44 protein-coding genes (2 of these 44 cut by a window edge) are annotated in these 57671 nt (G+C 39.2%); 11 read left to right on the forward strand and 33 right to left on the reverse strand.

The window, feature by feature from the left end:
- The 3 genes in view from RIB54_RS00375 to RIB54_RS00385 are tightly spaced (at most 43 nt apart) and all read right to left on the reverse strand, a layout consistent with a single transcriptional unit that may run on beyond the window.
- Positions 1–1978, reverse strand: partial view of a DUF349 domain-containing protein gene (locus RIB54_RS00375; protein WP_350098686.1) — the 5' portion only. The gene continues 137 nt to the left of window position 1, outside the view; only the first 1978 of its 2115 coding nucleotides appear in the window; the start codon lies at positions 1976–1978; the stop codon falls past the left edge of the window.
- Between the two features lie 43 nt (positions 1979–2021).
- Positions 2022–2597, reverse strand: coding sequence for a YqgE/AlgH family protein (locus RIB54_RS00380; RefSeq protein ID WP_350098688.1), 576 nt, complete (start codon positions 2595–2597; stop codon positions 2022–2024).
- On the reverse strand, positions 2597–3181 hold the full coding sequence (locus RIB54_RS00385) for a MiaE family protein (RefSeq protein WP_350098690.1): 585 nt from the start codon (positions 3179–3181) through the stop codon (positions 2597–2599). The genes RIB54_RS00380 and RIB54_RS00385 overlap by 1 nt, the downstream gene beginning before the upstream one ends.
- Before the next feature lie 92 nt (positions 3182–3273).
- Here RIB54_RS00385 and pdxH point away from each other — a divergent pair, with 92 nt between their 5' ends.
- Together pdxH and RIB54_RS00395 are read left to right on the forward strand one after the other, a co-directional pair.
- On the forward strand, positions 3274–3915 hold the full coding sequence (gene pdxH / locus RIB54_RS00390) for a pyridoxamine 5'-phosphate oxidase (RefSeq protein ID WP_350098692.1): 642 nt from the start codon (positions 3274–3276) through the stop codon (positions 3913–3915).
- A complete protein-coding gene (locus tag RIB54_RS00395) occupies positions 3912–5153 on the forward strand; it encodes a glycosyltransferase family 2 protein (protein ID WP_350098694.1) in 1242 nt (413 codons plus the stop codon). Before pdxH ends, RIB54_RS00395 begins: the two co-directional genes overlap by 4 nt.
- On the opposite strand, the gene RIB54_RS00400 is transcribed toward RIB54_RS00395, so the two are convergent.
- The 8 genes from RIB54_RS00400 to RIB54_RS00435 form a co-directional block, all read right to left on the reverse strand.
- A complete protein-coding gene (locus RIB54_RS00400) occupies positions 5146–5832 on the reverse strand; it encodes a response regulator transcription factor (protein WP_350098696.1) in 687 nt (228 codons plus the stop codon). The genes RIB54_RS00395 and RIB54_RS00400 overlap by 8 nt on opposite strands.
- Positions 5829–6824 carry a glycosyltransferase family protein gene (locus tag RIB54_RS00405; RefSeq protein ID WP_350098698.1) on the reverse strand — a complete coding sequence of 332 codons (996 nt, stop codon included), beginning with the start codon at positions 6822–6824 and terminating at the stop codon, positions 5829–5831. The genes RIB54_RS00400 and RIB54_RS00405 overlap by 4 nt, the downstream gene beginning before the upstream one ends.
- Positions 6821–7684 carry a UDP-2,3-diacylglucosamine diphosphatase gene (locus RIB54_RS00410; protein WP_350098700.1) on the reverse strand — a complete coding sequence of 288 codons (864 nt, stop codon included), beginning with the start codon at positions 7682–7684 and terminating at the stop codon, positions 6821–6823. Before RIB54_RS00410 ends, RIB54_RS00405 begins: the two co-directional genes overlap by 4 nt.
- A gap of 194 nt (positions 7685–7878) precedes the next feature.
- Entirely contained in the window at positions 7879–10317 is a 2439-nt protein-coding gene (locus RIB54_RS00415) for an ABC transporter permease (protein ID WP_350098702.1), read from the reverse strand.
- Between the two features lie 18 nt (positions 10318–10335).
- Entirely contained in the window at positions 10336–12738 is a 2403-nt protein-coding gene (locus RIB54_RS00420) for an ABC transporter permease (RefSeq protein WP_350098704.1), read from the reverse strand.
- A gap of 12 nt (positions 12739–12750) precedes the next feature.
- Positions 12751–15156 (reverse strand): ABC transporter permease, encoded by a 2406-nt coding sequence (locus RIB54_RS00425; protein ID WP_350098706.1) that lies wholly within the window; start codon positions 15154–15156, stop codon positions 12751–12753.
- 10 nt (positions 15157–15166) lie between these two features.
- Positions 15167–17518: an ABC transporter permease gene (locus tag RIB54_RS00430; RefSeq protein ID WP_350098708.1), complete on the reverse strand. Its 2352-nt coding sequence runs from the start codon at positions 17516–17518 to the stop codon at positions 15167–15169.
- A 26-nt stretch (positions 17519–17544) separates the two neighbouring features.
- On the reverse strand, positions 17545–19998 hold the full coding sequence (locus tag RIB54_RS00435) for an ABC transporter permease (RefSeq protein ID WP_350098710.1): 2454 nt from the start codon (positions 19996–19998) through the stop codon (positions 17545–17547).
- Between the two features lie 122 nt (positions 19999–20120).
- Between RIB54_RS00435 and RIB54_RS00440 the strand changes: the two genes are divergently transcribed.
- Positions 20121–21569 (forward strand): sigma-54-dependent transcriptional regulator, encoded by a 1449-nt coding sequence (locus RIB54_RS00440; RefSeq protein WP_350098712.1) that lies wholly within the window; start codon positions 20121–20123, stop codon positions 21567–21569.
- A 229-nt stretch (positions 21570–21798) separates the two neighbouring features.
- On the opposite strand, the gene RIB54_RS00445 is transcribed toward RIB54_RS00440, so the two are convergent.
- Positions 21799–23445, reverse strand: coding sequence for a S41 family peptidase (locus RIB54_RS00445; protein ID WP_350098714.1), 1647 nt, complete (start codon positions 23443–23445; stop codon positions 21799–21801).
- A gap of 135 nt (positions 23446–23580) precedes the next feature.
- On the opposite strand from RIB54_RS00445, the gene RIB54_RS00450 reads away from it, so the two are divergent.
- From RIB54_RS00450 to RIB54_RS00460, 3 genes are all read left to right on the forward strand, one after another.
- Entirely contained in the window at positions 23581–24732 is a 1152-nt protein-coding gene (locus RIB54_RS00450; RefSeq protein WP_350098716.1) for a DUF819 family protein, read from the forward strand.
- Positions 24733–24892: 160 nt separating this feature from the next.
- Positions 24893–25423: a hypothetical protein gene (locus tag RIB54_RS00455; protein WP_350098718.1), complete on the forward strand. Its 531-nt coding sequence runs from the start codon at positions 24893–24895 to the stop codon at positions 25421–25423.
- The gene (locus RIB54_RS00460) at positions 25420–26220 is read left to right on the forward strand and encodes a hypothetical protein (protein WP_350098720.1); all 801 of its coding nucleotides are present in this window, start codon (positions 25420–25422) and stop codon (positions 26218–26220) included. Before RIB54_RS00455 ends, RIB54_RS00460 begins: the two co-directional genes overlap by 4 nt.
- Before the next feature lie 323 nt (positions 26221–26543).
- Here RIB54_RS00460 and map read toward each other — a convergent pair whose 3' ends face one another.
- From map to RIB54_RS00480, 4 genes are all read right to left on the reverse strand, one after another.
- Positions 26544–27308 (reverse strand): type I methionyl aminopeptidase, encoded by a 765-nt coding sequence (gene map / locus RIB54_RS00465; protein WP_350098722.1) that lies wholly within the window; start codon positions 27306–27308, stop codon positions 26544–26546.
- 332 nt (positions 27309–27640) lie between these two features.
- Positions 27641–28333: a potassium channel family protein gene (locus tag RIB54_RS00470; RefSeq protein WP_350098724.1), complete on the reverse strand. Its 693-nt coding sequence runs from the start codon at positions 28331–28333 to the stop codon at positions 27641–27643.
- 13 nt (positions 28334–28346) lie between these two features.
- The gene (locus RIB54_RS00475; protein ID WP_350098726.1) at positions 28347–30110 is read right to left on the reverse strand and encodes a TrkH family potassium uptake protein; all 1764 of its coding nucleotides are present in this window, start codon (positions 30108–30110) and stop codon (positions 28347–28349) included.
- A gap of 220 nt (positions 30111–30330) precedes the next feature.
- Positions 30331–30720: a winged helix-turn-helix transcriptional regulator gene (locus RIB54_RS00480; RefSeq protein WP_350098728.1), complete on the reverse strand. Its 390-nt coding sequence runs from the start codon at positions 30718–30720 to the stop codon at positions 30331–30333.
- 93 nt (positions 30721–30813) lie between these two features.
- On the opposite strand from RIB54_RS00480, the gene RIB54_RS00485 reads away from it, so the two are divergent.
- Entirely contained in the window at positions 30814–31158 is a 345-nt protein-coding gene (locus RIB54_RS00485; RefSeq protein WP_350098730.1) for a YciI family protein, read from the forward strand.
- A gap of 303 nt (positions 31159–31461) precedes the next feature.
- Here RIB54_RS00485 and RIB54_RS00490 read toward each other — a convergent pair whose 3' ends face one another.
- The 16 genes from RIB54_RS00490 to RIB54_RS00565 form a co-directional block, all read right to left on the reverse strand.
- Positions 31462–31974, reverse strand: a complete 513-nt coding sequence (locus RIB54_RS00490; protein ID WP_350098732.1) for a nuclear transport factor 2 family protein — start codon at positions 31972–31974, stop codon at positions 31462–31464.
- Positions 31975–32019: 45 nt separating this feature from the next.
- The gene (locus RIB54_RS00495; protein WP_350098734.1) at positions 32020–32538 is read right to left on the reverse strand and encodes a lipocalin-like domain-containing protein; all 519 of its coding nucleotides are present in this window, start codon (positions 32536–32538) and stop codon (positions 32020–32022) included.
- Between the two features lie 211 nt (positions 32539–32749).
- Positions 32750–32881, reverse strand: coding sequence for a hypothetical protein (locus RIB54_RS00500; protein ID WP_350098736.1), 132 nt, complete (start codon positions 32879–32881; stop codon positions 32750–32752).
- A gap of 72 nt (positions 32882–32953) precedes the next feature.
- A complete protein-coding gene (locus tag RIB54_RS00505; protein ID WP_350098738.1) occupies positions 32954–33646 on the reverse strand; it encodes a DUF4386 domain-containing protein in 693 nt (230 codons plus the stop codon).
- A 57-nt stretch (positions 33647–33703) separates the two neighbouring features.
- Positions 33704–34609, reverse strand: a complete 906-nt coding sequence (locus RIB54_RS00510; RefSeq protein WP_350098740.1) for an NAD(P)/FAD-dependent oxidoreductase — start codon at positions 34607–34609, stop codon at positions 33704–33706.
- 89 nt (positions 34610–34698) lie between these two features.
- Entirely contained in the window at positions 34699–34923 is a 225-nt protein-coding gene (locus tag RIB54_RS00515) for a putative antibiotic biosynthesis monooxygenase (protein WP_350098742.1), read from the reverse strand.
- Between the two features lie 89 nt (positions 34924–35012).
- Entirely contained in the window at positions 35013–35879 is an 867-nt protein-coding gene (locus RIB54_RS00520; RefSeq protein WP_350098744.1) for an AraC family transcriptional regulator, read from the reverse strand.
- A 302-nt stretch (positions 35880–36181) separates the two neighbouring features.
- Complete coding sequence (locus RIB54_RS00525) at positions 36182–36778, reverse strand: hypothetical protein (protein ID WP_350098746.1); 597 nt, start codon at positions 36776–36778, stop codon at positions 36182–36184.
- A gap of 312 nt (positions 36779–37090) precedes the next feature.
- Positions 37091–38572, reverse strand: coding sequence for a serine hydrolase (locus RIB54_RS00530; RefSeq protein WP_350098748.1), 1482 nt, complete (start codon positions 38570–38572; stop codon positions 37091–37093).
- A gap of 11 nt (positions 38573–38583) precedes the next feature.
- The gene (locus tag RIB54_RS00535) at positions 38584–39732 is read right to left on the reverse strand and encodes an aspartyl protease family protein (protein WP_350098750.1); all 1149 of its coding nucleotides are present in this window, start codon (positions 39730–39732) and stop codon (positions 38584–38586) included.
- Positions 39729–40409, reverse strand: coding sequence for a DUF2306 domain-containing protein (locus tag RIB54_RS00540; RefSeq protein WP_350098752.1), 681 nt, complete (start codon positions 40407–40409; stop codon positions 39729–39731). Before RIB54_RS00540 ends, RIB54_RS00535 begins: the two co-directional genes overlap by 4 nt.
- Before the next feature lie 126 nt (positions 40410–40535).
- A complete protein-coding gene (locus RIB54_RS00545; protein ID WP_350098754.1) occupies positions 40536–41396 on the reverse strand; it encodes a LytR/AlgR family response regulator transcription factor in 861 nt (286 codons plus the stop codon).
- Between the two features lie 406 nt (positions 41397–41802).
- A complete protein-coding gene (locus tag RIB54_RS00550) occupies positions 41803–43209 on the reverse strand; it encodes a sugar porter family MFS transporter (RefSeq protein ID WP_350098756.1) in 1407 nt (468 codons plus the stop codon).
- Between the two features lie 23 nt (positions 43210–43232).
- Positions 43233–44075 (reverse strand): glycoside hydrolase family 16 protein, encoded by an 843-nt coding sequence (locus RIB54_RS00555; RefSeq protein WP_350098758.1) that lies wholly within the window; start codon positions 44073–44075, stop codon positions 43233–43235.
- A gap of 1 nt (position 44076) precedes the next feature.
- Positions 44077–46344 (reverse strand): beta-glucosidase BglX, encoded by a 2268-nt coding sequence (gene bglX / locus RIB54_RS00560; protein ID WP_350098760.1) that lies wholly within the window; start codon positions 46342–46344, stop codon positions 44077–44079.
- 232 nt (positions 46345–46576) lie between these two features.
- Complete coding sequence (locus RIB54_RS00565) at positions 46577–47785, reverse strand: BaiN/RdsA family NAD(P)/FAD-dependent oxidoreductase (RefSeq protein ID WP_350098762.1); 1209 nt, start codon at positions 47783–47785, stop codon at positions 46577–46579.
- 92 nt (positions 47786–47877) lie between these two features.
- Here RIB54_RS00565 and RIB54_RS00570 point away from each other — a divergent pair, with 92 nt between their 5' ends.
- Positions 47878–49494, forward strand: coding sequence for an ABC-F family ATP-binding cassette domain-containing protein (locus tag RIB54_RS00570; protein WP_350064217.1), 1617 nt, complete (start codon positions 47878–47880; stop codon positions 49492–49494).
- 37 nt (positions 49495–49531) lie between these two features.
- On the opposite strand, the gene RIB54_RS00575 is transcribed toward RIB54_RS00570, so the two are convergent.
- Positions 49532–52372, reverse strand: a complete 2841-nt coding sequence (locus RIB54_RS00575) for a triple tyrosine motif-containing protein (protein ID WP_350098764.1) — start codon at positions 52370–52372, stop codon at positions 49532–49534.
- A 197-nt stretch (positions 52373–52569) separates the two neighbouring features.
- Between RIB54_RS00575 and RIB54_RS00580 the strand changes: the two genes are divergently transcribed.
- The 3 genes in view from RIB54_RS00580 to RIB54_RS00590 are tightly spaced (at most 26 nt apart) and all read left to right on the forward strand, a layout consistent with a single transcriptional unit that may run on beyond the window.
- A complete protein-coding gene (locus RIB54_RS00580) occupies positions 52570–55692 on the forward strand; it encodes a glycoside hydrolase family 2 TIM barrel-domain containing protein (protein WP_350098766.1) in 3123 nt (1040 codons plus the stop codon).
- 10 nt (positions 55693–55702) lie between these two features.
- Positions 55703–57160, forward strand: coding sequence for an Ig-like domain-containing protein (locus RIB54_RS00585; RefSeq protein WP_350098768.1), 1458 nt, complete (start codon positions 55703–55705; stop codon positions 57158–57160).
- Positions 57161–57186: 26 nt separating this feature from the next.
- Positions 57187–57671: the 5' portion of a glycoside hydrolase family 16 protein gene (locus tag RIB54_RS00590; RefSeq protein WP_350098770.1), read on the forward strand. The gene runs 340 nt beyond the window's last position; the window shows 485 of its 825 coding nt (coding positions 1–485); its start codon is at positions 57187–57189; the stop codon falls past the right edge of the window.

Here is a 57671-nt window from a genome sequence, read left to right on the forward strand (position 1 = left end):
ACAAGGCAATATCATTCTCCAACTGCCCTATTTGTTTTCTTATGGTTTGCTCTTTTCTATAGATTTTCTCGCCAGAGTTAGGTCCCTGAACAATCTTATTGATCTGGTTCTCCAGTCTTATCTGCTGACGCTCCTCGTTGGTAATGCCTTCAATGCTATTGATAAATTTATCTACAGCCTCAGAATAAGCACTCTTTATCTTAGACATGCTCGCCTTAGGCACAAAACCAATATCGTTGAAATTGGACTGCAACTCCCTGAATTTATCTAAATCGGAGTTCTTGTCTTTGGCCAGCTGCTCTATCTCTGCACATATCTTTTCTTTAGCCTCCAGATTGCCCACATAAGCCTTTTCAACCTCACCAAGGTTAGCACGCTTCTGCTCAAAGAAATGGTCGCAAGCCTGTTTAAATTCACGGTATATAGACTCTCTGTACTTTTCAGGCACAGGGCCAACCTCACGCCACTCATTTTGAAGCCTTTTGTAGTCATTGGCAGTCTTTTGCCAGTCGGTATTGTCTTTCATGGCCAAGGCCCTTTCAAGCAGCTCCTTCTTCTTTACCAGATTATCTTCCCGCATAGAATCTAATCTCTTAAAGAAGTTGCCCTTATTGTTATAGAAGGTTTTGAATGCCGACCAGAAGTTTCTGTTCACCTCTTTGGCCTTCGCCCTTGGCAAACCACCAGTAGCTTCCCACTGCTCCTGAATCCTCTGAAGATCTTTAGTCTTTTTATTCCATTCCTTGATCCTGTCAGAATCAAAGGTGGTGAACTCCTGAACTTTCTCAGTCAATTCTTCTTTGATTTTTAAATTGGCTTCGAGTTCTTCTTTTAATTCTTCGATATAACCTTTTCTGAGGTCATAAACAGCATCAGAGGCAGTTTTAAACCTGTTCCATAGTGCCTCACGCTCTTCATTTGGCACAGGGCCTATATGTTTGAACTCGTGATGCAGTTCATTAAGTTCTTTAATGGCTTCACTCACGTTTTCTGTCTTGGCTAATGCCTCAGCCTTCTCACACAACTCAAGCTTAGACTCAAGGTTTTTCTTTCTGTCCAGCTCTTTAAGCTCAAAGTAAATGCTCCTGTTATCGTAAAAACGATTGACAAGTGCATTGTAATTTGCCCATAGGGTTTTAACATAAGCACCAGGTATCGGTCCTATATCGCGCCACTCCTTTTGTATTTCTTTAAAAGCATCATAGCTTATGTTAGTCTCCTCTGAGTCAACATACTCTCTCAGCTTTTCCAGTATCTCTTCTTTCTTTTTAAGATTAGCCTCTTTGCGATTTTCCTGATCTTTGGAATATTGAACCTTATGATCACGGATTAATTTGAAGTTGGCTTCGAAACGATCGATTAACTCATCGTTTTTGAAGCTGAAATCAGCTTCTTCACCACCATCGGCAATAAACTTGCTCAATGCCGCTTCACGTTCCTTATTTTTAATTTCGTCAAAATAAGGCTTTATCTGACGGGCGACTTTATCGGCCTTGAGTATATTATTGTCTTGCGACAATGAGCGAATCAGTTCGACAAATTGCTCTTTAGTATACTCACTATAATCCGTCTCTTCATGTTCGTCATGATCTTCATCATGATCATGATCGTCCTTCTCTGCAAGATCTTCTTCAGAGGTTAATTCTTTTTTAGCGCTTTTTGGGGTAGTTGATTCATCTGTGCTCACTTCTACTTCAGATGCACTTTCTTTCGCATCACCAATTTCAGGCACAACAGATGGTTTTTCTTCTGCTTTCTGTTCACCTTGACCAATAGCTTGATCATCATGATTGCTTTTACCAGACAAATCCTCTTCTGAGGTTAGTTCTTTTGAAGCGTCTTTTGGGGTGGCTGATTCATCTGCGTTAGCTTCTACTTCCGTTTCGCTCACTTTTACATCGCCATTTTCAGGCGCAACAGATGGTTTTTCCTCAATTCCCTGCTCCTCTGCATTAATTTCCTTCTCGTTATCCATCATATACCGTTTACAACATCATTAACCGTAAAATTAGTAAATTCATTCAATTAAGTCTTGGGTCGGTAGGATAATTTGAATATACATCATATCGCCCTCCTAAGCCCTTTAGAACCCTTTTCCAAAGTTGATCTAAGTCTTGCTCAAAAACAATCTCCGCTGAAGCATGTGGGGTAACAATCCATGAGTTTGCTTCAAGCTCCTCCTCCAGCTGGCCTTCTGACCAGCCCGAATAACCCACAAAAAACTTAAAGTCTTCAGGATTAATCTGTTTTGAATCAATTAAGATCATCAACTGCTCAAAATTACCACCCCAATAGAGTCCGTTTCCTAAGTCCTGACCACCTTCAAGATAAGGCGCCTTATGAATGAAGTGCAAAGTATCTTGCTGAACAGGCCCACCTATGTGCACCGGCTCACTAAAATTTTTTACGTCTTCAATGATATCGTCTAAATTAACCGCACTCACTTTATTAAGAACAAAACCGAAAGATCCATCTTCATTATGCTCGCAGAGCAGCACAACAGTACGCTCGAAATTAGGATCGGGCAAAAACGGCTCTGAGATGAGCAGTCTTCCTTTCTCTGGAGTTAAATCGTTCTTAAATTTGAAAAAATCCATTAATGTAATGCGGGTTTTAACGGTTGACGATACAATATGGTTGATTCTATTTCATTTAATACCTTCAATCTATCATATACCTCTTTTTCATCAAAATAAATCAAGGCCATTTTTACAAAAATATTTCCGTGCTTGGCCTCAGAAGCCCACAAGTTATGATAGAACTTTTTCAGATCGCCTTCTGGCAATGCTTCATAAACCATCCTGAACCGCTCTGCTCCCCTGCATTCTATGATTGAAGCTAACAGTAGCCGATCCATAAACCTGCCTTCCACATCAGATCTGCAAGCGTCAACCAAATCCTTTACATATAAATCCTGACCCATTTTGGCCGGCAACTGAACCCCACGCTTCTCCATAATCTCATATACCTGCTGAAAGTGCTCCAACTCCTCAATACCAGTCTCAATCAGCTCAGGTATGATTTCGATTCTGTCCGGATATTTAGCCACAAAGCTCATGGCCATTGAAGATGCCTTTCGCTCGCAGTTGGCATGATCCTGCAAAAAGGAATCGAAATCGGCCATTACTGTATCTATCCACTCCTGGCTACTTGGCTTCGCTAATTCAATACTTAACTTCATTAATTCGAATGTTTATACCTCAATTAACCTGAAAAGATTTATTTATTAAAAATCATAGGCCATTAAATATTCAAACAATTTAATTTTGACCTATGGCAAAAGATATCGCATCCATCCGCAAAGATTACAGCAAACACTCCTTAGATGTTAAGGATGTAGACGCTAACCCCATTAAAGCATTTAACATATGGTTTGAAGAAGCCTTAAAGGCTGAAGTAACAGAACCTAATGCCATGAACCTGGCAACTGTGGGCAAATCAGGAGCCCCAACTAGCAGAATAGTACTTTTGAAAGAGGTGGACAGTGGCTTTGTTTTCTATACCAACTACCAGAGTGATAAAGGTCAGGATATGGAACATAACCCCATTGTGGCCTTAAATTTCTTCTGGCCTGAACTGGAGCGACAAGTAAGGATACAAGGTGAAGTAGAAAAAGTAAGCGAGGCCACCTCAATAGCCTATTTTCAGAGCCGCCCTAAAGCCAGTCAGATTGGTGCGTGGACATCTCCACAGAGCAGTATCATTAAAGACCGTAGTCTGCTGGAACAGCGGGAAGCAGAGCTTTCAAAGAAATTTGCCCACCAGGATGCATTACCTAAGCCTAAACAATGGGGTGGCTATAGGGTAAAACCATTTTACATCGAGTTTTGGCAAGGGCGCCCGAGCAGGCTCCATGACAGGATAGCATACACACTAACAGGCAATAGCTGGAAGATCAACAGGCTGGCACCTTGAGTAAACTGTATTTTGAGCGATACGCGTATCGTGATACATTTATTAAAGAGCCTCCTTCACCAAACCTAGGGCTGGTAGTCACTATACCGTGTTTCGATGAACCTGATTTAATCAGCAGCCTTGAATCATTAAAAGCGTGTGAACCACCAGGTTGTGATTTAGAGGTTATTGTGGTGATTAACGAAAGCCAGGATGCCAGCCAAAGTATCAAAAAGCAAAATAGGGCTACACTAAACGCTGCAATAGAATGGTCAGCAGCACATTCAACTAATCAGCTAAAGTTCTTTATTCATTATGAAGCCTTACCTCCAAAGCATGCCGGAGTTGGACTGGCAAGGAAGATAGCTATGGATGAGGCTGCCAGAAGATTAGATCAAGTTGGTAAGAATGATGGCATCATAGCTTGTTTTGATGCTGACAGCCTGTGTGATTCAAACTACCTGGTAGCCCTTGAAGAATATTTTAAAACTCATCCTAAAAGCCCAGGTTGTTCTATTCATTTTGAACACCCATTAGAAGGTGCGGAAAATGAGAATATTTATCAGGCTATAATTGACTATGAATTGTTTCTCAGGTACTATGTCCACGCGCTAAAATTTGCCCAGTATCCTCATGCCCATCAGACCATAGGATCGAGCATGGCCGTAAGAAATAACATCTATCAAAAGCAAGGCGGCATGAACAAGCGCAAGGCCGGTGAGGACTTCTACTTCTTGCAGAAGATAATTCCTTTAGGACAGTTTGGCGATCTCAACAAAACCAGAGTAATTCCCTCACCTAGAATTAGCGATAGAGTACCTTTTGGTACGGGCAAAGCAGTCAATGACTGGTTGATTAATGCAAAATTGAATACTTATAACCAATTAATATTCAATGATTTATCATACTTTATTAAAAGTACTAACTCAAGTAAAGATTTCAAGAACATCATTTCTGAAGTAGCAGGCACTCAATGGCCTGCTTCAATTAATGCCTTCTTGGAAACAGTAGATTTTGAAAATAATATTGAGCGAATAGCTAATAATTCAGGATCGTTAGAGGCTTTTAAATCTAACTTCTATCAGTGGTTTGATGCTTTCAAAGTATTAAAATATGTACACTTTGCAAGGGATCATTTTCATCCAAATATCCCAATTTATGAAGCTGCATATACCCTTTTAAAAATGAAAGGAATCACTCCTGCCGTAACTTCAAAAGAAGTGTTGATTCAATACCGGGAAATAGATAAATCTAGTTAGAGGTTTGTAGCTTGTACTTCCCTTCTCTTACTTGTTTTACAAGATCAACCCCTAGCTTCTCCGATACATTCTTCAGATAGTTATCTAAGGTCTTGGCAAGCAAGTAAACATCAGAACCCCAAATGTTATTTAATAGGCTTTCCCTTGAAATGAGTTTCTTAGGGTTTTGCGCAAAGAAGTACATTATTTCAAATTCTGATTCAGAGAGTTTAATCGTCTTGCCTTTATAAGCTACCAGTCTTGAGTTACGGTCAATGACCAGATCGCCAAGTTCAATATGTTTAACAGATTTTCTGATTACTAGCTTTTTCTTGAGTACAGTACTGATCTTATGTGTCAGGGCTCTTAAACCTGTTATCTTTTGTATAAAATCATCGCCCCCCGTCTCCAACGCTTCTTTTTGCAGCTGCTTATCAGATAATGCGGTAAGAAAGAATATATATGTATTTTTAAACTCTGGAGTTGATCTCAGTTGCTTGCAAACCTCTATTCCATTAATAAAAGGCATCATTATATCTAGTATAATCAGTTCCGGTTGAAAGGCCTTGGCAGCATCCAGGCTGTCAGTGCTTTTGCTCACCCCCAGCACATCATACCCTTCCTTTATGAGGTTGTACTGCAGTAGTTCTAATATATCTTTATCGTCATCAATAATTAATATTCTATGTTTGTTACTCATGCCTGCTTGCTTTCAAATTCGATGATCTTATCTATAATCCCCTGTGTTTCATCTTTATAATCGATCGAAAGCCTTTGATTGCCATCCACCCAATCCTGGATTTTTGGTATCCTCTTACTTCCCAACTTTTTTATAACCGGAACGCCCATTTTTTGCAGGGCCGCAGCATTGCATTGCTGCTCATACTGGCCCTTCATGGGTATTACCATCAATTTTTTACCAAGAAATATGGCTTCTGAAGGGGTTTCAAAGCCTGCTCCGCACAGTATGCCCTTTGCAGATGTCATGGCATGGATGAATTTATCATTATTGATTTTCTCAATTCTTACATTGTCCTGCCAATAGCTTGACTTTGTGTGCTTAGAAAAGACGTGCCAGTCTACACCTTTGATTTTTGACAATGTTTTAATGATCTTTTCGTCCGAATATGCCGGGAGGTAAACTGCATAATGTCCATAGTCCAGGTTCGCCTTCTCCCTGATTGACCGCCTGACTATTGGCGTAAAAATGTTCTTGTCAAAAGCATCAAAATGAAAGCCATAATGCACATTCGCAGGGGCATAATTTTTAAGAATGGATTTACCAATTAAATCTGTAGATTTAGGTTTGGGGCATTTGCTGGATAGCAAAGCACTTTGATGGCTCAATGCCACAACACGTTTGCCTTTGGCCCGTGCTGCCCAAGCAGAAATTGGCTCAAAATCATTGATGATAAGGTCATAATCTTCTACAGGTAAGTCCTTAATTTCCTTCAAAACCCTCTTGCTGGAGTTGTTATTGAATGTTTTGGAGATATCAATACCTCCCTTTTGTCCAAAATAGAAGCTTAGCCCAGGTGATTTATATTTTACTTCAAATGGTAAGGCAAGGTCTGCCTGTGCCCCGCTAACCATATAATCAACCTGCCCATGTTTTTCCAAAGCCGGAGCTACGTCCATGGCCCTGCTCAAATGTCCATTCCCTGTTCCCTGTATCGCGTAAAGTATCTTCATTTTTTAATAGGAATAGTTAAAAATTCAGCCACCATATCATTGAAAATATCGTCATTGGTTTGGTAGGTTTCTGATTTTTTATTGTTGATCTCAATGGCATGGGCCACCACATCTTCTTTATAGTTATAGATCTTCCAATGCCCATGGTTGTATTCCAGTGCCGTTAGGTTTTCAATCCAATCCCCACTGTTCAGATAGGTGACCTCGCCTTTTGCAGTCTTAACCTTGCGCATTTGCGGCTGATGAATATGCCCGCAGACCACATAATCGTAACCATTGTCTATAGCAATGTCTGCTGCTGTATTCTCAAAATCATCAATAAACTTGACGGCTGTTTTTACACTGTCTTTTATTCTTTTGGAAAGTGATATTTTACCTCTCCCAACTGCTCTCAGTAAGAAATTAACAAAGGTGTTAATGACTATCAGAGTATCATAACCCACTGCACCCAGCTTGGCGAGCCACTTTGAATACTGCATGGTTACGTCAAATACATCTCCATGAAAGATCCAGGCCTTTTTACCATCCAGATTAAGTACCACCTTGTTCTCTATTTTGAAGGTTCCTAATTCAAACCCTACAAACCTCCTGAGCATCTCATCATGGTTGCCAGTGATATAGGTGACTTCAGTTTTCTTGCTCAGCACGCTGGTGATATATTTCACAATCTGCATGTGCGATGAAGGCCAATACCGTTTGCTAAACTGCCAGATATCTATGATGTCACCATTAAGGATCAGCTTCTTCGGGTTGATGGACTTTAGGTACCTCAATAAATCTTCGGACTGGCAGCCATAAGTGCCTAAATGCACATCGGATATTACTACAACATCGACAGGGCGTCTATTTTCTCTTTTCATTGGGCATAAAATAAAAAAGATACCTCGCCTGATAACTTTGAACAATTAGTTGAATCAAACGGGTATCCTTAACCATACACTACAAATGTAGTATTGGCCTTTTACTATAATATCAATGGCCTATTATCATAGCATTACGAATGGTAATATTTCGATTATTAGAATATGATGAATGTTAAGAGAGTATTTCTTAGCTACTCGTAGCGCAGGCTATCGACCGGGTTGGTGGAAGATGATTTTATAGCTTGCCTGATAATGGACAGCACAGCTACCATTAAAGTAATACCAGCAGCAAGGATGTAGATGAGAAAATGCATTTCAATTCTGTATGTAAATGTATTGAGCCAGTTGGAGGTTAGCCACCACCCTATGCAGGTACCTATAATTATTGAGAGCACAACCTGTTTCATGAAGCCCGAAGATAATTCAACGGCCAATTGGACTGCTGTAGCTCCTAATATTTTTCTAATTCCCAACTCCTTGGTTCTGGATTCTGAATAGAAGACCATTAGCGCGAGTAGGCCCGAACTTCCAATTATAATGGCAATAAGTCCAGATACTTTAAGTCCAGAAAGTGTTAAATAATCTAATTCATAGACATTGTCAATTCTGTCATTAAACCATTTTGATTCGAAATTGTACTCTGGATACTCTTTCTTCCATTGTTGCTCGATAAAATTTACGGTCTGCTCTTTATATGCGGTATTGCTAATACGCAAGGCTACTTGTGAATAAAATCCCGTTCCCCAATAAAACATCACACATGGCTTTATTTGGTCTTTTAACCACATGTTATGAAAGTCCTTTACTACGCCTATCACCTCTGCTTCACCTTCATTAATAGAAATTTTCTGACCTATTAACTGATCAGGTGCAATGCCTAATTCCGCAGCTAGCGTTTCATTAACTACAAAACCATTAAAACCCTGCTGCCACGGCAGCATGTTGCTTTTAGAAATCCAGTTGCCGGCAATCAACTCAAGATCATATAGTGCTGCATAATCAAGGTCAACAACTTTCATTTCAGCCTCCCTTCCCATCTCAACAGTTTCACTAGACAACCGAAAGGTGGTACCATATTGTATATCAGATTCAAATGGAACACCAGAAGAAAAACTAACCCGCTCAATAGCATGATAATTTCCATATGACTGGCGCAGTCTTTCCATCTTAAGACTATCAGCTTTTGGTAGAGTGACAGTAACTATCTGGTCATGCTCAAAACCTAGATCTTTATTTTTTAAGAATGACATCTGAAAATAAACTACGGCAACTCCAACCACCATGATATGCACAAAGGAAAACTGAACTAGTAGCATTGCCCTACTTATCAGGCCTCCAGCTGCCTGACTGTTATAAACGCCATTGTTCTTCAAGACCTTTAAAAGATCAAAACGCGACATGATAAGAATCGGATAAAGACTTGTTATTAACACTATAGCGCAACACAATAACACAACCAAAGCATAAACATGTGCTGTAATCTGGATATTGAATGACATACCTAAAATGCCGTTGTTTATAATGTCAATCAGGTATTGCCCAAATACCAATGCATGAACTGCTGCTATGACAATTAAAAAGGAAGTTTCGAGCATATAGCGCTTTACAAGCTGCCTTTTTAGGTCTCCAAACATTTTGAGTAAAACAACTTCCTTACTTCGTTTTATAATCAAGGCCGAAGCAAGATTAATATAATTGGCACTCGATATGATGATTAGCAAAATAGCTACAGCAATAAGGCCATTGAGCATTGTTATTGAAATGGCATAACTCTCAATAGTTTCTGAATAAGTAGTGTCATTATGAATATCTACAAGCGACTGTATCTGATAGTTAATGCGCTGATCATCACTCTTGGATAGGTACTTGGCCTCAAAAGCAGGAAGGCGTTGTTCAAAAGCATTTTCACTCAAATGCTCAGGAAGTTTGATGTAGGTATATCCTTGATAATTACCTGACCAATTATTGACTGGATAAGGATTGTTCTCCCTGAAGAATGAGAAATTAATAACCACTTCATAACGGATATTACTATTGAGCGGTGGGTCACTTATAACACCTGCCACCGTTAGTACGGAGTTGTTATTTAACTCTATTTCCCTACCTATAATATTGCTATCATCTTTTCCATATAACTTATTCGCTAAGCCTTCTGTGAGCAAAATGGCATTATGCTGTTTCTTGAAGATTGAATATTCACCCTGAATCCAAAGTGACTTATCAATTAAGCCATAATTGAAGATTTTGAAAAAACTGGTATCGGCAAACAGCACATGATCAACCTCAAAATTCTTGGGTTTTCCACCTTCATTGACTGTTAAAAGCCGTTTGGTAGGCCCGGCAGTTTGAGTGACTTCCAGATCACTAAAATCATTTCTTAATGCTCCTGCCAGAGGGTAGGCTGTTGTGCTCCAATGATCTATCCCATTAGCAGTCACATTATCTTGCACTACACGATATATCTTATCACCATTGTCATGAAAGTGGTCAAAACTGCTTTCATAAAATACAAATGAAAATATTGCAATGGCTACTGTAAGTGCGATAGTAATACCTATAAAGTTTACAGCATTAAAAAAGACATTTTTACTTATCCTCCTTAGAAATACCTTTAAATGAAATTTCAACATCTTCTATTCTTAAAATTGTTATTCGTACCTGAGACTATCTACAGGGTTTTTATTAGCAGTGTTGTATACCTGGCTCGAAATGGTAATCAATATTATTAACGCAAATAAGCCTATTGGTGCAGCAAAGAACCATACTCCTAATGTGATTTGAGTGACGAATTCATTGAGCCAATTTTGAAACAGAATATAGGCTAATGGCATGGCTATCAAATGAGCAATCATCGCCATTTTGAAATAAGTATTGGTAAGTAAAACAAGCATCTGACTTACAGATGCTCCCAGTACCTTTCTAATACCCACCTCCTTTTTGCGTTGGTTTAGCATCTGCACAGAAATACCTACAAGACCAATGCATGATATAAGTATTGCTATAAGGCAAAAGGCATTAAAGAACCTTTGAAACCTGACATCATTCTTATATTGTGCGTTGTACTCCTGTTCTAAAAAGAAGTATTCAAAGGGGGAATCAGGGAAAAGGAATGACCAGTTTTTCTCCAATTGGGCCAGCAGGGCAGCATTATCATTAGCAGCATAGTCAATAACATAGAATTTCATATTCGAGTCAAGTGACCTGTAAAAAGTTGGAGCAACCTCTTTTTTCAACCCTTCCTGATAGAAGTCCTCAACCACACCAATAATTTTCACCTCAAACTCATTTTGAAAAATCACCTTATCTACAGCTTGTTCAGCATTTTCAAAGCCTAAAGCGAAAGCGGCCGACTCATTAATAATTGCGTTGCCTGCGTTTTGTTGGGGGTCAGGATTAAACTGCTCACCACCCAATAATTTGATATTGAAAAACTTAAAGTAATCTGTATCGATATTCAGGTTAGTGTAGCTGATTGATGATCTTTCGCCCTTTATTTTGGTGTAGGAATTCGTTCTCCAATAAACTTCCTGTCCTGGAGTGGCATCAGCAGCTGACACCCCATTTACTCCGGTTATAGTCTCAAACGAATTTTTCACCCTTTCTGTGACTGTGCCAGCAGTATTATCAGTTCTTGGTTCTTTTATAACTACCTTATTCTTTGTATTGATATTAAGGTCATAATTTAAGACATGGTCAATTTGCAAATAGACTACTGATACACCTGCTATCAAAAAGAGGCTCACAGCAAACTGAACGAGCAAAAACAGCCTTCTTGTGCCCACTCCACCTACAGAAACTATTTTCATAGTGTTAAGTGCCTGATCAACTTTCCAACCAGACATAATCAAGGCAGGATAAAATCCGGTAAACACGGTTCCTATCAGCAATATGGCACCCAGTTCTATAAAATAGTTATGAAAGCTATTGATACCCAAAGAGCCCTGAATATTAAAGTAAGATTCAAAATAGCCAGCTACCAATTGGATAATGGTTATGGCGACTAATATGCCCAATAAATTGATGATAAAGGCCTCTGTTAAAAACTGAACAATTAACTGCTCGCGCTTCGCCCCTGATACTTTCCTTACTCCAACTTCCTTAGACCTTCTGGAAGCTATCCCCGCATATAGGTTGATCACATTTATGAAAGTAACTACCAAAACAAATATCGCTAGAATTAACAGGTATTGAAGTGTTTGTGCATCCACCGGCTCGTCAAATTCTGAGGCGTAGCTGGTATCGTTATGTATCTTATTAATGTTGCTAAGAGAATAAACTGCACTACTGCTTGCCCCAAACTTTCCATTAACATAGTTATTCAGTTGTTGGGCAATATCTGATGGATTAGTACCATCCTTCAATTCAACATAGGTATAAAGGTTATTCCAATTCCAGTTCTGGTCAATCTGATCTCCCACAAATTGATATAGCGTACTATAGGATATCAAAACATCAGGCTTTAGGTGACTGTCCTTTCTAATATTTTCAAATACTCCTTTGACATAAAACTCTATTGTTCCATCTAAATTGGGGCTATTTACTTTAATAGAAAGTCCGATCGGACTAGCACCTTTATAGAGCTTTTGGGACAATTCTTCGGAAATAATTATGCTAAATGGAGCTTCAAAATCTTCTTTAGTTGAACCAGGAAGCATTTTGTAATTGAACTGATTGAGATGTTCGACATCTGCCAATAAAATATTAGGTTCTTTTACATTTTCCGAATCAGTACTGAGAATTGCATCTCCAAAAATCACTACTCTGGAAAAGCCTTCAACTGCTGCAAATTCATCTAAAAGCACCTGTCCTACAGGAGGAGCTGTTCTTGAAGACTTTTCAGTAACACCATCTGATGTTAACGTTTCAAGATTTACACGGTATAAATTTTTATAATTAGGCAGATGAGTATCGTAACTTGTTTCAAAGGAATAATAATTAAATAAGAGCAAAGAAGAAGATATCCCTACCCCTAAGCACAGGATATAGAGCAAGCCTATTTTCTTGTTTTGAAGAAGTTTTCTTAGTGCGATTTTCAGAATATTTGAGAGCATTCCTTATTGGTTTTATTCGTTTCTTAAACTGTCCGTTGGGTTCGCCATTGTTGACTTTAATGTTTGGCCTATTACAGATACCATAGCAATGAATATTATCGCCATGATTGGAAGGACATAAAGCCACCAACCTATTTCGACCCTGGATGTATAGTTGTTTAACCAAAAGTCAACCAGATAATATGATAATGGTATGGCCAAAACACCTGCAATAACGATAAGTCTCAAAAACTCTTTGGATAATAAAGAGATCAAACTCAAAACAGAAGCTCCTAATACTTTCCTTACTCCAATCTCCTTGGTACGCTGTGCTATAGTGAAGGTAGACAAACCTACTAGCCCGAGGATGGCAATAATAATTGAGAGAAAGGTAAACAGCAGCACCACTGATGAAAAAACCTGCTCTGTTTGGTATTGATAATTATATCTGTCATCAAGGAAATAGTAATCAAAAGCTGCATCAGGAAAGGATTCACCCCAGAGTTTTTCAACTTCATTTATGGCCATTTTAGAATCTTGAGTATTTAGTTTCAAGGAAATGAAATCACCCCAAGGTGTGTATCTGAAAACCATGGGAATAAATACTTCCTTTGGAGATCGTTGGTGATAATTATCCACCACTCCAATTACTTCTTCTTTGTAATCACCGCCATAGGTTATAATCTTACCTACTGCTGCCTCAGGGCTTGCGAAACCAAGTGTTTCTGTGGCCTTTTTATTAATGATAATCCGTGTACGATCTTCTTCATTTTCATTAAAATTCCTCCCAGCTATTAACTTAATACCCATAGCATCTATAAAGTCTTCATTGAAACGTGTTATGTAATAATTATAGCTTCCTGCGTTTTCATCAGCTCCTTCCCTTCTTAAAGAGTTAGTAGTATTCAGATCACCAAGCTCCGCACCCGGCATGGCATCAGAATGGGCCACTTTTTCAACTATATTGAAACTCTTTAAGTTATTGGAAAATGACTTTGAAGCCAGGGTATACATAGAGTCTGAAAGCGCCACTTGTGGTCTTCTAAGCACAAGTGTATTATCAAGATTAACTCCTAGATCCTTATTCTGAAGGTACTGAACCTGAAAATACACTGTGATAGAGACACCTATTAGAACAACAGTACTTAAAAACTGAAAAACTACCAGTCCCTTCCTAAGAATATAACCCCTTGAAGAATTTGCGAATTTTCCCTTAAGTACCTCAACAGGTTTGAAGGAAGATAGGATTAAGGCAGGATAAATACCTGATAATATCGTTCCAATAATTATTATGCCTCCAAATAAAAGCAGAATGAATGAATCACTAAATAAATTCTGAGGTAAGACTTGACCTGTAAGACCTGCAAATGCAGGAATAGATATTTGAACGGCAGTAAAAGCCAACACGCAAGCAATGATGTTGACCATCAATGATTCGATAATAAATTGCCTTATCAATTGATTTCTTGATGAACCTACCACTTTCCTTACCCCCACTTCTTTAGCTCTATTTATAGCTCTGGAAGTACTCAAGTTGACATAATTGATCCAGGCAAGGATGATTATAAATACCGCTATCAGCACCATAAAGTTGACAGTTTGGGCATTTCCATTTACTTCAGGTTCAAAAGACTTGTTAGAATACAGGTGGATATCATTGATGGATTCTGATATGACCACCTCATCCTTAAGGTGCTCACTGTCTTCACTATATTGAGCCAACTTCTCATTAAAAGCACTAACCGATGTGCCTGGCTCCATTAACAAATAGGTGTACTCATTATTCCCACCCCATATATTGTCGCTATACCATCTCCAATAAAGTGGCAGGGTAGCATGAGAAATCAGAATATCGAATTTGAGATGAGTTTGCTGTGGGGAATCCTCCATAACGGCTACAATTTCCAAGGGCTCTTTTGTGTTGGATAGTTGAAAGGTCTCACCTACTACATCTAGCCTACCAAAATACTTCATAGCAAGGCTTCTTGAAAATGTAGCCTTATAGGGCTTACTGAAAGCTTCCTTTGGATTACCACTTAAAATTGGATAAGAAAATATCTCAAAAACAGAAGGGTCGGCACAGTATATCTTATCCTCATAAAAGGTAAGGTTATTAGCCTTAATGGTGTGTGAATCCATACCAGCCAGACGTACATAGTCCCTGACTTCAGGCATTTTTTCTTTGAATTCCTGACCTAATAGCTGGTAAGTTTCTACATCATTAATGATAAACTCATTGCCATTATACAAATTCAATGAAAGCCTGAAAACATTGCCTGCATTCTCATGAATGCGTTCATAACCTCGCTCATGCCTGACATAAAATGTTAAAAGAACTGTAGCAGCAATACCAATGGCTAAGCCAATAATATTTATAAAGGAAAATATTCTGTTCTTTAAAAGGCTTCTTAGGCCTATTTTAAAATAGTTTTTAATCATGGTTATGGGTTTACTCGTACCTCAAACTATCTACTGGGTTAGCTTTTGCTGCCCTTACAATATGATAACTTACTGTTATAAAGGCGATTAACAACGCTACAACACCAGATATTGCAAAAGGTATTATTGATGAGTCTATCCGATATGCAAAGCGTTGCAACCAGTTTTCTGTTAGATAATATGCCACCGGTGTGCTAATAATAAATGAGATTAATACCAGTCTTAAAAATTGCTTTGAGAATAAATTGGTGAGCTGCCAGATGGAGGCTCCAAAAACCTTTCTAACCCCAGTTTCCCTCTTACGCTGCTCTGTCATATAAGAAGCAAGGCCAAACAACCCAAGGCAAGAAACAAGGATGGCAATAGTCGAGAATATGGCTGTTAGCTTGCCCACAATATCCACACCTGCATACTGGCGTTCATACTCCTGATCCATAAAACCATATTCAAAAGGATATTCCTGCTCATATTTCGTAAACACTTCCTCAATACCTTCAATAACCTCCTTTTGATTCTCTGTATTTAAAGCTGCATAACCCCTCCAGGCCACATCAGTCTGATAAACAATAACGGGCTCTATGCCTTGGAACAAGCTCTGATGATGGAAATCACGCATCAACCCGCTAATCACACCTTTGTCTCCCCATACAGAGATTTCCTGCCCGACAGGGTCAGTCATACCCATTATTCTAGCTGCTTCTTCATTGATTAAAAAATGAACTAAAGTAGTATCAACAGTTTGAGGAAGGTTAGTACCTTGCAGTAGCTCAATGTCAAACGTTTCTAGAAAGGCATAATCGGTTTGAATTACATGAAAGAAGTTCTGATCATCTTCAGGCTTTCCACTCCACTGTGGAGATGATGTGGAATTCGATATGTTAATAGGATTAAAATTAGAATATGCTACAGATTCAATGCCAGGGATGTTTAACAGATCGTTTCTAAACGCCTCCGCACTTTTTGATGCACTTCTGGTCGGGAAATAGACAATGTTATCTTTATTTAAACCCAAATCCTTGTTTAGTACATGCGACAACTGCTGGTTGGTAATAATTGTAGTGGAGATAAAGGATATGGACAGTACAAATTGAAAGATTACCAGCACTCTGCGAAAACCAGTGAGTGAACCACCAGTACGCTCCACACCCTTTAACACCTTAGCCGATTGAAATGATGACAAGTACACGGCTGGGTATATGCCTGCCAGAATACCCGTAACAAGGGTAACGGCCAACACAGCGATAATGAACATTGGGTTGAAAAATGGAATTGAAAGTTCCTTACCTGTCAGTAAGTTAAATGCAGGAATCAATATATCAGCCACTGATACTGCCAGTACCATGCTTATCAAAGCAATGAAAATAGATTCTCCTAAAAACTGAAGTACAAGAGACTTTCTTGAGGCTCCAACGGCCTTTCTTACACCTACTTCCTTAGACCTCTTTCCAGCCCTGGCTGATGACAGGTTCATGAAATTGATACATCCGATGATTAAAATGATGAATCCGATAACTATAAAGATTCTTACGTAGACAATTCTCCCTCCCTCTGCTAGTCCTTTTGAAAGGTCTGATTTTAGATAGTAATCAGTGGTAGGAATTAAATGTAAATTACCTTCATTGCTCTCGGTATACTTTAGTATTAGGTCAGGAAATTGCGCTGACACATCCTTTTTTGTGGCATTCTCAGCGAGAAGGACATAAGTAAAGTCATTGAAGTTTCCCCAGGATTTATAATGCGGATGATCAATCAAAAACTTTTGGTAAGGCAATAGATAATCAAACTGAATAGAAGAATTGGCCGGTATATCTTTAAGTATTCCAGAGATAATAAATTCAGAATCATCTCTATCACGCACTTTTATCATTTTACCTAGTACGTCAGTAGTGCCAAATATCTTAGTGGCAAGGGTTTCGGTAATGACAATACTATTTAAGCCTGTTAGTACGTCTTCTTTGTTACCCAGAACCAATGGGAAATCAAAAACACTTAAAAAGGCAGAGTCAACATACATACCATACTCATTAAATGTACTGGATCCATTGATAATCAATCGATTAACCTCTCCTGAGGACTTTACTGCCACTTCAACACCAGAAACGTCACTATTGATTACCTCTGCAAGTAGTCCCGGAGTATTTATCCAGTACAGTGAATTGGTACCATTATTAATTTCTGCTATAACAGAATATATTCTATCCTTTTTAGAATGAAATTTATCTACTGCATATTCATCTGCTACCCATAACGCTATGAGGAGCGCACAGCACAGACCGAGTGCCAGACCAGCGACATTAATCAGTGAGAACACCTTACTTTTAGTAAGGTTTCTAAAGGCTATATAAAAATAGTTTTTAAGCATATTTAAGTTATTTTGAGTGTTGTTATTTATTCGTGTCTAAGACTTTCTACAGGGTTCTTCCTTGTGGCATTGATGACCTGAGAGGCAATGGTGACAAACGCTACTATAAGAATCAGGAATACTGGTATCGCAAACATAAAAAGTGTGATATCGATCTTATATGGATATGCCGAAAGCCAATTGCCAAGGGCAAAATAAGCTACAGGAATGGCAATAAGGCTTGAGATAATAATCAGCCATAAATATTCTAATGAAAGCAGCTTAAATATTCTACCAACAGAAGCTCCCAATACTTTTCTGATGCCTATCTCCTTTGTGCGCTGGAGAACGGCATATGAGGCAAGGCCCAACAAACCAAGGCTGGCAATGATTATTGATAACAAGGCAAACAAGCTTATAATAAAACTGAATTCCTTGTCACTTTGGTATTGTGCATCGAACTGGTGATCCAAAAATTCATAGTCAAATGGATACTCAGGGAAGAACTTGCTCCACACTTTATTGATCTCTTCAATATCAGATTTTAGTCTGGCCGCCCTCTGATCTGAGGGCAGGTTTTGATCTACGTTGAGCGATAAGGAGTAATAGCTACTCCAGCTGCTTAATACAAAGGCCATTGGCACTATTTTGCTTTTCAAGGATTGGTGATGGAAGTTTTTGACAACACCTACAATGGTTAGCTCAGGAAACATTCTGCCCTCTATCAACGGCTTTCCAATAGCCTCTTCAGCACTTGCAAAACCCAGCAGCTCCAGGGCCTCTTCATTAATCACAAAGGTGCCTTTGTCGAAAGTGCCATCTCCTTTTTGGTAAAACCTGCCTGCGGCCATCTCCAGACCATAAGTATCTGCAAAATCCTTGTCGCAGGCCAGAAGGGATATTTTTTTTCTTTCATCATCAGCCTGCCCCGGTTTCTTCAAAGAAGTATTCCACCCTGTTTCATTACCAGGCACATCACTGCTGGCTGACATAAATTTGACTGCATTTAAACCAGCAATTTCTTCTTTGAATGAATTCACCGTTTTGTAAGTATCTCCACCGCTGTGAATATCTAAAGGAGGAGCATCTAAGAGTAGTACATTGTCGATTTTGATGCCCAAATCTTTGTTCTGCATATAGGTAAGCTGCTGATAAACCACATAAGTGCCAATGATCATTAGTGTTGAAGCTGAGAATTGAAAAACGACCAGTCCCTTTCTTAACAATTCCCCACCCTTACTGCTGGTCAGTTTTCCTTTCAGAATGGCCGATGGTTTAAAACCTGATAATACAAACGCAGGATATAAGCCTGATAAAAATGAACCAACTATCAATATACCTCCAAAACTTGCCCAGAATATGAGCCGCTGCTCAAGACCAAGATCCATAAGGTTGTTAATGTCAAAAATGAGTGGCAGCACCAATTGAACAATAGTTAAAGACATAAGTGCAGCTAAGAAGTTGATAATTAACGACTCAATGAGAAACTGAGCCCGAATCTGGTTTACCTGTGAACCAAGGGCCTTTCTTACTCCTACCTCGCGTGCTCTTTCTATCGCTCTGGCTGTAGATAAATTGATAAAATTGATCCATGCAATAACCAAAATAAAAATACCAATAGCCTCTAAACCTAACAACAAGCTTTCAGCCGATTTATTAATTGAGTCATCCTGCTCCACCGTTGTAAGGTGAAGGTCAGTCAAAGGCAAAGTCTTTAGTGTCCACTTAGAGTCTCCTTCTGTAAACTCAGGCCTTGAGGTTACATCCCTTTCCAAGGCTGCCAAAATCTCATTATTAGGCTTTGAACTCTTTATATAGGTTTCAGAATTCCAGTCATTCCAGTCATTGGTTAAACTCTTACCTTCTTTGTCAACATAAGAAGCTATAGAGAGCAAAACCGATAAATTAAAATCAGTATTGGCAGGCAGGTCTTCAATCACTCCAACAACCTCAAAGTCCCTATTGCCTATGTTTCCACTAAGTGTTATAGTTTTGCCCACAGCCTCAGTGGTTTCAAAAAACTTATTGGCCACACTTTCAGAAAGCACTACCTTCATAGGCTCCTTTAATTTCTCAAAAGAACCAGCCACGGCATTTAACTGTAGCACCTTCCCGATATCCGGATCAACATACCTTACCCCTGCTTGTTCGAGTGCCGTTCTATTACTTCCATTATCATAAATGAGGCTGTAGTTCTGATAATCAATATCAATTAAGCGGAAAGAGCTCTCTATCTCAGGCACATCATCATAAGCCAATTTCAAAGCAGAGCCCGGGTTCATATACGCCCGTGTTATACCGGCCTGGTCCCTGGAGAAGTAAGTTCTGTAGATTTTCTCGTTTTCAGCAAAGTTTTTATTGTAGCTGAATTCATAATTGACATAGTAAAATATACTGAGACAGGCCGCCATGCCGAGGGCAAGCCCTGTTATGTTAATGATGCTGAAAACTTTCTTATTTAAAAGGTTCCTTAAGGCTATCTTAATAAAATTGGAGATCATATCAATAAATTTTTCTAGTCTACACTCCTCTCAATGCCAATATGCGTACCATTTTTATAAATCACTGTAAATCAATTTATTAGAATATATCAACACAGTTTTTTAGTTAAAATCGTATCAATATGATACAATATATTTGTGTCATATTGATACATAATGTACTTTCAAATGACGCACACCCATTTTTGAAAAAAGATATGAAAAAAGGGCATATTGTTATTGTTGACGATGATGAAGATGTACTAATCACCGCTAAAATGATACTTCGCAATCATTTCGAGACAGTCCATACCTTAAACTCGCCCAAAACGCTTGAATCATTTTTAAAGGCCAATGACATTGATATTATTATTCTGGATATGAATTTCCAGACCGGAGCAACTACCGGAAATGAAGGTCTTTTTTGGTTGAGGAAAATTAAGGAGCTGGATGATAACATTCATGTGATTATGAATACTGCCTATGGTGATATTCAGCTGGCGGTGGAGTGTATGAAGGAAGGTGCCATTGACTTTTTGGTGAAACCGTGGGAAAAGGAAAAGCTACTGACTACGGCCATTAACGTAAGGTCTATCAAGGAATCTAAAAAGAAGATAGACCATCTTGACAATACCAGAATGACGCTGGAGTCTGACATTCAGAAGGAAATGGGTGCTTTGGTGGGTCAGTCAAAAACCATGAAAAAGGTCTATGAGACCATAAAAAAGGTAGCAGCTACCGATGCCAATGTCTTGATTACGGGAGAGAACGGCACTGGTAAAGAGCTGGTGGCACGCGCTATTCATCAGCTATCCAAAAGAAGTAAAAAGAACTTTATAAAGGTGGATTTGGGTTCCCTGTCAGAAACACTGTTTGAATCTGAGCTGTTTGGCCATAACAAAGGCGCTTTTACTGATGCCAAGAACGACCGCATGGGCCGTATAGAAATTGCCAATGAAGGCAGCTTATTTTTGGATGAGATCGGCAACGTTGAAGCTAAGCAGCAGGCCAGCTTACTATCCGTTTTGCAAAACCGCCAGGTGACCCGAGTTGGCTCCAACAAACCCCTGGATGTAGACATCCGGTTGATATGCGCCACCAATAAAGACATTGAAGGTATGGTGGATAGAGAAGAATTCAGACAGGATTTGCTGTACCGCATCAATACCGTGGAGTTAGACCTGCCCCCACTTCGTGACCGTGAGGGTGATATCGAAATGTTGGCCAATCATTTTTTGAAAGAATACGCCAAAAAGTACGATAAGCCCATTAACAAAATAGCTGATGATGCATGGGACAGGCTCAACAGCTACCCCTGGCCGGGCAATGTGCGTGAGCTGCAGCACAGCGTGGAGCGTGCTGTAATTATGTCTGATGGAGAAACACTTACCGCTGATGACTTTATGATTAAGGAGAAAAAAGGGCCGACTGCAACTACGGCAACTTCTTTGAATGTGGAAGACATAGAAAAAGAGGCCATTTTAAAGGCCATAGAAAAACATAACGGCAACCTCACCTCTGCCGCTAAAACTTTGGGTTTTGGTAGAAGCACGCTGTATAGAAAGATGACGAAGTATGGGATTGAGCAATGAATCCGATTCATCGGATGACTATCTTTCATCATGTACATAGTCATCCGATGAATAATATGGCTTTGTCATTCCGGTTTTGGAGGAACGAGAAAGACCGGAATCTACTTATCAAAAGAGATTCCAGACTCGCTTACGCCTGCCTTACGGACAGGCAAGCTCTCAGGAATGACGGAACAGCCCGTGTCCGTTGTCTTTCCGGCCTTGAGCTTGCCTGCGGCAGGCCGGAATCTTATTTTAATGTAATTTCAATGGCCTTATCCAAGACCTCGTCTTTACCGTTAATTATTCCTTCTATTGTTGGTGTAACTATCAAATCAATTTTGACACCCTCCCTCTGAATAGGACTCATGTCAGGATAAAAAATCCCGGAGCTTGTGAAATATGAATTAAACCCTCCAACGAAGTCCATGTCTATCATAATACCACCGGCCCCGGCAGTTCTACTACCTATCGTTGTGACATTATACCCATTTTGAAGCCATAAGGCCATATATTCGGCTCTACTTTGGGTTCTTTCATTCACAAGTACAATTACTTGACCTTTATATTTTGGATCTGCTTTATTGAAATTTTGTTCAGTCAAAATATACTTACCTGGGTAGTTTAAATCTGCATTTATTTGCCTGGCAATCGAAGTGTTTTTTGCTCCAAAATAGTTTCTAAGAATATAACCATAAAATTCTTTCGGGTAACCTCTAAGGTCCACTATCATAGATTGTGTATTAATTAACTCTTCAAGAGCTTGGGTCAAGTCCTTTTTATCAATGATACCTAGATTGATATATCCAATATTGTTATCCATCACCTCCCAGCTTTTTCTTACTTCAGTTGAGAAATGAAATTGATCAAAAGTATACCTTAGCAAGCTTCTAACCTCTTTTTGTCCGTTCCTAACAATTTCAACTTTTATACTGTCCGAAGAACCATTCAAGATTTTGTTAAAAGAGTATTTTATTTTCGCTCCGTTATTTGCACCATAGATGTATTTCAACCTTTGACTTATTAGTTCCCCCACATCTACATTTTCTACTTTGGTTATCATATCACCAACTTTTAGATCATTCACCTGTGCCAAAGAATCATCATATAAATAATTAATAATCACCTTATTATCAATTATAGAAAAGGCTGCCGGAATTTGCTTTTCACCAAAATGAATAACTAGATTATCGGTTGTAAAATACCCATGACTATCATCAATTTTAACGACTAGCTCAAGCATGGCTAAGTGATATTCTATCTCCGAATTCGGGGCGCCAAATTTGGGCAACATTTGAACTAATACATCGTCCCAATCAGTGTCTATTTGATACTTATGCGGGTAGAAATACTCAATTATATTCCAGTATCTAAATAAAGACAACAGTCTTAATGTTTTATTGGTCCAATCGAATTGAGGATAGGATTTTTCATTTGTAATTCTAAGAACAGGAGGCTTGCCGTTGAAAGCGACATAATAATGTTTACCTTGAAATCGGTTTTGCTCAATGAATATTAATTTTTTCGAAAGTTCATTTGTGAATAGCTTATCATTAAAAATCCAACTGAGATCAAAGTTTTTATTGAAATACTCACTTTTATCTTCTAGTTGAATGCATTTTTTACATAATTCAACGTCACCCAAAGATTCAATCCAATTTAAATAGATAGAGGATAATTCTTCTTTTGTCGTGGCTTGTTCAATGGAAGGAAGAATTTCAATTAGTTGATTATCCCAATCGAATTTTCCCTTAGCAACGTTAGGATGATAATATTTCATAAAACCCCATAGCTTGGCTGTAACAAACAGCTTTTCATTATTATCCAATATTAATTGTGCCTGAACCTTGGAGGACAGCAAAAGAAGAGCTAAAATGATTAATAAAAGGTTTCGCATAATATTGCTAAGGTCACTATATCAGCACCTCCATTATGTCCAAATTTATTTTACCAATCTAAGGTATTTTTAGCTTTATTGAATAGTAGTATCAAAAAAGCATTTGAATAAATAACGGTTTGTCTATATTGATAAATGGATGAAACTGGTTTGCTTTTAACCGCTTCTGCTGTGGTGCTTATCACCGTCTTGTTTGTCCGTTATATCAGCAAGGTGGAGCACAAGGCTGTAAAAGTGCTGCTGGACTGGTTTCCGGCCATTCTCTTCGCTTATGTTATCCCTGCGGCTTTCACGCATCTTTTCAGTATAGACCTTTCAAAGGTGTTGCTGCATGATTTAAGTAAGTCGCTCATCATTCCCTTTACCATTCTTACTGTCATGAGTGCCCTGTCCTTTAAACAGCTTAAGATAGTCGGTGTAAAACCAATTGTGGTATTTGGTGTGGGTTCATTGGTCATAGCCACGCTGCCTGTGCTGCTGGTGCTTACCTTTGGCCTGCTCAATCCGGCTAACCATGATATGTTTATTGCAGACGGTTATTGGAAGGGCTTGCCTCCTATCGTTGGTGGCTGGATAGGTGGCAGCACGAGTCAGCTCGTCCTCAAAGAGCTGGCAGAAACGCCAGAATCGCTATTTCTCTCCATTTTGGTGTTAGACAACATTCTGGTGAATATCTGGACCATTCTTATGTTTCAGTTTATCAAAAGAAGCGATCGCTTGAACAAAGCCTGGGGCATTGATGCTAAATTTCCTATTGTGGAGCCACCCGAGCTCTCCGGGTCAACAAGCCAAAGTGTAATTAATATCATCACCCTGGGCACCATTCTGGCCATTATGGGACTAACCTATTTTATCCCTATGTCGTTTTTAATGAGTGTGGTGGTTTTATCTGTAGTCGGGCTGGTTTTGGGCAATGTGATTAAATCCTGGAACCACAAACTCGTTTTGAGAATGGCTGGATTTTCCATTGTTTTAATCATGGCCATTTTAGGGTTGAAACTGAATTTTACCAACCTTTCTCTCCCTGTCAATTTGGTAATACTGGTATTGATATGGCTGGTGCTGCATTTCGTATTTATGTTACTCACCGCCCGATTGCTCAAAGTCAATATTGCCTGGGTGGCTATTGGTAGCATGGCTAACCTTGGGGGTATTTCCACTGCGCCAGCCGTAACCTCAGCCTATAAGCCCGAGCTCATGCCTCATGCCATTGTTTTGGCTATACTCAGTATGGTGACCGGCACCAGCTGGGGCATGCTCACCATTTATTTGTTTGGATTAATGTGAGAAGTAAGTTAACATCTGGATTTTTATAATAGCCCTCCTACTATTTGCAACATCAGAAATGGCTTGTCAAATAATTTCAATTTGATCATTAGGAAAGAGACAAACTAAGACATAAATTGTATTATCCCTTTGTAAAAGCTAGGTACTTATCTATTTAAGCATGAGTAAAATCTACAAATTTCCGATAGATAACAATGAAACAGGTCGCAACGTAGGTGGTACTTTCTTTACTGCTTTCGGATCAGTCCTTATTCTAATTCATGTTTTCGGTATTTTTCAAGGGTTTCCGGTTTACTTTGGTTGGCTTCCCTTTTTGGTAGGGCTTCTTATTTTCGGTGTAAAACGTGATGTAACCATTGACATGACTACAGGAACCATTAAAACAGTTAAGGGTTTCTACTTCTTAGTGAGCACCAATATGTATCAAAACCGGGATTTCGAGGAAATCTACATCCGAAGAATGGTCAGTAAAAGTAATAGTGACAGTATCAGCAGCAGAGACTCTACTTCCTATCATATCATTCTCAATGGAAGAGAATTGATTACTGTGGATTCATTTCCCGATCGTGAAAGTGCCATGTTTTGGGTACATGAATTGGCTGATGCCTTACAATTAAAGTATGGTCAGGAAAGAAACGATAACGGCTCAATAGATGAGAATATTCCTGTGCCAACCAAACCAGGAGCATGAAGCCGCCAGAAGAATATTTCCAAATTAGAAAGCAGGGTAGCCATACCATCTATGAATGGAGAGAAAACGCTAGACTGATAGTAGCTTCACTCATGGTGATTGCTTTACTCATCATGGCTTTTGTGAAAACATTTATAGAACATGCGGTACCGTTATACGTCTTTATTATCACACTGGCACTGGGGTTGGTGGTCATCATATTCTTTAGGGTTTACGACCGGTTTAGATTGGCTTTTGACACTGAAGGGGTATTTGTTGCTCGTGGTATAAGCCTCTTTTTAGGCAGTGGACTAGGCACATGCTACCACAAAAAGGATTTTGAAGCATTGTACACCAAGTCGCCTTCCAACTTCAACAATTTCGATTTTGGTAATGACACTAAAATCATCTGCTTACAACTTAAAAATAACAGAAGGATCAGGTTAACCAATGCTCTACTTAATGAGTATGCTGACTTTCTCATTGACGAAATGAAGGTCTTTTTCCTATTTAGCGAAAAACCGACACCCATTAACTTAAAGATGGTTCCAAAGTTATTCCTTATCTGGGCAATCGCAGTTATTACTGGTGTAGTTACACCACGCTTACTTGAAGTTGGTGAGTACGCTTTGGAGAAACAGTCGGGGGCCATGAGGGTAGCTTCAGGTTTGTTGGGAATGGTTTTTATTATCTGGATACTTACTTCTACGGATGCTATTTTCAAAGAAAAGGAATTATCACAACTTCATAAGACTTTGATTTTTGTACTATGCCTGATTCCTACGGCATTAGTCCTTGGATACATTTATTTATTGTAGGCACCATTGAGAAGAATTAAAAAAGCTCAGGTGCTATGGTTTTCGAGCTCTTCAATGAGATTGACAGAAAATTATATAAAGCATTTCTTTCCGGCCTTGAGCCAGAATCCTAATGAAAGTTCACCATCATACTCAATTAAAAACACCCCATGATCCCTTAAAGGGAATATTCCCACTTTGAAAGGGTTGGGAGATGTATGACAAAAAACACGATACTATCTGTCATTCCGGCCTTGAGCTTGCCTGCGGCAGGCAGGCCGGAATCTTATTTAGATGTGAGTTTGATAATACGGATTGTAAATACCTGATAATCCAAGTCACTTTTAATTCCAAAGCTCATTCGCCTCGGTTAAAATAACTGGTGTTCCGTCTGTGATTAAGATGGTTTGTTCGTGCTGAGTCACACATCCACCTTTATTTCCAACCAATGTCCAGCCATCATTCAACTCAACAGCAACCGTGGATTTGGTTGAAATAAAAGTTTCAATAGCCACTGTGGTGTTTTTTATAAACCTTTCTCTATTCGTTTTAACGCAGTAATTCAAAATATCTTCTGGTGCTTCATGCAAACTTCTTCCCACTCCATGTCCTGCTAAATTTTTAATCACTTTAAAGCCTCGCTTTTTCGCCTCAGTCTCTATTAAAAGTCCAATATCAGCTATTTTCACGCCTCCTCTTATATTGCTAATTGCTTTTTGCAGGATGTACTTAGAAGCATCAACCAATGGTTGATGGTTATGAATGTCCTTTCCCAGCACAAACGATCCTCCATTATCTGACCAAAACCCATTAAGTTCAGCAGACACATCAATGTTTATTAAATCCCCTTCCTTCAGAATTTTCTTCTCTGACGGAATTCCATGGGCAGCTTCTTCATTAACACTAATACATGTATATCCAGGAAATCCGTAAGTTTCATGCGGTGCTGATTTAGCCCCGTGTTTCTTTAGTATAGCCGCGCCATATTCATCGAGCTCTTTCGTTGACATTCCAACTTCAGCGTATTCCCGCATTAGTTTAAGAGTAGTTCCCACTACCTCACTAACTTTTATCATTCCTGTTAATTCAGATTCTTTTGTTATTGACATCTGCTTGTATTAATTAGCTACAAAATCAGGATAGCACGAATTCCCGCGCTATCCAATATGTTTTTTTGCTAATCTAAAAGATTCTCAAGAAAGGTTCCTGATCAATACAATTTAATAACATCCCTATAATCCCCTAAAGGAGATATTCCCACTGTGAAGGGGTTGGGGGATGTATGACAGAAACCTCAACACCGTCTGTCATTCCGGCCTTGAGCTTGCCTGCGGCAGGCAGGCCGGAATCTTATTAAGATTCGAGTTTTAACAATGCAGATAGTAAATCCTACGATATTCGACATTGCTGAAGGCCAATAAATACCTTTAGGCCGCGCCTTCTAAGCAAGTTCTTCCATCATTTTGCGCAGCGACTTTATTGATCCAAAAAGCACCAAAGTATCATTTTCCTTGAAAACTGTGGCCCCACTGACCACCCCTGAAACCTTACGTTCTTTAATTTGACTGCCCAGTATATTTTTACAAACGCTTTCTGAAAGAATGGTTATCAAAGAAACATTCCATTTATTAACAATATCAGCTTCCTGCACGGTTTTATCAATAAAGGTTTCAGGCACCTTAAATTCGGCTATTTCATAATTATCATCCAAAATAAATGACTTTATGGTACCAAGTATTGTCAAACGGTTAGCAAATTGATGGGCAAACTCAGCCTCCGGATTAATGATTACGTCAATGCCCATGGTCTCCAAAATGGTTTGGTGAATGGGTGAAATGGCCCTTCCAATTATTTTAGTCTTTTTGCAATGCTTCTTAAACAGGGCCGTGGTGGTTACAGAGGCACCTACATCCTCACCTATCCCGATGATAACAAAATCAGTATCAGAAAGAGGAAGACTGGTAACGGCCAGCTCGTTTGTAGTGTCCACCGCCAATGTGTGGGTAAGGCTGTCAGACAACAGGTTCACATGGTTTTGATTTGTATCAATGCCAATGACCTCATGGCCTTCTTCCACCAGCTTTAATGCCAGTGCCGACCCAAAATTACCTAGTCCCACAATGATAAATTTCATAATAAATTACCGTTTAGTTGATGAAAATTTGTTCTTCAGGGTACTCTATAGGCGAGTATTTGTAAGAAACCACCTGCCTGACCATACCTGTGAGCAAGGTAAGGAAGCCTACCCTACCTATAAACATGGTCAAAACCAATACTAATTTTCCCGCAACGCTTAGTTCGGCAGTTATACCCATGCTAAGCCCTACGGTGCTATAGGCCGAAAAGACCTCAAAGGCCAGGGGCATCAAACCTAAATGCCCGTCAATGGTCACGAGCAGAAAGGTGCTCAAGCCAATCATAATCAGCGAAAGAGAAATGATACTTGTCGCCCTGTGCAAAGCACCTTGTTCAATGACTTTCCAGCCAACCCTCAGGTGCTTGAACCCAAAAACCTGCTGGTAAATATTCAAAGAGGCCACGGCAAAGGTAGTGGTTTTTATCCCTCCCCCCGTTGATCCCGGTGATGCACCTATCCACATTAAAAACAAAATGATCATAATCGTTGACATGGTCAGCGCACTGGTATCCACGGTATTAAAACCTGCCGTTCGAGTAGTGATTGACCCAAACAGTGCTGTCACCACCTTTCCAAAAGCTGAATGCTCCTTCAGGCTGTTGTTATACTCAAGCAGGTAAAATAAAACCCCACCCAATATAATCAGGCATAAAGAGGTGAAAATCACAATTTTTGTATTCAGGCTTAAATTAAGCTGCACCCTGTCCTTTTGGGTAATAGGCTTCTTAAGCCATTTGTAAAGTAAATTCTTAGCAGTTCCTTTACCCAGGTGGTAAATATTTATCATTACTCCATAACCTAACCCTCCTAAAATAATCAGTACAGCTATTACCAATTGAAGGTTATAGTTGTGGCGGTAGTTGCTTTCATACAATGAGTCTGACAAAGTAGAAAACCCGGCATTGCAAAAGGCAGAAATAGAATGAAAGACAGAGAAAAATAGTTTGTCATTCAGACTATCAAAGGACACATCGTTGCTGTAAAAAATAAAGGCCGCCCCTATGGCTTCTATGGTTACCACCAATACTATAATTTGAATGAGGGTTTTGAAGGTATTCTCCAATGAATTGGCATTGATCATATTTTTAAGAACCAATCTGCTTTCAAATGAACCAAAACCTTTAAACAGCAAGGCAAACAATGAGGTAAAACTGAGCATTCCGAGTGCGCCAAACTGGATAAGAAACATGATGACCCATTGTCCGAGCCTCGTAAAATCCTGACCTGTATTAAGGGTAGCCAGGCCGGTTACGCAAACGGCACTGGTAGAGGTAAACAATGCATCTATAAAACCTATACCGTTGACTGTGGCATTTGGGGTTAGCAGCAGCAAGGTACCAACGAAGATGAGTACCAAAAAGCTCAATACAAATACAAGTGCCGGGTGAAGCGTTTGACGGTCGAGGGCATAAAGCCTGCCTGAGAGGTCAAACATGATAAGAATAAAAACCAGCAAAGCGGTATAGAAATTCAGCGACTTGTCCTCATTGTAAAGGAAATAGTAGGTATTGGCCAGTGCTAAAAACAGTAAAAGCACACTTAAAATAACTACAACATGAATGCCCTTTATTCCGGATTTAAAATCAAACTTTACTGATTGCATATAGCTGATGGTGGCTATGCCTCCATAGATCAAATAGACAAAATCGGTGATGAGGTGGCTCCAATAGCTATCTTTAAAACCAAAGTCGAAAGTTAGTCCCAAAAGTGAGATCACTCCCGAGACAAATAAAACCTTGTCGCTAATGTAAATCGGAAATCTGTGGCTTGCCATTTACCTGTTTTACAGCCACAATATTATTAAAGTAAATTCAATATGATAGTGATTTGTTTATAAATACGGCAGTTCAGGTCAAGTGGAAATAAATTGAACTTCCTCAGTGTAACCCCTGATGGTACGAGCCTTTGGCTCGTATCCAACACATTTCTAATACAATAACTTGCGTGATGTAAAGTCCGAGCTAGAAGTTCGAACTAGCTGGGGTTCGCCCATATTACTTTTCCTTTTTTCTTTCATTGTTAAGCTTGTATTGTTTACCCCAATTCCCCATAGCCACTAGAATTGGAGATAGTGTAAGACCAAATTCCGTCAAGGTATATTCTACCCTAGGTGGAATCTCAGCATATATCTTTCGCTTTATTACACCATCTTCTTCTAACTGCCTAAGTTGAGAAGTGAGCATGGACTGTGTTATTCCTTTTACCGAACGTTTCAATTCACCAAACCGCGCAGGGGATGTGAAGTAGATAGCATTGATGAGAATGGGTTTCCACTTTCCTCCCAGAACTTGCATAGTGGCAGTAACAGGACAAGTTTTTTCATCGAAAACGACATTTTTTACGTTCATATCTTGTTGATTTTCAGCAATAGTATTGTTTTTCATACTAACTCTTATTAAGCATCCTACTTGCAAAAATACAATAAACAACTAAAATTTGAATTACTAAAATAAAAATAACTAACTAATAAAATTGACATGGAAAAATTTATTCTGTTATTCAGAGGTGGTGATACTCATATTTCCACTGCTAATTCGCAAGCAGCAATGGACATCATTCAAACGTGGAATGATTGGATGCAAGGACTTGCCGAAAAAGGAATTCTTGCTGGAGGCGATGCACTTCAAGTATCGGGAAAGCACGTGAAAGGCACAAAAAAAGTAGTTTCAGATGGTCCGTATGCTATAGGAAATGAAATGGTTGGTGGTTATTTAATTGTAAATTCAAAAGATATTAACGATGCTGTAGAAATTTCAAAAGGGTGCCCAATTTTAAATGAAGACGGTAGTGTAGAAGTTCGCCCAATTCAGAAACGAAATTAGTTTCCGACCCCTTGTTGCCGCCATGCTCTGCATGGTGGCATTACCCTGCATATCTTAATTAGCACTAGGCTTCATTTACCTTACCACTATGCTAAGCATAGCGGGAACCGAGGATATTCCCCCTTTGAAGGGGGTTGGGGGATGTGTTAATTCATCGGATGACTGTCTTTAATCACGCACCCCCTACTGGTGCGAGCCTTTGGCTCGTATTCAATATATTTCCAATACAACAACTTGCTTGATGTAAAGTCCGAGCTAGAAGTTCAAACTAGCTGGGTTGGCAACAGCTTTCTTTTTTTGATTTTACTTTTTTGATCGCTCTCTTTCATCCATTGTTACTTTATCTCTGAGTAGCCAAGTGCCATTTTCCTTGGTAATAATATAAGTTGTATTTATTCTTCTTGTTGGCGTTTCAACTCCATTAATTATTTGTCCTTCTCGTTCATGATGTTGATGAACAACTGCAACATCAGGTCTTAAAAACTTTATTTCAGGATCACCATAATTGATTGTTGTTGATACTGCATACCCAGGATTATTGTGTAGCACTTTGATGAAATTCATAATAGAGTCTTTTCCATAGAAAACACGTCCAAAGGCCTGAAGCCATCGACCATCATCGGCCCATATTTTTTCACGCTCTTCAAAATTTTTACTCTTTGCTTGAATTTCAACTATGCTTTTAATGGCTATAGTATCCGTTGGGCTTATTTGAAGTTCATTTTGCGCTACTGAGGTCGAGTTCGAGCTGTAATTTTCCTTTTCATTGCAACCATAAACAAAGATTAACAATGAGAAACCAATTATGTATTTCATTTATCTGTCAATTAATTAGCATTGTCTTTAATCAATTTCAAAACGCTATTCACTATCATTAAGCCTTACCCACTTAAGTCGGGTCTTTGGATATCTGTCCGAAATAGGGCTAAGAATCAAGGTGTCGCCTGAAAAGACAAACTCTCTTTTCGCAACAGTTCCCCACATATTTTGAAAGTTTGATGACTCGATTTGATGCTCTATAATATTAAGCGAGTCGATTACTTTGTACTTTCCAAAATAGACAAAATTGTCAGCTAAATGTCTCAAATCTTTGAATGTTAAACTGTCAAGTCCTCCATTTCCTTGAAATTCATAGTTTTCATAATTTTCAGTGACGTGATGCACGCCCATACCGCCTTTACCGTCATAAAGAATGAATCCTTTTCTGTTTTTGTAATGATCTTCCCGAGGTTTCCAACTTGAAGCAGAATCAACCTGCATTTCTACAATATTAAGCTTCCACCTTCCTTTGAACTTTTCGAGATTTGATGATTCATTTACCTGTGCGCAAGAAACAAGTAAAAAGGTTATTAAAGTCGAATATAAATAGGTTAATCTCATATTTCTAATTGCTGCCAATGTTTAGTATATGAAGTATAGCATGCCGCAGGATCCTATCATTTCATATCCAGTGTCTGTTCTGTGCCCAGCATGGGCATCTGGTATCTAAGATACCAAATTATTCCACAGGGTGTAAGTCCCTTGTGTGCGGGAGTCGTGTCCCGAAGCACTAGCAAGGACTGATCGGATAAAACTCATCGGATGACTGTCTTTAATCACGTACATAGTCATCCGATGAATAAGATGTGCTTGTCTTTCCGGCCAGCTTGCCTGTAGCAGGCTGGCCGGAAACTTTAACTACTTCAGATTTACTAACACGGATTACAAATCCTACGATAGGCATTCGACATTAGAAATGTCGAATAGCTGGGTTTAAGGGAAATTATTAATCCAATTACATTTTTATAGGACTAGGTTATAGGATTCTTTTTTCAAGTTTTGCAATTAGTTTGAATCCAAAGAAAATAGTGTATACAGTAATGGAAAGCTCCCAAATTATTTCCAAAGATGTTAGGGCGAACAAACCAAGGCTAAAAGGTTTCAGAACATGAAAGAGCACTAAAACACCTCCAATAAATGCCAGTGGACCACCGATAATACCAATCCATGCCATTGGTTTTGGAACTGCACCTGAACGATACATGATATAACCTAGAAGTAGCCCGTTTCCCAAACCGGAACAAAACTGTGGACCTAGAAGAAATGTCCAGTCATGGAAGGCCATAAACATCTGTTTCACTAATAATAAGTCGTCTGGGTTTGATCCTGTTGTGAAGTCTGCACGTAAAGACATTATGGACATCAGGCTTACCACTCCAGAAAGAGTAAGTAACGATTCAACTGTACGGCTAGCAACATAACCAAGAGATGCAGAGCCACTGACTTGCTTAAAAATTGGGTAGATTACAATAGCTGTAGCGATATTGCATATAGCCAAAAGAATTTCAAGTAATGCACCTATTGAAATGTTTGTATCAAATCCACCTAACAAAAGATAGTCACTGTTGTTGAAAAGTGGTTCATAAAAAAACAGAGCCGAAATTGAGAAAATAAAAGTACCAAAGAAAAACAAGCCGAATACTAATGAAGATTTTCTAGTTGGGTTCATTTTAGTAAGTTTAAATGTTATATTTTTTTATTAGTGGCAGGTTATTTTGGTCAAATATTAAAACTCCTCGACTGTCATTTCTTTGTTTAACATCATGCCAGCCGTAGTGCCCGTTGCTACAGCATTTGCCACTGTTCGATTGCGTGTTACGTTGTCGCCACAGGCATAAATTCCAGGTACAGTGGTTTTTTGCATTAAATCTGTCTTGATGTAGCCATCATCAGTGATTTCACAACCTAAAATTGAAGCTAAATTGGAATGCTGTTCGAATGGTCTAGGTGCATAAATAGCTTGAATCTCCATTGATGAACCGTCCTTGAAATGGATACGTTGAAGATGTCCGTTTATATGTTCAAGTTTTTCAATCTCGGTTTGAATTATGGAAATACTTTTTTGAGAAAGTTTACTTTGTTGTTCGGCAGATAAGGTGGAGACTCCATTTGTAAATAACGTCAATTTTGTAGTCCAATTAGAGATGAGGCTAACAAATTCATAGCCCTTGTCACCATTGCCAAGCACTCCAGTATTTTGATGGCGTATTTCATAACCGTGGCAATATGGACAATGTAATACAGTTATTCCCCAGCATTCACTAAACCCGTCAATTGCTGGAAGAATGTCTTTAATGCCGGTAGCCAGTATCAATTTTTTGGCTCGAAATATTTCAGTAGCTGTTGTTATTACAAATTCATCCCTCACTTGTTGAGCGTTAATGACGAAAGCATCGTGTTGCCTTACTGTCGAATAAGCATTAACCTGTTGCCTTGCTAGTGTAGATATTTCCATAGGGCTTTTACCATCCTGTGTGAGAAAATTATGAGAATGGGGTGTTTGCCGATTACATGGCTGGCCACTATCGAGGATCAAAACTTGTCGCAATGATCTTCCTAGAGCCATGCCAGCTGCAAGACCTGAGTAGCTTCCACCGATAATAATTACATCAAATTTTTCTTGTTTTACCATGTTATTAGCTGTTTTGAGAAGTGATCTGGTGGGCAATGCGAAGGCTGATAAGGTAGCCCCGCATTGCATGACAAATTCTCTTCGGGTGATCATTTTCCTTTAAGGTCGGGACGTATCCAACTTATTACTAAATCCACAAAGGGAACTCCTAGAAATACTATCCATGGTACCAATGAAGCAGTAAGTATTAAAGTTCGTTGGTATAAGGGCATGTCTGCCATAACCTCTCCAAATAAATAAAGAAATAATGTTATGGATGGGTAAATAACTACCCAGATTTTAAGAGAAGCAATGAGCCTCATTTTTGTCTTCATATCTATAATTTTTAAATTTCAAATTGTATTGACAAAGTTATCAAGTCACCAAAAGTGGCTGATAGGACAAAAATCAAGTTGGAAGGGATTTATCTAAAATTCTGACGAAATGTCTGAGGTGAATGCCCAGTATGCTTCTTAAAAAACCTAATGAAATAGGACGGGTCTTCGTAACCAAGTTTGTAAGCTATCTGATTAACCTGATCTGTAGTAGCTAGCAGATGCCTTTTGCTTTCGAGAATAACCTGCTCATCGATAAGTTCAGAAGCAGTTTTATCTAGTAGCATTTTGGTAATGGCATTTAACTGAAAAGTGGAAAGATTCAGTTGGTCTGCATAGTATGCTACCTCTTTATGGTTTGCAAGTCGAGTTTCGACTAAAGCTAAAAATTCTTCTAGTCGTTCCTGTTTGTAGGGAATGTTTTGATCTGAAGAATCATCTGGCCGTTTTTTGTTTCTTAAGAGTTCGATAAAAAAAATTGTGAGACCTGCCTTTAGCACTTCGCCAAAATTTTCCTTACGTTGTTGAGATTCAATATTCAGGTCACTCAAAATCATTTTGAGTTTGTAAAATGGTTCGGCATCTAATTGACAAAAAGTTTGACGGCTAAGTGATCTAATTAAGTCTCTTGTGAACCTATCGGACGGATAAAAGTCTGGTTTGAATTGCATCAAAAAACCAGTACTCTCTGCTTTGACTGACAGCTCATGCACTTGACCAGGGCGCATGAAGAAAATACAACGGTCGCAAAGATCATAGTGTTTGAAATCAATAGCATGGCTACCATGCCCTTTCTCGATTGCCATAATAAAGTAGAAATCATGCCTGTGAATTTCCTGTTTCAGATCTTGATTGTTTGCCAATTGTTGAACTTCGCGAATGCGAAAATTCTCTAGGACATCCTGCTCTATTTTAGATACTTTAATATGTCTGACAGGTATACCTTTGATACTCATTGTTTAAACTTTTAGTTCTCGAATATCTGTGGCTGCTAACGTACGTGTATAGCATTTCGTGCCTCACCCGTACTTAATGGAGGTGAAAGTAATATTTTTTGTGTTTTGAACCAAGCTGTACTGTCTTTGGCGAAGAGCATTCTGCGTCCGCCCAAAGCGAAGTTGACTGAGCCTCAGATCAAATAACATCAAGGAAGAACTACAAGCCTTAGCAAAGAACACGAAACACAAGAAATATGGCCTAGTCGCACTTGCGTGATTAAAAGTGAGTAAAGGCATGAATGCTATATGATGTTAGCGAGCTACTTAGTTTCGGTAGTAAAATTCACCAGTTCATGGCTTCCAGTTTTGGCCTCAATCTCAATCGATCCAGTAGTTTTATTGTGTGCGGTTATCCTTGGTGTCTCGTAGACATCATGATGTTCGAAATCAAGCAATGTAGTTATATTTAGCTTATTCAAGTCAAGTGACACCAATTTATAGTCAGTCCTAGATCGTTTAAAAAATAACAAAAGTTGTTTTGTTTTATTGAAGTGCAAATCAGCTTGATTCCGTCTAACATTCACGAATCCATCAGTAGAAAATAATAATGAATCGTTCTGTATATCATAAACATTAATAGACGGCTTGGAATTATTAAGTACGTTTCTCTGCTCAAAAATCAATATTTCAGAATTCGTAGTCCACCAGAAAGATGGTGATAGGAAGTCATGTATAACTGATTTTGTTATGAATGTTGTGTCATTAGTCCTGTTGTCCACCAAGTGATATGTGAGTTCTGTATTCGCATCACTAAGACCATGCCCAACCCTAATAATTTCATAATTACCATCAGGAGAAACGATCTTGTCAGAATCCGTCTGAATAATCAGTAATACTATGATGATTAGTGTTCTCATAAGTGCTCGCTAACACCCTGCTAAACGTCATTATTGTTTATTATATCAAATAAACGGGGCATAAGGTGTTGTTATATTCTATTGCTGAATCGAATATAATGAATTTTATAAGAAAATAAATTAAATAAAAATTGATTACTGAGGCTTAAACAAGCACCCCCTGTAGTTCCATCAAGGAGACATTCACATGTGACTTTTTGAAATTTAATTCCTCCCTTGAGAGAGGTCAGGTGGGTGTTAGAAAGGTTATTTCAATCTGAAAAGCCAACAGCCCAACTGATTTTAAACGCCAATCAGCTGGGCCTCGCCCAATTACTCTACCTTAATAAACGTTTCCCTTTGATGAAACAAACTAACTACCGCTCCATCTTTCAGGTCAAAGCCAATGATGGTTCCTGAGCCGGGCACCAGCTCCACGCGCATAGTATTCTCAGAAGGGAATGCCGTGGCTACTGTTTTCAGGTTACCAGCGGTCACAATCAATTGCTCATCTTCATAGCTTATTTCTACCTTACCATAGTTATCACTTTTGTAAGTACCCACATACTGCTTTTTGGGTAAGGATAAATTCCAGGTTCGTTCTGCCATTTTTTGCTCATGGGCCCGTTGTGCCTTGCGTTCCTGAGCCAGTGCCTTCGATACTTTTTTGTAAAGAATTTTTTCGGCACTTTTCACTTCCCTTTTATTGCCCAAATACAAGTTATAGGCATATTTTGAAATCAGGTTGGCGGCAGTCATGCCCATGTCAGTATTGCTAAAAACAGCCATGCCAATATTCCTTTCGGGAATGAATGAGTAGTGCGCAAAATAGCCTGCATAGTCACCAAAATGATATACTATTTTTTCCTTTTCAAATTCACCAATACGCCAGCCGCTGGCATAGCCCTTGCCATCAAAAACCCGTACATATTCGTGCTTTGCTTCTACTTGCTGTCGGTAAGAATTTTCTACTAAATCTTTAGGATAAACACCATTTCCGGTTGCCAAATAGAACTGCAGAAACTTAGCGGCATCTTCTATATTGGTCATCAACCCACCTGCTGCGTGCATCACTGCATCATTCTTTTGCAAAGGAGAAACTTTTACCTCCCCTTTGAATATGCCACCATGCGGACGGGCTAATTTATCAGCAGGTACTTTAGAGGCATAGGCCGTGCTGCTGTTCATGCCCAGAGGTTGAAATAGTTTTTCATCTAACAAATCCCTCCAATCCTTACCGAGCTCAGCCTGCAGTAGGTAGTCCAACAAATAGTAGCCAAAATTGGTGTATTCGAACACTTTCCCTGCTTCGTTTGGCTGGGTTTCTTCCTCGATCAGTTTTAATATTTCAGCATCGGTGTATTCACCAGTATAGGCCAGGCGGAAAGAAAGATAAGGATTATCAATGCCGCTTTGATGCGTAAGCAAATCCATTATGGTAATATTCTGGAAGACTTCTTTTCTTTTAAAATCCTTAAAAGGCTTGTAATTGAGAATAGGTGCATTGAGCTCTATTGAACCTTCCTTTGCCAAAATATGCGCTAAAAGTCCGTTGAAGGCTTTTGTACAGGAAGCAATGTAATAAACACTTTGATTTGTGGCAGGCTGTTCCTGCTCCCAATTGGCATAGCCAAAGGTTTCCAGGTATAAAATATCGGTATCCCGCACTATGGCCACACTCACAGAAGGCACAATTTCCGATATTTCCAGGGTGCTTTGGATAAAGGAATTGAGCATTTGGGTAGTATCCGTTTGCGCAAACAGATTAACAGTGATTAAAAATGAAATGATAAAAGGTGCAATTGTTTTCTTCATGATTTAAAATATTATCTAATGTTTAAAAAAGTGCCATTCATTTTCTGAACCTTCAAGCTATCCTGGTCAATAAGTTTTCCCACATTCATCACATAATCGCAGTGCGAAGTGAATAAGTCTTTTGGCTTTTTTCCATTGACAGAAAGTAAGGTTTCTCCTAACCGGAGCGGTAAATCAGGCGAGGTACGGCTTACCACCCAAAGCGAGTCATTTTGAACAGCGACTAAAAAATTGTGGGAAGGAGCAATTTGAACTTCCTTTTGCTTTTGAAGGTGAATTTCCTTTGTGTCATAATTTATTATCACTACAAAATGCTTCAAAAACTCATTGCCCAAAAGCGCCTTGTTCAGGGAAGAGAACTCGACAGGTATTTTCGCTTTAACCCCGCCAACTTCTACTGTCAAATTCTTGACTAATAGTGAATCGGCATTGGTACCGTAAATTCCGGAAGTAGATTGGTCAAGGATAATCTTAGAATCGACATTGCTAAAATGGCTTGCCAGGGATAATGGCAAAACCAAACCGCCATTAAAGCCCACATCAAACAAAACATTTTCCGCTTTTTTACCTTCAACTTTCAGACTGATTTGTGGCGTGCCTGAAAGTAACGGACGGTCAAAAGGTAAGCGATAACTGCTTTCTTCAACTTCAAAAGGCGTATCAGAGAAGTGTAAGAGTTGGTTTTGATAGTCTATTTTCCAGTGCGCCAATTTGATCAGGTTAGCCCCGATAATGCCGCTTGCAGCAATGCAAGGGCTGGCAGACGCAAGCCCATAGTTAAGTTTTCCTGCGCCAATGTTATAAGCCGTTGTTTCTCCCAACTGTAAAGAGTCAATCCGCACCACCTCAATTTTTTGGCTGAGGCCTTGGGCTGTGCTATTGGTTTTTTCAGTGACCACCTCTAAACCCAGCGCATTAGCCAGGTCATTTTCTACCTTGCTGTTAAATGCCCCCGTGTCGAAAATAAACTCCCGCAGCGCGGTGTCTGAGTTTAGTCTTGCTTTAACAACAATTAGCTCCTTGCGCCATTCAAATGGTATTGTCTGCACATAATGCTCTCTACTGATTTTCGCATCAGTAAGTAACTTGACATTTTTAAAGTACGAGCAGGAAGCAGAGAAGAAGCTCAAAAAGGCAATATAAACTATGCGGTTTTTCATTTGTTCAGCGGTTTTGCAAATGATTTTTCTATTCGGTTAGTCCAAAAAATCAGCAGCGGAATGCCAATAAGCGAAGGCAGGGCAAACGCCAGGAAAGGATTCATTAGGTCAAATCGGGTAACCATTGTTGATAAAAAGGCGGTGAAGGTGGCAATATAGCCTCCCATCATATTGCCTATATGAGCGGTGTACCAATGGTAAGCTTTGGTCGGCCGCTGTATAAATGGCTTTAAATTGGCATAAGAGATCAACAAACCACCTACCCCAAAACCCATAGAAAGCAGTGCCCCGGGGAGGTTGCTATTTCCTCTAAGCAGGTAGTACATTCCTATTCCAATAAAAATAATATTAGCAACGCCATTAATGATTCCGGCTGCCCAATCGTACCACTCAGGGTTTTGGTTTTTGTGTAATCCTTTAAGTTTAAGAAATCGCACACCCGCGAAAACACTATAATAGCTTAAGAAAGCGATAAGGAATAAAAACCGATTGAAGCGAAAGCCGGCCACGATGATTCCGGTGATAAACACCAGCGTCATTGCCCAAAAATAAATGCTTCCGGATTTGCGGTGCAACTGCTTCCCTTTATTACTAAGAATTGATACTGCTCCGGAAAGTAAGGCGATGCTGCCTACCAGTATGTGTACATACAGTATGTTTTGAATAATTTTTTCCATCAGGGTATTTTGTAAAATTTGATGGGGCAAAATTGAAGTGAAATCAACCCAATTAATCACCAAAAGGGTACTTTGGGAAGTATTGACCCTTATTTGGGAGGAATGGGAAGGTTTGGAAAAAGGAAGCTAAGGTTTATGCTGAAAAAGCTGAAGCAGCGTTTCAGATTTACCACGGGACACCGGAATTTTTTCTTCAATATTCGCTAACGCCAGCTCGAAATTCCGGGCATTCCCTTCTACTTTCTGAATGTGATGCAAGTTTATCAGGAACCGGTTATGGCACCGAAAAAATACTGAAACTGAAAGTTGCTCTTCAATGGCTTTAAGGCTATTTCTGATAAGCTCCTTATGTATTTTTTCGTTTTGACGATAAAACACCTCCACATAATTCCCTTCGGATTTTACAAAAAGCAAATCCATAGGATCTATCTGCAAAGCGATTTTCTCATTCTCAGCAACTAATACCGCTTTTGCAGGGTGATTAATTTTATGAGTTTCTTGCGCCACTGAATGCTGTTTTTTAAGCAGTTCTTGATTCAATTGCTCTGCTTGTCGCCTTTGTATTTTTTGATAGTGATTTTGCTCATAAAGCACCAATATGAGCACGGGAAAAAAGCTAATGGCCAAAGTTCTGACCACTACCAGATTGAATATATTGAGCCAATTGGCTTCTGGGTTGAGTATCAAAAATAAAGTGAAGATTACTATGGAAATCGTGACTAGCACAAAGAGAATGAGGAAAATCTCCTTATTTACCGTCCAGTTTTCTTCAATGGTATTTTGAAGTGCTCTTTTCACTAATAAAACAGTAATTAAAATTGTCGATCCAACAAGCACTGCAAAAACTGCACTCCAGAGTATTAACTCTTTGTTTGTGAAGGTGCTGAATTCAAATGGCCGCAAAATAAGCAATACCATAAAGGTGACAACCGATGGAATGAGAACACTGTAAACGTTAAAAATAAAAGGATGAGGTTTGTTTAACATGCTTTAGATTCTCGTTGACCAGTTATTTGTGAGCAGTTGTTTCGAATATTGTCCTGCAACAGCATACATGACTTGCTGCTATTTTTTCAATTTTCAATTTTCTAAGCTAAGAAATTTTAGAAGGATAATGATGTCAGGCATAATTTGATATATCGCTTCAACTTAACATTAGTTCAAACGAATCGTCATGCCGGAAAAATCAGCTTTATTTTTTGTAAAAGCTGATTTTATCCGGTATCTCCAAAAGAGAATGGGGAGATCCCGGACAATTTTATTCCTTTAAGAAACATAGAAATAAAATTTCCGGGATGACACCTTGGTACGTGTATTTTATCCCGAACTCGCTTTAACATAAAAAAGCCCGTGAATTGCTTCACGGGCTTTCAAATTTTATCTTCTTAATCAATTAAGACTCAATCTTACCGTATTTCTCTGCCCAAACACCTTCAAGTTCTTCCAAACTCTTGCCTTTGGTTTCAAGCACGTATTTCTTGGTAAATATAATCAATATAATGATACAAATGCCAAACACCACATAAGGCATTGATTTGTTCCATGGTCCGGATACGTTGGCCTCACTTTCCGCCATAATTGGGAACATTTGAGAAACCAGGTAGTTACCACCCCACTGTACCGCTACTGCTATAGACATGGCAGTACTTCTTACACTGTTAGGGAACATCTCTGCTAATAACACCCAGGTAACAGGCCCCATACTCAAAGCAAATGAGCCAATAAACATCAACACCCCTATCAAGGAAATGACACCTACCTGATTAAAGTACAATGAACCACCAAGGAGGATAAAGCCCAGCAGCATACCATAACTACCAAATAGTATCAATGGCTTTCTACCCCACTTGTCAACGGTGTACATGGCCACAAAGGTAAAACCGAAGTTAACGGCTCCTAGCAAGATCTGCTGTGCCAGTACGTCTTCCTGACCGTAACCCAATGCTTTTTCAAAGATGTCACCACCATAGTATAACACGGCATTGATCCCCGTAAACTGCTGTAATAGAGACAATGCAGAACCAATCAATACGATAGGTAAAACAGCACTCTGCCAAACAGATACTGTCTTAGCTTCTGAGTTGGCCTCCCTTTTAAGTGAGTGTTTGATCTCCTCAATTTCTTTCAGAGCAGCTTCAGGCTCATGCAGTCTGTTCAATACTTTCAAGGCTTCCTCTTCTTTGCCTACCATCATAAGCCATCTCGGGCTTCGAGGTATAAAGAATGTTAAAACAAGAAATAAGAAACATGGGATAAGTTCAGACCAGAACATCCATCTCCAGCCTTCAGAAACATTTTCTTCTGGTGTAAAATTGTTACCAATAAAATAGGTAGCTAAGAATACCACAAAGAAACCAGTTACAATTGCCAGCTGATAGAAGGAAACCAACACTCCTCTTCTATCCTTAGGGGCGATCTCAGCAATGTAAGTTGGAGCAGCCATAGACGCTAAACCGATACCAATACCACCAATGATTCTGAAAATTACCAAAACAGTGATTGTTTCTGGAAGTACAGAAGGCATACCTGATCCCCAGGCAGAGATGGTAAACATAAGGGCTGAGATGATCAGACTATTTTTTCTACCGATAGTTTTGGTCATAAAACCAGAAGAAATAGCCCCTAAAAAGCAGCCAACAAGGGCACTACTCACCACCCAGCCTTTCATGGCTGACTCGAGCTCGAAGTATTTGCTAAAGTAAAATTGTGTACCGTTGATTACGCCTGTATCGTAACCAAACAAGAGCCCTCCCAGGGCCGCGACTGATGTAATCAGTATAAGTAATCCGTTTTTAGACATAGTATAGTGTAGTTAAGGTTAAGTTAGTTCTTATAAATTCGGACATAGTCAATTTCCATACGCTGAGGCCAGATGGAGTCGTCAACTCCGTACTTACCTCCCCAGTTGCCTCCAACAGCAATATTTAGCAACAGATGAAATTTTTGGTCAAATGGCCACGCTTCAAAACCCTGCCCATTGTTAGTAAATATATTATAAATTTCACCATTCACCATGAACTCTATTTGATCAGGGGTCCAGTTGATAGCATAAACGGCAAATTCCTCAGCAACCGTTTTTATTAAAACAGAGTCGCCTTTTTGTGTGCCGATGGAATGATTAAACGCTTTGGTATGAACGGTACCATGAACATTGCCATGGTCATAGCCTACATGCTCCATAATATCAATCTCACCACTTTCGGGCCACCCGCCATATTTCCATTCGGTCGGTAGCATCCATATCGCGGGCCACGTACCTACACCAGAGGGTAGTTTTGCCTTCACTTCTATTTTACCATATAGCCAATCACCCTTATTCTTACTTACAACCCTAGCAGATGAATATGGCTTGAGACTGTCGGCACGGTCTTCATGAACCTCAATAATAAGGTTACCATTTTCAACTCTAACATTTTTTGAATCTGAAGTGTAATATTCTAGTTCATTATTGCCCCATCCACAAACATTAGGGCAGCCATCTCCAAGATCATAGCTCCACTTTGTAGAATCTGGAGCGCCTGAATAATTAAACTCATCTGACCAAACTAAACCGGCTGCATTCTCTTCAGTAGTTGTTTGACTTTCTTCACTTGATTGCTTCTCAGCACATGAAATAACCATTAATGCACAAATGCAGACTAACAATATTTTAACAAATGTCTTCATACTAATTCAATTTGAAAGTTGCAGTTTGAACATCTGTCGAGTTTGTGCCAACAAACACCTCAAAATCACCGGGCTCAGTACCGAAAGTAAAATCCTTTCTATAAAAGGCCAGATCTTCCTCACCTATTTCAAAATCAATCTGAACACTTTCTCCCGCTTTAATCATCAACTTTTTAAACCCTTTTAGCTCTTTAACCGGTCTGGTGATACTGCCTACAACATCTCTGATATAAAGCTGCACAACCTCCTCACCATCAACATTGCTTGTGTTTTTCACATGGATAGAAACCGTAATTTCCTCGCCCATATTCATTTCATTTTTACTTAATGAAACCGGAGAATACTCAAAAGTAGAATAGCTTAAGCCGAAACCAAATGGATATTGCGGGCTGTTCTCAATGTCCATGTTATGGCTATAAAATACCATTCCAGGCTCTGTAGATGGCCGGCCAGTCATTTTGTGGTTATAATAAGTAGGGATCTGCCCTACTGATCTTGGGAAAGTCATTGGCAGTTTACCAGAGGGGTTATACTTACCAGTAAGCACATCAGCAATAGCATGACCAGCCATAGAACCTAAATGCCACGCTTCCAAAATAGCAGGAATGTTCTCCGCCTCCCACTGTAGCGTCAAAGGGCGTCCGTTCATCAATACCAGTACAATGTTTTTATTGACCTTGTAAACTTCCTTAAGCAGCTCTAACTGAAGGCCAGGAAGGCCAATCTCCGATCTGCTTCTGGCCTCACCAGACATATAAGCTGGTTCACCAAGATTCATTATAACCAGTTCGGACTTTTTAGCTACTTCTACCGCTTCCTTAAATCCTGACCTGTCACTATTTTCAATTTCGACTTCATGTGCAAAATCATTGGCACCGATAGACAGTTTACACCCTTGAGCGTAGCTAAAATTAACATCAGGTAATGCTTCGGTTAAACCTTCGTAAAGTGAAATTGCAGATCCCTTTTCGCCCTGGGCTCTCCAGTTGCCAATTGGCGAGTCCTTATCCTTGGCAAGCGGACCTATTACGGCTATATTTTTTGCTTTTAAAGGCAACAGGTCACCTTCATTTTTTAGAAGCACAATTGATTTTCTTCCAGCTTCACGAGACAGTGCTAAATGCGTAGGATTCAAAAGCACTTCTTTTTCACGATCTTCATCAAAGTATTTATAAGGGTCATCTAATAAACCTAAATCTTCCTTAAGCTTCAGTACTCTTCTTACCGCGTCATCAATTAAAGATTCATTGATGGCTCCACTCTCTACAAGTTGCTTTAAATTTCTGATATATGTATACCCTTCCATATCAATATCAGAGCCTGCTGTAATAGCCATTTGAGCAGCCTCTGCGCTGTCTTTAGCAACACCATGTGGCACTAATTCAGCAATTGATCCCCAATCAGATACAACGGCACCATCATAAGCCCATTCTTCTTTCAATAAATCTTTAAGAAGATATTCATTTGCCGTTGAAGGCACACCATCGATATCGTTAAACGCATTCATGAAAGTGGCTACACCAGTCTCTGCGGCAGCTTTAAATGGAGGCAGTATTGTATTTAACAATTGATGCTTGCCTAAATAAACGTTATTATAATCCCTGCCACCTTCAGAAAATCCATAACCAGCGAAGTGCTTAGCACATGCTGCTATAGTGGCCACATCAGAAAGATCGTTGCCCTGAAAACCTCTGATTCTAGCCTTGCCTATTTCGGTACCAAGGTAAGTATCTTCACCAGCCCCTTCCATTACCCTACCCCATCTAGGATCTCTTGAAATGTCCAACATAGGTGCAAATGTCCACATTACACCAGCGGCAGCAGCCTCCTTGGCAGCTACAGCAGCCGTATTTTCCATAAGTTCCAAATCCCAAGAAGCGCTTTCACCCAAAGGAATAGGAAACATGGTCTTATAACCATGAATAACATCATATGATGTAATTAGTGGTATACCTAATCGAGACTCTTCAACAACAAACTTTTGAGTCTCTCTCCCATTTTTTGCTCCTAGTAAATTTAGAACTGACCCGACTTTACCATTTTTTAAATGGTCGTACTTAATTTTATTAATCCCTTCCTTCGCCCCCGGGCCTGTAAGTTCAGCTCCAATAGAGTATTGATTAAGCTGACCAATTTTTTCATCTAAAGTCATTTGCGACAATAGATTTTCTATTTTATTATTTTTCACTGGTTCATTGGTTTTTTCACAATTTGTTAAAAAAAGTGAGGTGCTCAGAAAAAGTGAATAAATGACTGAATTACCTTTCATAAATTAAGTTTACAGAATACAACCAATTTCAAACGATTGCATAAATTTTTAGCTTTAAATTTTCAATTTTAGTATGAAGAAAAATTGCGACAATTCGCTAAAAATGCCTTTTTTTAATCTAATAAGAAAGGTTTTGAACAAAATGTAGGAATTATTTTAGATATGCTTCTGAGGAATTTTGCTTCCAATTAACTTCAAACGATTGCACTGGAAATTACCAAATAACACCCAACTATTTTAACTTCCCTGCAATCCATCCGGTGGTCCAGGCAGCTTGAAAATTGAACCCACCAGTAATGCCATCAATATCCATTACTTCACCCGCAAAGTACAAACCTGGTACTCTCTTGCTTTCCATGGTCTCATTATTGATGTCTGAAAGTGCTACGCCACCGCAAGTAACAAACTCCTCTTTGAAGGTTGTTTTCCCTTCTACCTGATAAACATCGTTCAGCAGTACATTAACGAGCTTATTGACACCCTTCTGCCCCATTTCTCCCCAGATGATGTCAGCCCTCAGGCCTATTTTAGTCATCAAAAACTCCCAGAGCCTAGATGGTATGCCAAAGGCATTTTTATTAGCCACCATCCGCTTATGATGGTTCTCCTGCATCTCATTAATCATTAACCTCAGGTCATTTTCAGATTTATCATCCGCCCAATTCACCTGAATTTTAAACTTGTAGCCCAAATCACTAAGCTCCCTGGCTCCCCAGGCAGAGCTCTTCAGAATAGCCGGTCCGCTCATGCCCCAATGTGTAATAAGTAGTGGGCCAGTCTGTTTCAGTTTGGTACCCTGCACTTTAACGGTAGCCCTTTCAACAGCCACTCCCATTAGTGCTTTTACTGGTTCGTTGGGCATATTAAATGTAAAAAGCGAAGGCACCGGTTCCTTAATTTCATGACCCAGATCCTGCAACCATAATAAACCCTCCAATTTCGGAGAACCACCTGTCGCAATTATTACCTTTTCATAAGTGAATCTCTCATCATCGTTGGATACCAAATCAATCGCACTTTCTTTGGGCTCTATTTTGGCGACCAATTGCTTCATATTAATGCTAATGCCCAACTGACTTGCTTGGTTCATAAGGGCATTAATTATGGTTTGAGAATCGTCAGTTATTGGGAACATCCTTCCATCGTTCTCTGCTTTCAATATCACTCTATTGCTTTCAAACCAATCTATGGCATCTTCAACGGCAAACTGACTGAATGCATTTCTTAGAAATTTCTCGCCACGTGGGTAATGAGCAGCTAATTTCTTATTGTCAAAGCATTGATGTGTAACGTTACATCTACCACCGCCAGACACCTTTACTTTTGACAGAAGTTTGGAGCCTTTTTCATAAATTACAACTTCAGCTTTTGGATGATGCGTTTTACAAGATATGGCCGCAAAAAAGCCTGCTGCCCCGCCTCCTATTACTGCTACTCTCATTTACACTGGTTTAAATAATCCACCAAAACTAAGGTTTGTTTACTTAAGGAAATTAAAAATAGTACCTTTGCAGCCAATTTAAATGAATTACAATGCTTGCAGTACAAAATCTTTCACTTCAGTTTGGTAAAAGGGTATTATTTGATGAGGTAAATATCAATTTTGCTCAGGGCAATTGCTATGGTGTTATCGGTGCCAATGGAGCTGGAAAATCTACTTTTTTAAAAATACTTTCTGGCGAAACGGATCCTACTTCAGGGAAAGTGAGTATGGAACCGGGCAAAAGAATGGCCGTATTGAAACAAAATCACTTCGAGTTTGATGAAGTGACTGTTTTGAATACTGTATTGATGGGACACACCAAGCTTTGGTCCATCATGCAAGAGAAAGATGCTATCTACATGAAGCCCGACTTTTCTGAAGCCGATGGTGAAAAGGCGGCTGAACTGGAAGGTGAATTTGCCGAAATGGATGGATGGAATGCTGAATCAGATGCCGCTGCTTTGTTAAGTGGCTTGGGCATAGAAGAAGTGCATCACCATTCTTTAATGAAAGACATTAGTGGCAATTACAAAGTACGTGTATTGCTGGCTCAGGCACTATTTGGCAACCCTGACATTCTAATTCTGGATGAGCCTACCAACGACCTTGACATACATACGGTGTCCTGGTTAGAGGATTTTCTTCTCGATTTTAAAAACACAGTGATTGTTGTATCTCACGACAGGCACTTTTTAGATACAGTTTGTACCAATATTGTTGATATTGACTTCTCAGCAATTAAGGTTTATACCGGTAACTATTCATTTTGGTATGAGTCCAGTCAATTGGCATTGTCTCAGCGTTCTTCTTCAAACAAAAAGGCGGAAGAAAAGAAAAAAGAACTTCAGGAATTTATCGCCAGGTTCAGCGCCAATGCTTCTAAATCAAAGCAAGCTACAAGTAGAAGAAAATTATTGGATAAGATCAATATTGAAGACATTCAACCTTCTACAAGAAAATATCCCGCAATCATTTTTACACAAAACAGACCAGCCGGAGACCAGATTCTGGAAACATCTGGATTGACAAAAACTGTAGATGGTAAAACTTTATTTAAAAACCTTGACTTCTTTGTAAACAAAGGAGATAAAATAGCTTTTTTAAGCAAAGACAGCTTGGCTACCACAGCGCTATTCCAAATTCTAATGGGTGAGATGAAAGCTGACAAGGGTACTTTCAAATTTGGCCAAACTATTACTACAGCTTATCTGCCTAACGAAAACGAAAAATACTTTAAGTCTAATGACAACCTCATAGATTGGTTGAGACAATTCTCTGAAGGAGAAAAAGACGAAGTATACATTAGGGGCTTCTTAGGCAAGATGCTGTTCAGTGGTGAAGAGGTGTTTAAAAAGTGTAATGTACTTTCAGGAGGTGAAAAAGTCAGGTGTATGGTTTCAAAAATGATGTTAGCTGGTGCTAACCTTCTAATTTTAGACGAGCCAACGAACCACCTTGATCTGGAGTCAATTACTGCATTTAACAATGCATTAAAAGAATTTCCTGGCACAGTGCTGTTCACATCACATGACCATGCCTTTACACAAACAGTGGCCAATAGAATCATTGAAATAACACCTAATGGCCATATGGATAAGCTTTGCACTTATGATGAGTACATCTCAGATGAGAAGTTTATGCAGCAGCGTCAGGAAATGTATGCCTGATGCAGGCTTATGAGCTAGTCCTGAATCCAAGGGTACTTTAGTACTCCAAAATAAATTTTGACAAGTTCTGATGTGTCTCTAGGTTAAACTTTTTACGAAGCCTGTAACGGGCTACTTCAACACCCCTTAAAGAAATAGCCATTAAATTGGCTATTTCTTTAGTGTCCATCTTTAATCTTAAAAAGGCACAAAGTTTCTGCTCGCCAGGGGTTAAATCAGTAAATTCATTAGTAAGCCTTGTTAGAAAATCGCCATGTACGCGGTCAAAATGGTATTCAAATTGCTGCCAGTCTTCTTGCAGCTTCAATGTTTTATCAATCTCTTTTACTATTTTCTCCAATGCCTGTCTCCGTTCGGAAATTTCTGCTTTAAGGTTGACCTCTTTCAACTCTTCTTTTATATTCTCCATGAACTCATTTTTTACTACTAGGTTCATGGTTGAAGCCGCAAGCAAATTATTCAAATGACTCAATTCACTCTGCACCTTTTCGTCTTTCAGCCTTTGCAATTCAAGCTGCTTTTCTGACAGTTCCTCTTTTCTTACCCTGTCAAGGTTGGCTTGCTTGCGCCTGTAATACTGCCTTTGAAATTGATAGATTTTAATCATTATTAATACTACAATTATGAAGTAAATGAACTTCATAAAACCAGTCCGATAAAAAGGAGGCTCTACTTTGATATGGAAAGGTTGGCTGGTAATATGCTCTCCAAAGGAATTAAGGGATTGAACATAAAATTCATAGTCGCCCTCTTTTAAATTTGTGTATTCTTTAATAGTGGCATCAGTCCATTCACTGTAATCCTTATCAAAACCTTTTAATAAGTATCTGAATTTTCTATCACCAATATCTTTGAATTTAAAGGACTCCACCATAAACTGCAAAACCCTGATCCCCTGTGTTATGGTTAAGCTATTTTTAGTTTCACTCTTATTTTCAAATGGCAAACGCTCGAATAAAATACTATCATCATCCACTACATATACCCTACTAATCAAAGGTTCCTTAATGGTTGACAACCTATCCTCCAGTTCGCTTTTATAATTGATGAAACCCTCATTGGCGTTGAACATTACCCCATCTTGAATATTTACCGAGACATTTAGGAGGTCATTATTAAAGGAATGTCTTAACTGAAACAATGAAGAAGGTACATATACATAATTATTAGAACTCACCTGTTTGTAAAACCCAACATTATTTTCTGTATAAATATATATATTCTTGTTACTGCCCTGAACCAATAAATACACCCATGACTTCCCTACAACCTCTGAAAACATCTCAGCTTCAACAATTTGATCTTTGACTTGATCAATAAGATAAATGCCCCGTTCGGTTGCAATGTAAATATCATTATCTATCCTGCTTAGAATTATGTGATCTTTGATGGGCAAATCATATCGATCTGATACTTTTTCAGCAATGGCACTTTTTAAATCGGCATTCAACTGCAATTTATAGAGCCCTTTATAAAACTGCCCTACCCAAATGCTTCCAGAATTATCCTCTTCAAAAAATTTACTGGATTCTGAGAATCCTTTTATCCGTTGAACTCCTTCCAGTTCCTGGTTTTCATTGATTCTGAATAAATATAAACCTGAATATGTGCCACCTATAGCAAACTTAGGATTGGATTTTAATTGTTTAACATTCCATATACCATTAGTTGCCGCTATGCGCCTTGCCTTACCTGCTTCCAAAAGGAACAAACCAGTGTGGTGTCCAGCATATATTCTATTCAATATTTTTTGAATACCATAGGAAGGGCCCTCTGTGCCCTGAAGAAATGTGCATTTACTTTCGCCATCAGGCAAAAAATATATACCATTAGAAGTAGTGTAGTAGATACCTTCATCACTTTCAAATGCCTCATAACCACTGCCTTGCAGATCAATTTTTTGATTAATCAACCGCATAGGGGAATTTATGTCAACCAGTGCCATTCCATTTTGCATTCCAACCCAGAGATTTCCTGAATTATCCTGAAATGTTCGCAAACAGGCATTGCCTTGTAAACCATCTTCTACAGTTATATTTTCAATTTCATCTGTAATAACATCATATAGATATAACCCCGACCTTTGTGTGGCAATTACAAGCCTGGTGTCAGAAAGCTCAGTTACATGATTAACATATTTACCTTCAAGCGCTGCACTTAATTGTGGCAAATCGTCAGTAACACCAAAAGACGATGCAAATTCAATTTCACCTGAATTGTAGAAAACAAGGTAGCCATTATCTTTAGCGATCAAGCCAGAAACAATTCGGCCTGCTTTGTTCTGAGCATAGGCAGGTGACAAATTACCTCCTTTAATTTCAAAAAGTTTTCCCTCAGAGTTTTGAGTAAATAATTTGCTGGATAAATGAAATGATCTGTTAAACCCAGTCTCATTAACAATTACATTTATTTCACGGCCATTGTAAATAAAGATGCCTTGAAAAGTACAGAAGTAGACAACATTATCTTCTATAAACACATCCCAGACCTCATCGAAATCCCTCAGGCCAGTAGGAATTTTCTCAACCAATGAAACATAATTCCAATCATTGTCAAAGTATCCAAAGTCACCCTGTGAGCCTACATACAATCTGTTGTTCGTTTCATCAAAGGCAAGTGACCTCTGTTTCTTACCTGTCCGGTAGGCATGAATTTCCCAATCATTTCCATTAAATGATAAAACACCAAGGTTATTGGCCACAAAAAGGGTCATGTCCCGGTTTTGAGCAAAATCGATATTCTGAATACCTGCTTCATAATCGGCTGGCGAAAAGTTTTTAATTGGGTATTTCCCAGTTTCGGCAAAAGTTGACGATGCAAGCAACAACAGCACTATATGTATGATAATGGACTTGTCAATGATGTAGTAATTATTCATATGCAAACGATTTTAAAAGCCTCTGTGACAACTTTGTAGTAGTGAAATTAGGAAATTGACGTAGTCTATTTTTGTGTAATGATGGTAAGATAGTACTTATTTGGGTTAATTCTGAATTGAAATATTTTGCGATAGCTTTTAATGCTGAGCGAGTATACCAGTTAAACCAAAACAGAAAATCGAAAATCATTTCCAATATGAAACACATTTATCTACTAGGGGTTTTCCTTTTAATAGCTTCAATTTCCAAAGCGCAATCCAATCAAGTTAGCGTTGAAAAAGATAACAGCGGAATGAAGCTAATTGTTAACGGTGAAGACTTCATCGTTAATGGCGTAAACTGGGACTATGTTCCCATAGGCAGTACCATTACCGACCCGGGTATTTGGAGCAGGCCGGATGATATTATAATGTCTGCATTAGATGCAGAAATGGCCTTGTTGAAAAACATGGGTGTCAATGCTATTCGTACCTACGACCTAGCACCCAAATGGATCACTTATATCTATGAAAATTATGGTATTTATACAATGCTTAATATCACCTTTGGTGCGTATGGCCTAACAATTAATGGTGCATGGACACCACAAACAGATTATGCTGACCCTGCCACAAGACAAGTATTAATGGATGAAGCACGTAAAATGGCGGAGACTTACAAAGACACTCCCGGCTTACTGCTATACATGATAGGTAATGAGAATAATTACCACTTATCCTGGACTGGTGCGGAGACTGAAGCAATTCCTATTGAAGGTATTGATTCTAATAAAATTAAATCAGCCAGAGCACTATATAAGGCATTTAACGATGCTACACTTGAGGTGAAAAAAATTGACACCTCTCATCCTGTGGCCATATGCAACGGTGACCTTTTATATCTCGATTTGGTTAAGGAAGAATGTACTGATATAGATATTTATGGCACAAATATGTATCGTGGTATATCATTTGGTGATGCTTTTCAGCGCGTAAAGGATGAATTAAATTTACCAGTACTCTTTGCTGAGTTTGGTGCAGATGCTTTTAACGCTAAGGACAATCAAGAAGACCAATTCACACAAGCTTACTACGATGTAGGTAACTGGAGAGATATTTATGAAAATACGGCCGGTCATGGAAAAGCTGGCAACTCTATAGGTGGTTTTACCTTCCAATTTTCAGATGGCTGGTGGAAATATAAGCAAACAGAAGATTTTGATGTTCATAATACGGTAGCTACATGGCCAAATGGAGGATATTCCAAAGATCAGGCTCAGCCTGGCGATAATAATATGAATGAAGAATGGTTTGGTATCTGCGCCAAAGGGCCAACTGACTTCAGAGGTTTATATACGTTGTACCCAAGAGCTGCTTACTATGCACTAAAAGAAGTACACAACATCAATCCTTATGCGGTCAGCACAGAATTCATGACTGACTATTTTGACAATATTCAATTAATGGAAGCTGTCCTGAAAGCCCGTGGATCTACTCCAGGCGGTGCTGGAGACAAATTAGGCATAAGCGAACTAAGGGCTGAAATATCAACATTTGTAACTGGTGGCAGCTTAATCACAACACCTGAAAGTCCGGATCCTAATAATCCGGTGTTCCCAAACAAACAGGGTTTTGACAATATGGAGTCCTACTTCATAGGGTTTGAAGCCAACCCTTCTTCCAATGTTAGTGCTAATGTATCCTTAAACGTGTTGGGAAATGTAGCTCAGAACCCAATAAATGAAATTTTTTATGAAAATAGAGGTCGCCCACAGACATTTTTAACAACAAATGGAAATGTTACAACTCCAGCTGATAGGGTATCGGTCTATCAAGCTGAATATTCATGGAATCATGAGTTGTTTAATTTAAAAGGGTTTTATAGGACTGGTCATTATCACTGGGGATATGAAGGTGATTTCTTTGGGCTGTATCCTGAAGCCAATTATGGCCCTAACATAGATATTTACAATGGTTTAGCACCTAACGGTATTGAGGTTGAGGGCAAAAAAATGCTCAAAGGGTTTAAGTTGGCGTATGGCCGCGAACTTTGGTGGGGAGCCAATCCAGCTTTTTTACTAAAATATTCCAGAACCGTTGCCGGAGTTGATTTAACAGCCATTCTTCATGAAGATATAGATGATCCGGGAGCCGCAGTCAGTTCCATTGCCGTACCCCAGCCTAGAACCCGAAGGTTCACCCTTCAAGCGAAAAAAGAAATTGGCAAGCTGACTGTAGAAGCTGGCGGTATTTGGGGTGGACAGCCTCTGGTAGATAGAGAGTTCCAGATTGTAGAAGAAAATGAAGGGCAATATCAGGTTTTTGTTGACCGTGTACAAAATAAAGATACCTGGGGTGGTAAAGTCAAAGTAACTTATACCCGTGGTAATATCAACTGGTATGCACAATCATCGGCCATGGGTCTTGTGGCCAATGGAGGCTATGACCAAACTCAAACTTTTACCGGCTGGCGGTTAAAAGATACCGGAAGTGGTAATCAAAATAACTTTTTAACTGGCCTCACCTATCAGGTTGGCAAAATACAGGTAGCACCTAACTTCTTGTGGCAGAAGCCACTGGTAGACCCAATGCCCGGTGATGTTGGTGGCCCTGGTAGATTAAGGAATATCCTGGACGATCCTTTTGTTGTTCGATCCAACAGGGAAACCATAGGTGGGGAACTGCTGCTTACATTCGACCCAACACCGGCTACATGGATGTACTCATGGGATAATGACAGAGTGGAGGACTCAAAAATAGCAGCAAGTGTTGGAGTCGTATATAGACACCTGCCTACATCGCAGGATGCAGCGGTTATTTTCCCTGGTACGGGTAGGGTTCCTAGTGCTGCAGATGGTGCACCACCGGCTTTGGACTTATGGGAAGTGAATACCAGAATAGTATCTAAAATAAATCCGGAATTGGGAGTAATAGCCAATTTATATGGTGGTAACGGGCAAGCCAATGGACCTGATGCCAGAACAATTGAGCGATTTGGTGGTGACCTAAGGGTGATCTATAAAACAGTTAAATTATCATATCATCTAAAATTCAATGACTGGGGGCCATTTGATTACCATAGGGATTTTAACCTGACATACCCTATTCAAATAATGGCTGACATTTCCACAACTGTAGGAAAACAAGAATGGTTTATACTGCCCAGCACAACGCTAGGTGCCAGGTTCATTTGGAGGTCATTGGATGAAAATTCCCCAAGATATGCCCCTAATGTTGTAGCAAATGAATTTGATACCGCACCACGTGTTAGTCCTGTCGGGTTTCCGGACGGAAATGAGTGGGAATTAAGAACCTACATAAGTGTAAATATTGGCAAATAAATAATTAGACATGAGTAATCTAAAATCAATAAACATTAAATTTTTAACTCTTTTTTGCCTTTGCATTATTCTTAGCACAGGCTGCGAGAGAGAACTTTCGGATGAGGCTGAATTTGCTACTTTTCCAAAGGTGGGTGCAATATTTACAGATACCCCTGTGGGACTAGGAAGTAACTTTTATTTTCCTTTTGGCCCTGGTCCAGATAACCCTGTTGGTTCCAAACTTGACGCATTTTCCGTTGATGGTTCTGTAAGTTATGAAGGCTCCGCCTCAATGCGATTCGATGTGCCCAACGCTACTGACCCTAATGGTAATTATGCCGGAGCTATTTTCAGAATTGATGGTAGCGGGAGGAATTTGACTGAATTTGATGCAATGACATTTTGGGCAAAAGCATCACAAGCAGCAACTATTAGCGAATTTGGATTTGGGGTCGACTTTGAAGAAAATAAATATCAGGTAATAAGTCAAAACTTAGAATTGACCACAAATTGGATAAAGTACACCATACCTATTCCAGATCCTTCCAAATTGGTAGAAGAGCGCGGCATGATGACCTATTCTGCCGCTCCAATTAATGGTTTGGGATACACTTTCTGGATAGACGAATTGAAATTTGAAAAACTTGGCACTGTTGCCCAACCAAGGCCAGCTATTTTTGATGGTGAAGATAGAATAGAAGAGACATTCATAGGAAACAGTTATACAATTAGTGGCCTTACCCAAACATTCAATTTAGAATCTGGTTTAAACCAAACGGTGAGCGCTTCTCCTGCCTACTATACATTCAGATCCTCCAACCCTGAGGTAGCATCAGTAAACCAATATGGTTTCATTTCTGTGATTAGTGCAGGCTCAACGGAGATAACAGCATTATTAGGTAACGTCAAGGCTAAAGGTTCTATGAAAATAGAATCAGTGGGTGAATTTGTTTCAGCCCCTACTCCTACTGAAGCCGCCAATGATGTAATATCCATTTTCAGTGATGCCTATACCAATGTACCTGTTGATTTTTATAATGGATACTACGAGCCTTTTCAAATTACTGAGGGTCAAGATGATTTGGTCATCAACGGAGACAACATTATCAAATACACCAAACTGAATTTTGTAGGCATAGAGTTTAAAAACCCAACTATCGATGCCTCTGAAATGACCCACCTGCATATCGATATTCAAATTGAAAAATCAACCATTTTAGCTGAAGACTTTATTAGAATAGAGGTGGCTGATTTTGGACCAGGCGGCACATTTGGTGGGGGTGATGACTCTAGTGGCAGTGTTACTATTACCAGTGCAGATTTAGTTGGTGGCAGTTGGATAAGTCTGGACATACAACTAAGTAATTTCTCACTAACCAGTCTAAACAATTTGGGTCAGTTGGTTTTTGTCACTGATGGATCGGCTACAGATTTCCCTGGCACTATAACAGATCTTTTGGTGGACAATATTTATTTATATAAGTAATAATTCAATCAATGAAGTTTAAAACAATGAATAAATTGAATATACTATCAGTAAGGAAATTGACTAATATTTCTTTCTTCTTATTGATAACGTTGGCTGCAATTAGCTGCGAAGACGACAATCAAACCGTAGTTAATTTTGAGCAACTGGTCGTTCAAGATGAGTTCGATTCAGATGGGATGCCTAATAGTGATATTTGGAATTTCGATATAGGAACAGGTATTAACGGATGGGGCAATAATGAACTTCAATATTATACAGCTCGGCCCGAAAACATCCAGGTTCAAAATGGTTTTCTAATTATAACTGCCAGAGAAGAATCTTACCGGGGCTCCAATTACACATCAGCTAAAATATTAACAAAAGGCAAAATAGAGCAAACATATGGTCGGTTTGAAGCACGGATGAAACTCCCTTGGGGACAAGGTATGTGGCCGGCATTTTGGATGCTTGGTGCTGACATAGATGTAAACCCATGGCCAGGAGCTGGAGAGATGGATATAATGGAATA

Source organism: Fulvivirga sp. (genome assembly GCF_040218215.1).
In the GTDB taxonomy this organism is placed as follows: domain Bacteria; phylum Bacteroidota; class Bacteroidia; order Cytophagales; family Cyclobacteriaceae; genus Fulvivirga.

What these genes read in the sequence shown, in the direction of transcription:
- RIB54_RS00380 (WP_350098688.1), bottom strand. Translation starts at nt 2,597, where the DNA reads ATGGATTTTTTCAAATTTAAGAACGATTTAACTCCAGAGAAAGGAAGA.
- RIB54_RS00385 (WP_350098690.1), bottom strand. Translation starts at nt 3,181, where the DNA reads ATGAAGTTAAGTATTGAATTAGCGAAGCCAAGTAGCCAGGAGTGGATA.
- pdxH (WP_350098692.1), top strand. Translation starts at nt 3,274, where the DNA reads ATGGCAAAAGATATCGCATCCATCCGCAAAGATTACAGCAAACACTCC.
- RIB54_RS00400 (WP_350098696.1), bottom strand. Translation starts at nt 5,832, where the DNA reads ATGAGTAACAAACATAGAATATTAATTATTGATGACGATAAAGATATA.
- RIB54_RS00405 (WP_350098698.1), bottom strand. Translation starts at nt 6,824, where the DNA reads ATGAAGATACTTTACGCGATACAGGGAACAGGGAATGGACATTTGAGC.
- RIB54_RS00410 (WP_350098700.1), bottom strand. Translation starts at nt 7,684, where the DNA reads ATGAAAAGAGAAAATAGACGCCCTGTCGATGTTGTAGTAATATCCGAT.
- RIB54_RS00415 (WP_350098702.1), bottom strand. Translation starts at nt 10,317, where the DNA reads ATGTTGAAATTTCATTTAAAGGTATTTCTAAGGAGGATAAGTAAAAAT.
- RIB54_RS00420 (WP_350098704.1), bottom strand. Translation starts at nt 12,738, where the DNA reads ATGCTCTCAAATATTCTGAAAATCGCACTAAGAAAACTTCTTCAAAAC.
- RIB54_RS00425 (WP_350098706.1), bottom strand. Translation starts at nt 15,156, where the DNA reads ATGATTAAAAACTATTTTAAAATAGGCCTAAGAAGCCTTTTAAAGAAC.
- RIB54_RS00430 (WP_350098708.1), bottom strand. Translation starts at nt 17,518, where the DNA reads ATGCTTAAAAACTATTTTTATATAGCCTTTAGAAACCTTACTAAAAGT.
- RIB54_RS00435 (WP_350098710.1), bottom strand. Translation starts at nt 19,998, where the DNA reads ATGATCTCCAATTTTATTAAGATAGCCTTAAGGAACCTTTTAAATAAG.
- RIB54_RS00440 (WP_350098712.1), top strand. Translation starts at nt 20,121, where the DNA reads ATGATACAATATATTTGTGTCATATTGATACATAATGTACTTTCAAAT.
- RIB54_RS00445 (WP_350098714.1), bottom strand. Translation starts at nt 23,445, where the DNA reads ATGCGAAACCTTTTATTAATCATTTTAGCTCTTCTTTTGCTGTCCTCC.
- RIB54_RS00450 (WP_350098716.1), top strand. Translation starts at nt 23,581, where the DNA reads ATGGATGAAACTGGTTTGCTTTTAACCGCTTCTGCTGTGGTGCTTATC.
- RIB54_RS00455 (WP_350098718.1), top strand. Translation starts at nt 24,893, where the DNA reads ATGAGTAAAATCTACAAATTTCCGATAGATAACAATGAAACAGGTCGC.
- RIB54_RS00460 (WP_350098720.1), top strand. Translation starts at nt 25,420, where the DNA reads ATGAAGCCGCCAGAAGAATATTTCCAAATTAGAAAGCAGGGTAGCCAT.
- map (WP_350098722.1), bottom strand. Translation starts at nt 27,308, where the DNA reads ATGTCAATAACAAAAGAATCTGAATTAACAGGAATGATAAAAGTTAGT.
- RIB54_RS00470 (WP_350098724.1), bottom strand. Translation starts at nt 28,333, where the DNA reads ATGAAATTTATCATTGTGGGACTAGGTAATTTTGGGTCGGCACTGGCA.
- RIB54_RS00475 (WP_350098726.1), bottom strand. Translation starts at nt 30,110, where the DNA reads ATGGCAAGCCACAGATTTCCGATTTACATTAGCGACAAGGTTTTATTT.
- RIB54_RS00480 (WP_350098728.1), bottom strand. Translation starts at nt 30,720, where the DNA reads ATGAAAAACAATACTATTGCTGAAAATCAACAAGATATGAACGTAAAA.
- RIB54_RS00485 (WP_350098730.1), top strand. Translation starts at nt 30,814, where the DNA reads ATGGAAAAATTTATTCTGTTATTCAGAGGTGGTGATACTCATATTTCC.
- RIB54_RS00490 (WP_350098732.1), bottom strand. Translation starts at nt 31,974, where the DNA reads ATGAAATACATAATTGGTTTCTCATTGTTAATCTTTGTTTATGGTTGC.
- RIB54_RS00495 (WP_350098734.1), bottom strand. Translation starts at nt 32,538, where the DNA reads ATGAGATTAACCTATTTATATTCGACTTTAATAACCTTTTTACTTGTT.
- RIB54_RS00500 (WP_350098736.1), bottom strand. Translation starts at nt 32,881, where the DNA reads ATGCCTATCGTAGGATTTGTAATCCGTGTTAGTAAATCTGAAGTAGTT.
- RIB54_RS00505 (WP_350098738.1), bottom strand. Translation starts at nt 33,646, where the DNA reads ATGAACCCAACTAGAAAATCTTCATTAGTATTCGGCTTGTTTTTCTTT.
- RIB54_RS00510 (WP_350098740.1), bottom strand. Translation starts at nt 34,609, where the DNA reads ATGGTAAAACAAGAAAAATTTGATGTAATTATTATCGGTGGAAGCTAC.
- RIB54_RS00515 (WP_350098742.1), bottom strand. Translation starts at nt 34,923, where the DNA reads ATGAAGACAAAAATGAGGCTCATTGCTTCTCTTAAAATCTGGGTAGTT.
- RIB54_RS00520 (WP_350098744.1), bottom strand. Translation starts at nt 35,879, where the DNA reads ATGAGTATCAAAGGTATACCTGTCAGACATATTAAAGTATCTAAAATA.
- RIB54_RS00525 (WP_350098746.1), bottom strand. Translation starts at nt 36,778, where the DNA reads ATGAGAACACTAATCATCATAGTATTACTGATTATTCAGACGGATTCT.
- RIB54_RS00530 (WP_350098748.1), bottom strand. Translation starts at nt 38,572, where the DNA reads ATGAAGAAAACAATTGCACCTTTTATCATTTCATTTTTAATCACTGTT.
- RIB54_RS00535 (WP_350098750.1), bottom strand. Translation starts at nt 39,732, where the DNA reads ATGAAAAACCGCATAGTTTATATTGCCTTTTTGAGCTTCTTCTCTGCT.
- RIB54_RS00540 (WP_350098752.1), bottom strand. Translation starts at nt 40,409, where the DNA reads ATGGAAAAAATTATTCAAAACATACTGTATGTACACATACTGGTAGGC.
- RIB54_RS00545 (WP_350098754.1), bottom strand. Translation starts at nt 41,396, where the DNA reads ATGTTAAACAAACCTCATCCTTTTATTTTTAACGTTTACAGTGTTCTC.
- RIB54_RS00550 (WP_350098756.1), bottom strand. Translation starts at nt 43,209, where the DNA reads ATGTCTAAAAACGGATTACTTATACTGATTACATCAGTCGCGGCCCTG.
- RIB54_RS00555 (WP_350098758.1), bottom strand. Translation starts at nt 44,075, where the DNA reads ATGAAGACATTTGTTAAAATATTGTTAGTCTGCATTTGTGCATTAATG.
- bglX (WP_350098760.1), bottom strand. Translation starts at nt 46,344, where the DNA reads ATGAAAGGTAATTCAGTCATTTATTCACTTTTTCTGAGCACCTCACTT.
- RIB54_RS00565 (WP_350098762.1), bottom strand. Translation starts at nt 47,785, where the DNA reads ATGAGAGTAGCAGTAATAGGAGGCGGGGCAGCAGGCTTTTTTGCGGCC.
- RIB54_RS00570 (WP_350064217.1), top strand. Translation starts at nt 47,878, where the DNA reads ATGCTTGCAGTACAAAATCTTTCACTTCAGTTTGGTAAAAGGGTATTA.
- RIB54_RS00575 (WP_350098764.1), bottom strand. Translation starts at nt 52,372, where the DNA reads ATGAATAATTACTACATCATTGACAAGTCCATTATCATACATATAGTG.
- RIB54_RS00580 (WP_350098766.1), top strand. Translation starts at nt 52,570, where the DNA reads ATGAAACACATTTATCTACTAGGGGTTTTCCTTTTAATAGCTTCAATT.
- RIB54_RS00585 (WP_350098768.1), top strand. Translation starts at nt 55,703, where the DNA reads ATGAGTAATCTAAAATCAATAAACATTAAATTTTTAACTCTTTTTTGC.